Here is a 57671-nt window from a genome sequence, read left to right as displayed (position 1 = left end):
ACTCTGACACCACGGAACTTTTCATTCGACAAAATAGCAGCTCGCGCAAATGCTTTACGCATATCATCACAGTTAGCTTCGACAAATTTAGTACTATTTTGTGGCATCACGCGACGATAATCAGGGAAACGGCCATCAACTAGCTTGGAGGTAAAGACAAAGTTACCTACTGTCGCCCGCAGATTCGAGTGACCAATTTGAATATTCACCAATGATTCTGGATTATCAAATAAACGCACTAATTCAAGTACCCCTTTACGCGGTACAATAATTTGTTTAGTGGGTAAATCATGGCCAGTATTAATCGCACATACCGCCATTCGGTGACCATCAGTCGCAACAGAACGCAAATTTTGACCATCGGTTTCAAATAGCATCCCATTAAGATAGTAACGCACATCTTGGTTTGCCATTGAAAACTGGGTGCTATCGATCAGCTGACGCATACGCCCTTGTTCAAGGGTAAACTCAACTTCACTTTGCCAATCTTCGATATTAGGAAAATCAGCTGCAGGTAACGTCGTTAAAGTATAGCGGCTACGACCAGAGCGAATTAAAACCCGATCACCTTCATAGATAACCGCAATGGTGGCACTATCTGGCAAACCACGGCAAATATCTAAAAATTTACGTGACGGTACCGTTACAGCACCGGCTTCAAAATCGCCTTCCAATGCGATTTTAGCGATCAATTCCACTTCAAGATCAGTACCTGTCATCGACAAGCATCCATCTTCAACTTGCAGCAGAATATTACCTAAAATCGGTAATGACGGACGGCCACCTAATGCACCAGTGACCTGCTGTAAAGGTTTTAATAAATGTTCACGTTCAACAGTAAATTTCATATTAAGACGACAACGTTCTAATTAAGTTTGAATAATCTTCTTTAATATCGTGGCTTTCTTCACGTAGCTGCTCGATCTTACGACAAGCATGGAGCACGGTAGTATGATCGCGACCACCAAAGGCATCGCCAATCTCAGGAAGACTGTGGTTTGTCAGCTCTTTCGCTAATGCCATCGCCATTTGACGCGGACGAGCAACACTACGAGAACGACGTTTCGACAGCATATCTGCCATCTTTATTTTATAGTATTCGGCAACTGTCTTCTGAATATTATCAATCGTTACCAGCTTTTCTTGCAATGCGAGTAAGTCACGTAGAGCTTCACGAACAAAATCAATCGTGATGGCACGACCAGTAAAATTAGCATTAGCAATAACGCGATTCAATGCCCCTTCTAACTCACGGACATTAGAACGTAAACGCTTTGCAATAAAGAAAGCGACTTCATCAGCCAGTCGAATATTATGATCTTCAGCTTTCTTCATTAAAATAGCAACGCGTGTTTCCAGTTCAGGCGGCTCAATAGCAACCGTTAATCCCCAACCAAATCGCGATTTTAGTCGATCCTCAACCCCGTTAATTTCACGAGGATAACGATCGGAAGTAAGAATGATTTGCTGATTCCCCTCTAATAAAGCATTAAAGGTATGAAAAAATTCTTCTTGAGAACGTTCTTTATTGGCAAAAAATTGAATGTCATCAATTAATAGCGCATCAACACTACGGTAATAACGCTTAAATTCTTCAATCGCATTATTTTGCAGTGCTTTCACCATATCTTGCACAAAGCGCTCAGAATGCATGTAAACCACTTTTGCATTGGGTTTACGATTCGCAATGGCATTACCAACAGCATGTAATAAGTGCGTTTTACCTAGACCCGTACCACCATATAAAAATAATGGATTATAGGCAGCGCCTGGATTGTCAGATACTTGACGACAAGCTGCGAGTCCTAATTGGTTAGATTTACCTTCAACAAAATTATTGAAATTATGTTTTGGGTTGACGTTAGAACGGTAACCACCTGGCGATTCATTTTGCACCGGAGAAGGTGCAGGCTCATAGCGCATTGGCTCAGGTTCAATACGAGGTCTTGATTGCGGCAAGGTAAATACCGGTGGCGCAACAGGCTGTGGCGGTGCAGAAATAGGTTTACTACCGACTTCAAACCGTAAACTCGGCGCATCAGCACCACAAAACTCATTAAGCAGACGATTAATGTTATTAAGATATTTATCGCGCACCCAATCAAGTACAAACCGATTAGGGGCAAATAATGTCAAGGTATGATCATTTAATTCAGCCTGAAGCGGACGCAGCCACATACTGAATTCTGTCGCAGGGAGTTCTTCCTGAAGGCGTTGAAGGCACTGCAACCATAGCGAAGATGACAAGGTAGACTCCACACTGAATAAACAAAACATAAAAGGAAGATAATTTTATACGCGCTGAACAAGGATCTCCAGTAAAGAGATCGCAGATCCAGTGAATAAGATCGAACTTATGCACATAGATCGCACAATAAAATGCAAGATCAGCACAATTTAACCTGCCTTTACCCACAACTATATTAACACAGCAATCACAAAGATAAGTCTTTCATTGCCCGTTTAATGCTGTTTTTACTAAATAATGGCCATTTTATCACCACCAATTATCATCCACAGGGAAAACCTATCATTGTGGGTAACCTTTATGCTCATCACACGCTATTTCTATGCCGAAAAAAGCATGCTCTTGAAGAGTAATATGTCGCTTGCCAAACAAATGGTTATTTCAAATAACTGTTAATTATTATCTTTATCATTTAATACCAAGGTAGGATGGCCTCACCAAATAAAGTCCTATAAAGGTCAGGAAAATACCGAATGAAAAACTGGATAAAACCCATCGTGATTGCAAGTACACTGCTTGCTTGTACAACCACCAGTGTAATGGCTGCAACCACAGTTAAAGTGGGTATGTCTGGTCGTTATTTTCCGTTTACTTTTGTCAGTAAAGATAAGTTACAAGGGTTTGAAGTCGACCTGTGGCATGAAATTGGCCAACGTAACGATTACAAGGTTGAATTTGTAACAGCGAGCTTCTCTGGTTTATTTGGTCAATTAGAAACTGGTCGTATTGATACCATTTCGAACCAAATTACTATTACCCCTGCCCGCCAAGCTAAATTTTTATTCAGCCAACCTTATGTGATTGACGGCGCACAATTAGTGGTTCGTAAAGGTAATACAACCATTCACTCACCAGCCGATTTAAATGGTAAAACCGTTGGCGTTAATCTTGGTTCAAACTACGAACAGCTACTACGTAAGTTACCTAATGCCGATCAAATTAATATCAAAACCTATGACAGTGGTATTGAGCAAGACGTGGCTTTAGGACGTACAGATGCATTTGTAATGGATCGCTTATCATCCGTGGCAATCATTAACAGTAAGCCATTACCGTTACAATTAGCCGGCAAGCCGTTTGCAACCATTGAGAATGCATGGCCATTTTTAAATAATGCCAAAGGTAAGTTATTACAACAACAGGTCAATAAGGCGTTAACTGCCATGCGTGATGATGGCACTTTGACGGCTATTTCAACTAAATGGTTCCATAGCGATATCACCCAATAATTCTGTTCCACCATCGACAATGAAACCCGATGGTGGCTCTCATCCCACATTTTCATAATCAGTACAACGGATCACCATTATGGGTTTTGATTTTAATTACATGCTGTCGTTGATGCCTATTTTGTTGAAATACCTACCAACGACATTATCTATGGCCGCGCTTGGGGCTATTTTTGCTTTAGCACTTGGGTTAATTCTGGCCTTAATTCGTATTTACCAACTACCACTGCTGAATCCTCTAACTCAGCTCTACATTAGTTTCTTTCGTGGCACACCGTTATTAGTACAACTATTTTTACTCTATTACGGCTTACCGCAGGTGATGCCAGATTTAGTCGGCCTAGATGCTTTTAGCGCTGCCGTTATTGGGCTTAGCCTCCATTTTGCAGCTTACATGGCTGAAAGTATTCGTGCCGCCATTATTGGCGTTGATCGTAGTCAACGCGAAGCGAGTCTCGCAATTGGAATGACAGAATGGCAAACCATGCGTCGAATTATATTACCGCAAGCCACTCGCATCGCATTACCATCATTAATGAATTACTTTATTGATATGATTAAATCCACCTCACTCGCATTTACGCTTGGGGTACCTGAAATTATGGCAAAAGCACAAATGGAAGCCTCATCCAGCTTTAAATTCTTTGAAGCATTCCTTGCAGTTGCAATAATATATTGGGCTGTAGTAATAGTGCTTACTCGCTTACAACAGCTAGCTGAAACACGTTTAGACAGGGCCTATGTACGATGATTAACATAAAAAAACTTACTAAACGTTTTGGTGATCACACTGTTTTTAGCGATCTTGATCTCTGTATAAACAAAGGTGAGATTGTCGCGATTATTGGTCCATCAGGGACCGGAAAATCGACCTTCTTACGTTGCCTTAATTACCTTGATAGTGCCGACAGCGGCACTATCACCATTAATGATATCGACGTTAATTGCCAGCAACCTAAAAAAAGTGAAATATTGGCGCTTCGACGTCAAACTGGGTTTGTTTTTCAAAACTACGCTTTATTTAATCATCTCACAGCCCAACAAAATATCAGTGAAGGGTTACGGATTGTTAAAGGACTCGATAACCAGCAAGCTCAACAACGAGCACTGAGCATTTTGACAGATATAGGCTTAGCCGATAAAGCCCGGAGCTACCCAGCCGCTCTTTCTGGTGGCCAACAACAGCGAGTAGGCATTGGTCGTGCTATGGCATTAGATGCCGAATTATTATTACTTGATGAGCCGACCTCAGCGTTAGATCCGTTATGGGTCAATGAAGTACTGAACCTGATCAAACAATTAGCGCAACAACAACAAACAATGTTGATCGTCACCCATGAATTACAATTCGCGCGCGAAGTTGCGGATAGAGTGATCTTCATGGCCGACGGTCAATTTGTAGAGCAAGGGCCACCGCAACAGATCTTTAATCACCCTAACGATCCGCGACTAAAGGCTTTTTTAACTCAAATAGGGATCCAATAAGGATCCTTGAACTTCGCGCTATAAAACGTATAATGCAGCGCCCGTCATTAGATGTGGGTATAATTATTGACTCTTTGTTAGTCAGTGATTACAATTCCGCCTCTTTGTTCGTGGTAATTGACCAATTATGGCCAATTACATCTAACAAACTTAAAAACTGATCAGTTAATTTAAGGTAAAACCATGAAACGCACATTCCAACCTTCTGTTCTTAAGCGTAAGCGTAGTCACGGCTTCCGTGCTCGTATGGCAACTAAGAACGGTCGTGCAACAATCAATGCACGTCGCGCTAAAGGCCGTAAGCGTCTTTCTAAGTAATCATCGACGATTATTTTGAATAAGTACGCTTTTTCTCGGGAGTTACGTTTGTTAACTCCCGAACATTACAAAACTGTCTTCCAGCAAGCTCATCGTGCTGGCTCTCCTCACTTGACTATTCTTGCCCGTTCTAATGAACTCGACCACCCCCGTCTCGGTCTGGCTGTTCCAAAAAAACAGATTAAAACTGCTGTCGACAGAAACCGCTTCAAACGTGTTGTCCGCGAAAGTTTCCGTTTAAAACAACATCAGCTTCCAGCCTGTGACTTCGTAGTCATTGCCAAGAAATCAGCCAATGATTTGAGTAACGAAGAACTATTTACGTTGTTAGATAAGTTATGGCATCGCCTGTCTCGCCCGTCGCGTGGCTAGTCGTAAGACTAGTCCGCTTTTACCAACTGGCAATCAGCCCGCTTCTTGGGCCACGCTGTCGGTTCACCCCTACATGTTCTCAATATGCGATCGAAGCTGTAAAAACGCATGGAGCGCGAAAAGGTTGTTGGTTAGCGGCGAAACGTCTATTAAAATGTCACCCTTTAAATGACGGTGGTTACGACCCCGTTCCGCCAACCAAGCATAACGACAGAGAACATTAACCATGGGTTCCCAACGTAATATTCTGTTAATTGCCCTACTGTTTGTCTCATTCTTGCTATTTCAGCAATGGCATGGCGACAAAAACCAGCAACCAACGAAGCCGGATGTAGCGCAGCAAGTCAATAACAATAGTGGTATTCCATCACATTCAAGTGATAGTCAGCCGCTGACTGACCAGAAAACTTCAACTAACTTAATTACCATTAAAACGGATGTGCTGGAATTAACAGTCGACACGCTTGGTGGTGATGTTATCAATGCCAAACTACTCAAATACGACAACACCCTCGGTTCTAAAGACCCGTTTGTTTTATTAAGTGATACTGATGGCCGTGATTATATTGCGCAGTCAGGCTTAATTGGAACTAACGGTTCAGATTCACCAACACACGGCCGCGCACAATACACTGTTGCTGCGAAAAGCTTTGTGATGGCACCCGATCAAAACGAACTACGTGTACCAATGACATTTACGAAAGATGGCATTAGCTACATCAAAACATTCGTTTTCAAACGCAACGATTATGCGGTTAATGTTGATTACACAGTCGACAACAAAACTGACAAGCCAGCGACAGTACAAATGTACGCTCAGCTACGTCACCGCCTAGAAAGCAAAAGTGGCGGCGGTATTCAAGGCATGGCAATGCACACCTACAACGGTGCGGCATACTCAGCTAATGATACTAAGTACAAAAAATACAGTTTTGATGACATCAAAGAGAAAAATCTTAACCAGTCAGCGAATGACGGCTGGGTTGCGATTATGGAGAACTACTTCGTATCAGCATGGATCCCTCGTGATGGCAAAGATCAGACATCTCAAGTCTACAGCAGCGATAACAATGGTGTAGGTTACATCGGCGTACGTATGCCGCTAGAAACAGTTGCTCCTGGTCAAACTAAAGAAATCAAAGCAACACTATGGCTTGGTCCTAAGCTGCAAAAAGAAATGGCAGCAACAGCAACTAACCTAAACCTAACTGTTGATTACGGTTGGTTATGGTTCATTGCTAGCCCACTGCATAAATTGCTTTCTTTCATTCACGGTATTGTAGGTAACTGGGGTGTAGCAATCATCATCCTAACGCTAATTGTTCGTGGTGCTATGTACCCACTAACAAAAGCACAGTACACCTCAATGGCGAAAATGCGCATGCTACAGCCTAAGATTCAGGCGATGCGTGAGCGTTTAGGTGATGACCGTCAACGTCAAAGCCAAGAAATGATGGAACTGTACAAAAAAGAGAAAGTAAACCCACTGGGTGGTTGTTTACCTATCATGCTACAGATGCCAATTTTCATTGCGCTATACTGGGCACTAATGGGATCAGTTGAATTGCGTCATGCGCCATTCTTCGGTTGGATTCAGGATCTATCTGCACAAGACCCGTACTACATCCTACCAGTCCTAATGGGTGTATCAATGTTCCTTATCCAAAAGAACAGCCCATCAACGGTAACGGATCCAATGCAGCAGAAAATCATGACCTTTATGCCGGTTATGTTTACTTTCTTCTTCCTATGGTTCCCATCTGGCCTAGTACTTTACTGGCTAGTATCAAACATTGTTACTCTGATTCAACAAACCATTATTTTCCGCGCGTTGGAGAAAAAAGGTTTACACAGTAAAGCTAAATAAGCTCTCGCTGTGAATAAAAGGCGACCTTAGGGTCGCCTTTTTTATGGGCCAAATTAGGTGTAAACCCTCACTGTGGTTTACAATCATCAAGTCATTTTTAAGCAAAGCCAAGGTTATGAATCAACATATCGATACTATCGTTGCGCAAGCAACACCACCGGGCCGTGGCGGCGTCGGCATCATTCGCGTTTCAGGTCCTAAAGCGAAAGAAGTAGCACTTGCCGTTGCTGGCCGCGAGTTAAAAACCCGTTACGCTGAATACCTGCCATTTAAAAATGAAGATGGTACCGCGCTCGATCAAGGGATCGCACTATTTTTTAAAGGCCCGAATTCATTCACCGGCGAAGATGTGTTAGAGCTACAAGGTCACGGTGGCCCGGTATTGATGGATATGATGATCCGTCGCATTCTTAATATTGATGGCATTCGTCCAGCGCGCCCAGGTGAATTCTCTGAGCGTGCGTTTATGAACGACAAGCTTGATTTAGCCCAAGCAGAAGCCATTGCTGACTTAATAGATGCTAGTTCTGAAGAAGCCGCTAAAAGTGCCTTTAAATCACTGCAAGGTGTATTCTCAAATAAAGTGAATGAGTTAGTTGAAGCATTAATCCATTTACGCATTTTTGTTGAAGCAGCAATTGATTTCCCTGAAGAAGAAATAGATTTTCTTTCTGATGGTAAAGTCAGTGGTGATCTCAATGCCATCATGACTCGTCTGACAGACGTACGTAAACAAGCCAATCAAGGCGCTATCATGCGTGAAGGCATGAAAGTGGTGATAGCTGGTCGTCCTAATGCTGGTAAATCAAGCCTCTTAAATGCTTTATCAGGTAAAGATAGCGCAATTGTGACTGATATTGCTGGCACCACCCGTGATGTATTACGTGAACATATTCACATTGATGGCATGCCATTACATATTATTGATACCGCTGGTTTACGTGAAGCGACCGATGAAGTAGAACGCATTGGTATTGAACGCGCATGGGATGAGATTGAACATGCCGATCGGGTGTTGTTCATGGTGGATAGCACCACCACCGATGCCACCGATCCTAAAGAGATTTGGCCTGACTTTATTGAACGCTTACCAGCGAATATGGGCTTAACAGTTATTCGTAATAAAGCTGAACTGACCGGTGAAGCAACAGGAATCAGTGACGTTAACAATTCAACCGTAATCCGCCTCTCAGCGCGTACAGGCGACGGTATTGATGAGTTACGTGAACACCTAAAGCAATGTATGGGATTTGCTGGTACGACCGAGGGTGGCTTTATGGCGCGCCGTCGTCACCTTGATGCGCTTGAACGTGCAGCAGAACATTTAGAGATCGGTAAAGAACAGCTAGAAGGGTTTATGGCAGGTGAAATCCTGGCAGAAGAGCTACGTCTCGCTCAGCAACACTTAAGTGAGATCACGGGTGAGTTTACATCAGATGATTTACTGGGGCGTATCTTTACCTCATTCTGTATCGGTAAGTAATCACTAACCTTACTATTAACACTTAAAAAACGTCACATACTCTTGATATGTGACGTTTTTTATTATTTTTTAGCTTCGGGCTTAGGATAATTTATGCTGATATATTCAGGCTCTTCAATCCCCGTCTGCTGGTTAAGTACCCGCGTTAACGCAAACAAATAATTCACCAACAAATTACTGAATCTTGGTAATGCTGGCGGCACTTTTTTACCCGCTGCATCGACTTTAACTAATTGCCGCACAACTTTCTTCGCTAAACTACGGCATTGGTGTAATTGCACCACCGGCCCGACACCACGTGGTAATACAAAACGCTTATTGTTATCGCTAACTTGGCTGCGAAAATAATGGTAATCCGCTTTGAGCTGACTAATATCAGCCTCAAAAATACCGCATTTACCTCGAATAGAACCATTCAAATGAAAAATACGTGGCTGCAACCAGATTAATGATTGCTGCACTTCCCCATCGTCTAATTGTGAAATAGCTAACCCGATATAAGTACACAATTCATCGGTAAGAATTTCAAAATCACATAAGGGTGAATCTTCAAAAATGAATGGATAAGCGAGCTCGTCAATATCGCCAGAAAACTTTAATACCATTGCTTTATTCGTCCTTACCAAATAAGACTAATTCGAACCGCAGACTGTCATTGACAGCGCTGCCAAAATCGCTAACTATGTGCGCAAAATTTGCTTGCCAAGGATGATGCAAGTTCACCATCTGCTGCATATGGAAAATTATGTACCGACTACTTAAAAATTTATTTTTTATCGGCTGCTTATGCAGTAGTTCAATCTGCTTGAGTGCCGAAACCTCATACCCCATCACTATAATTGATGCCAGCCAGCATGCGGTAACATTAACCCAAATGCCAACGCGAGTTGATTCTAAAAGTATGTTTAGTGATCAGGTACTAATGGCATTATTACCACTAAAAAATATCACCAGTTTAAGCCGACTAAGTAAAGATGAGGCTTATTCTATTATTGCCGATCAAATCCCAGCGTCACTACCATTACGTGATCTTAATGTCGAACGTATTATCGCTGAGCACCCAGATTTAGTATTGGTTGCGAGTTGGAGTGACGGCCCTAAAATAGCCCAATTACGTGCTGCGGGCATCAAGGTGTTTGTGATTAAAACGGTTTACAGCCTGCAGAATATCGAAAAAAATATTTTATTAGTTGGCAAACTCGTTAATAAAACCACAGCTGCTACCGCAGTCGTTGCAACGATGAAACAGAAACTTAAGCAGCAAATTATTATTCCAGAGAAACAGCTAACCGCTATTGAATACACTCCGTGGGGCGCATCCAGCAATCATAACTCCACCATCAATACTATTATCAGCCACGCTCAGCTCAAAAATGTAATTGCGTATACCAGTGGCGATAAATTCGGCCAAGTGCCTATCGCTAAAGAGCAACTATTAAGCCTTAATCCCGATGTTATTATTATTCCTGGTGCCGATAGTGATGGCTTTAAACAACAATTACTGCATGATCCTGCACTGCAAACCTTAACCGCTATTCGTGATCGCCGCGTTATTAGTTTGCCGCATTCACTGCGCTCAACCGATAGCCAATATATTGCCGATGCTATCATCTACCTTAATCATAAGGTTTATCAACCTCATGCTCAGCCATCAATACATTAAACCGCTACAGGGCATCGCTGCATTAATCGGATTATTACTGTTATTAATGCTTTATCTTAGTCTTGGCTCTGTCGCCATTCCTATTAATGATATTTTTGCAATGTTTGTCAGTTACCTCCACGGTGGTGAAACGTTAGCACAACAGCAACACCCATTAGCTTCAGCGATCATATTACAGATCCGTTTACCGCGTGCTTGTGCGGCAATATTGGCTGGGAGTGCGTTAGCATTAGCCGGTGCTTGTAGCCAAGGCTTGTTCAGGAATCCCCTTGCCAGCCCCGATATACTAGGCATTAGTGCTGGTAGTAGTTTTGCTGCAGTTGTCGCTATTGTCAGTGGCTTAACCGTGATCAATCCGGCGTTATTACCCCTAGTTACAGCCGCAGGGGCTTTAACCACAGCTACTATCGTGTATTTAATTGCCCGTCAAACTCAGCAACATGGATTGTTTATTATTTTAGCCGGACTAGCAGTATCAAGCTTGTTAGGAGGGCTAACCATGGGAGTACTATTAACCGCTCAACAATATGAAGTGAGCGAGTTTGTATTCTGGACTATGGGTGGCTTAGACGCGCGTACATGGCAACAATTATTGTGGCCAACTCCAATAATTATTATCGCAGCTTGGATATTATTGCGTCATGGCCAGACCTTAAATTTACTCGCCCTCGGTGAGCAGAATGCGCATGGAATGGGGATCAACGTTCGCCGCAGCCGCAGATTATTACTACTCTTAACCACCTTACTGACTGCAATGGCAATTGCTGTCGCTGGCCCAATTGGCTTTATTGGTTTAATCGTGCCACATCTAGCGCGATTACTAGTAGGCCCTAATAATCGTATTTTACTGCCATTTTCAGCCCTATTTGGCGCAATGTTCCTTTTAAGCTGTGATCTTATTGCCCGCACAGTTATAGCGCCAAATGAATTAAAAACAGGGATTATCACCGCTATTATTGGTGGGATCTATTTCATTATCCTATTAATACGCAGCCAATATAAAGGATTACAATCATGATCCCGCCACTTGTCGTCAACCAACTAAGTTACCACCAAGGATCACAACCATTACTGCAGAATATTAACTTTGCTATTAATCCTGGTGAGTTAGTCGGTATTATTGGTCCTAACGGTGCCGGTAAAAGCACCCTCCTCAAATGTCTCAGTGGTTATATAACCCCAAGCCATGGCAGCATCTGTTTATTTGAACAACCACTTAATCGTTATAGCCATCAACAACGGGCTCAACGTTTAAGTTATTTACCCCAACATACGGAACCAGCCTTTGGTTTTTTAGTTAGAGACATTATTTATTATGGCCATCAGCAATCAACCATAGTATCAAAACAAGAAATCAATAATATTATTAATCAGTTACAGATAAATGAATTATTAAATCGACCAATCAATCAGCTTTCAGGAGGCGAGCAACAACGGGTTCATTTTGCACGCTTATTAATTCAAAATGCCGCTATAATGCTACTTGATGAGCCAACCGCAAGTCTTGATATTGGCCATGAGTCACTACTACTAAATATTCTTAGCCATCATTGCCAACAAGGTAAAAGTGCACTAATTGCCATTCATAACCTCAACACTGCGATTACGTTTTGTGATCGATTATTATTGCTCGAACACGGCCAACAAATCGCACTCGATATCCCAAGCAAAGTATTAACTCCGCAACAAATCACCGCGCTTTATCATCACCATGTTAGTGTTACTCACCATCCAGACACGCAAAAACTCCTTATTTTACCGCAACGACATCAGATCATTTAACCTTTGCGATCAGCATTGGGATCACAAATAACCATGATCATAAGCTTGTGCAAACAATAAGGGGATCATGTGGGTAAGATCATCATTAAAAATAACCATCCGTAATGTCATTCTCTTATCATGATCTTGTTAGTCATTATAATTACTTACTTTTAGGCTTAAATACCCACATTTTTTCCCGCGCTTACCCCCATTATTCGCTGGTGGATAAAAAAAATAGCCTTTCAGTGAATAAAACGGCTCAGTTATGCCATAAAAGCTATCTTTATAGGGCTTGATCTCAGTACAATCTCAGCCTGATATTTACGCTTCATACGATGATCCCATCGAAACGCCCACTCTGAGGATAATTATGTCAACTATTACTCTGATCACCGGCAGTACCCTTGGTGGTGCCGAATATGTCGCCGATCATTTAGCTGAACTATTAACAGCCCAAGGCCATCAAGCTGATATTGTCAACCAACCGGCGTTATCACAGCTAAACCAAGATACGATTTGGCTGATTATTTGTTCTACTCATGGTGCTGGTGATTATCCAGATAATTTTATCGCCTTTGCCAATGCCCTCAAGCAACAACAACCAGCGCTTAAACAGCTCAAGTTCGCTGTGATTGGCCTTGGAGATAGCAATTACGACACTTTTTGTGCGGCAGGTAAAAATATTGAGGCTTTATTACTACAATTAGGTGCAACAGCAATCGCTGAGCGACTTGATATTGATGTATCAATGACGCCAGTACCTGAAGAGCCAGCAGAAATCTGGTTTGAAGAGTGGCAAAACTACCTTAACGATTAAAAAACGGTCAATAGTTACTCAATAAAAAATCCTATTTAATGCTTTTCTCTGTGGATAACTATAGATCTAAACGGTGATCAACCCATAGTTATCCATTTAATAACTTATAGAGCCACGAGCCCCTGTGTATAAGTAGCTATTTTGATCCCAGCATACTATCAGGAAGATCCAAGCTACTCCACAGCAAATGATCTTCCTTAAATGCATGATCATAAGGATCATTTAGCGGTTATCCACACGATCAGTGGATCCTAATAGTAGATCTAACAGAAGATCTCTTTAAAAAGATCTTATATATATTTAAACAGAGTAAATCGTCGATCAAATGATCTTTATGAAAGATTCTCTCTTGCCAAGAAACAGGATAGAATGTCGTCCCTTTGCTCGAGTTAACTCACTGGCTATTTAAATACCTGAGGAAGTTTCATGTTTTACCAGGAAAAATTTGATGTCATCGTTGTGGGTGGCGGTCATGCCGGTACAGAAGCGGCACTGGCAGCTGCCCGAATGGGACAAAAAACCTTACTGTTGACCCATAATATCGATACGTTGGGCCAAATGTCGTGCAACCCAGCTATCGGCGGGATCGGGAAAGGACACCTGGTTAAAGAAGTTGATGCCCTTGGTGGCTTGATGGCACGTGCCATCGACAAAGGCGGAATTCAGTTCCGTACTCTCAACTCTTCCAAAGGCCCAGCAGTACGGGCAACACGTGCACAAGCTGACCGTGCACTTTACAAAGCAGCAGTACGTAACGTATTAGAAAATCAGCCAAATTTAATGATTTTCCAACAAGCTGTGACAGATTTAATTGTTGAAAATAATCGCGCAACAGGCGTGGTTACAGAAATGGGATTAAAATTCCATGCCAAGGCTGTGGTATTAACCGTAGGAACATTCCTTGGTGGTAAAATCCATATCGGTTTAGAAAATTACAGCGGTGGTCGTACTGGTGATCCAGCATCAAATGCATTGGCTGACCGTTTACGTGAACTACCGTTACGCGTGGATCGTTTAAAAACAGGTACTCCACCACGTATTGATGCCCGTAGTGTCGATTTTAGTGTGCTTGAAACCCAGCACGGTGATAACCCGACCCCAACGTTTTCGTTTATGGGTAAGAAATCGGATCACCCACGTCAAATTCCATGTTTTATCACTTACACCAATGAGCGTACCCATGAGGTTATTCGTAATAACCTCGATCGTAGCCCAATGTATGCAGGTGTGATTGAAGGTATTGGCCCGCGTTACTGCCCATCAATTGAAGATAAAGTAATGCGTTTTGCGGATAAAAATAGTCACCAAATTTTCATTGAGCCTGAAGGCTTAACAACCAATGAACTTTATCCGAACGGCATTTCTACCAGTCTTCCATTTGATGTTCAAATGCAAATTGTTCGTTCAATGAAAGGCTTTGAAAACGCAACGATTATGCGTCCAGGTTATGCGATTGAGTATGATTTCTTTGATCCGCGAGACCTTAAGCAAACCTTTGAAAATAAATATATTGATGGTCTGTTCTTTGCGGGACAAATTAACGGTACTACCGGTTACGAAGAAGCGGCAGCTCAAGGCCTAATGGCAGGTATGAACGCTGCACTGCAAACGCAAGACAAAGAAGGTTGGAGTCCACGTCGTGATCAAGCCTATATGGGTGTATTGATTGATGACCTATCAACCATTGGTACCAAAGAACCTTACCGTATGTTTACTTCTCGTGCAGAATACCGTTTGTTGTTACGTGAAGATAATGCCGATTTACGTTTAACCCCAATGGGACGTGAATTTGGTTTAGTGGATGATGAGCGCTGGGCGCGTTTCAATCAAAAACTAGAAAATATGGAACAAGAACGCCAACGTTTGAAAGATATTTGGGTTAATCCAAACTCGGATCATATTGAAAGTTTGAATAAGATCCTTAAGTCACCGATCGTTCGTGAAGCCAATGGTGAAGATCTTCTTCGTCGTCCAGAAGTGACTTATGAGCAATTAACCACTATTGAAACTTTTGCGCCGGCTCATGAAGATATTGAAGCGCGTGAGCAAGTTGAAACGCAAATTAAGTATCAGGGTTATATTGATCGTCAACGTGATGAAGTAGAAAAATCATTACGTCATGAGACCACTAAATTACCGTTTGATCTTGATTACAGCTTGGTTAAAGGCTTATCGAATGAAGTAGTGATTAAGCTTAATGATGTTAAACCAGAATCGATTGGTATGGCATCACGTATTTCAGGTATTACACCAGCGGCAATTTCATTGTTATTGGTATATTTGAAAAAACACGGCTTGCTTAAAAAAGGCGAATAAGGGCTAGATAATGAAACAACGTTTAATACAACTTATCGCTCAAACTGAATTACAGGTCACAGAACAACAACTTGATCAATTGATTGGTTATGTGCAACTGCTGCACAAATGGAATAAAGCGTATAATCTGACTTCAGTACGTGATCCTAATGAAATGTTAGTTAAACACATTATGGATAGTATTGTGGTGAGCCAGTATCTAGATGGTGAACGTTATATTGATGTTGGTACTGGGCCTGGATTACCAGGGATCCCATTAGCCATTATGTGCCCGAATAAATCCTTTACTCTGCTTGATAGTTTAGGCAAGCGGATTCGATTTATTCGCCAAGTGATCCATGAGCTAAAAATTACCAATGTCACCGCAGTACAAAGTCGTGTTGAAGAATTTGATCCAGGTGAAGGTTTTGATGCGGTATTAAGCCGTGCTTTTGCCTCAATGTCAGACATGGTCAATTGGTGCCACCATTTGCCAAAACAAGGCGGTCAATTTTTCGCACTTAAAGGTCAGTACCATCAGGATGAAGCTTCAGAGCTCCCTGAATGGTGTACTGTCGTTGAGGTTAAATCTTTGCACGTTCCTGACCTCGAAGGCGAACGTCATTTAGTAGTCTTGACGGCCAAAGATTAATTGTTGAGGTTTTTTTGTGGGAAGAATCATAGCTGTTGCAAATCAGAAAGGTGGTGTTGGTAAAACAACATCGTGTGTCAATCTGGCTGCTTCATTGGCTGCTACTCAGCGTAAAGTATTAGTGATCGATCTTGATCCTCAAGGCAACGCTACCATGGCCAGTGGGGTCGACAAATACCAAGTCGAAGCTACCGCTTATGATCTTTTGGTTGATGAAACTCCTTTTAATCAGGTTGTTATTAACGAAACCACGGGTGGCTATCATTTAATAGCCGCTAATGGTGATGTTACCGCTGCTGAAATTAAACTGATGGAAGTGTTTGCTCGCGAGACGCGGTTACGTAATGCGTTGGCTTCGGTGCGTGATAATTACGATTATATTTTTATTGATTGTCCACCATCATTAAACTTGTTAACTATCAATGCAATGACTGCTGCAGACTCGGTATTAGTACCAATGCAATGTGAATACTTTGCTCTGGAAGGTTTAACGGCATTGATGGATACCATCAGTAAATTAACCGCAGTGGTTAATAGTGATCTTAAAATTGAAGGTTTGTTACGGACCATGTTTGATCCGCGTAATCGACTTTCTAATGAGGTATCACAGCAACTTAAAAAGCATTTCGGTGATAAAGTATATCGTACTGTTATTCCACGTAATGTACGCCTTGCTGAAGCGCCAAGTCATGGTCGCCCAGCAATGTATTATGACAAATATTCCAGTGGTGCTAAGGCGTATTTAGCGCTAGCAGGTGAAATGATTCGCCGTGATGAATTAGCACTGCAAGCCACTCAGGTTGAAGCGTAAAGGTTTTCCATGAATTTCAATAAACGAGGCTTGGGCAAAGGCCTTGATGCCCTACTAGCCACCAGCAATGTTGCTCAAGCTAAGAAACAACAGAGTGATGAACATGCAGCACACCAAGCTGCAATCGATGGTGAACTACGCCAAATTGCAGTTACAGCACTTACTTCTGGTCAATACCAGCCCCGTAAAGCAATGGCTGCTGATGCACTGACTGAGTTAGCGGACTCAATTCGTGCTCAAGGTATTATTCAGCCGATTGTTGTACGTCGTCTTGATAATCAACGTTATGAAATTATTGCCGGTGAACGTCGTTGGCAAGCAGCCCGTCAAGCCGGGTTAGAGGTTGTGCCTTGTATCATTAAAAATGTTGATGATCGTACCACCGTTGCCATTGCACTGATTGAAAATATTCAACGCGAAGATCTTAATGCGATTGAAGAAGCACGTGCTTTAGAGCGTTTACAGCAAGAGTTTTCATTAACTCATCAGCAGGTTGCTGACGCTGTGGGTAAATCTCGTGCCGCGGTTTCTAACTTACTGCGATTAAATCAATTGTCTGATTCTGTCAAACAACTGGTTGAACAAAAACAGTTGGAAATGGGTCATGCAAGGGCTTTATTGGCCTTAGATGATCAGCAACAGTTAGCTACAGCACAAATCATCATCAATAAGTTGTTAACTGTGCGCGAGGCTGAAAAGCTAGTCAAAACACTGTTAAATCCACCAGCGCCAGCAGCGAAGTCGGTACCGCAACCACAAACTGTCGCATTGCAATTAAGTTTGAGTGAGCGTTTTGGTACCAAAGTTGCCATTAATCAAAATAAAAATGGTAAAGGTAAAATTGTTATTAATTTCGACCAACAAGATAAACTAGCGCAAATTCTTGCAATGTTAGGCCATGAACTGTGATCTGGTCGCGGTAATTTTTGATTAAAAAATTACCCGATGGTGGTTAGGTTATTTTGTTGTAAAATATAAATGTTTTTTTTGCTGCAATAAGATTGCATTCAATCTATTCAGCCGTATAATTTTCGCTGTATTTCCCTGCACTCATGTGCCGTGGAATGGACTCGAGGAACGAATACATGGTATCGGCGCTAGTGAAACCGGGACGCCAGTTGGCAAAGCGGTTGCTGTTACTACAATCTGGCGTCGTAGTAGCTACGGCATTAACGGCAGTCTTCGCTGTCAATGTTGACTGGGGAATCTCTGCACTTATCGGTGGCGGTATTTTTGTAATTGCCAATACCGTATTTGCTATGTGTGCGTTTATGTATAGTGGTGCCAGGAAGGCACGATTAGTCATGGCGTCATTCTATGGCGGAGAAGTGCTAAAAATCCTCATAACAGTCATCCTTTTTGCCGCAGCTTACCTGTATAAAGGGGTGGAACTTGTTCCCCTCCAACTAACCTATTTGCTGGTTCTTGGTATTAATATTTTTGGACCGGTTTTATTCATTAACAACAACAAATAGGATGAGTTATGGCTGCGCCAGGTGAAGCGCTAACGCCGTCAAGCTACATAACCCACCACTTAACTAACCTGTCGACAGACAAGCTCGGTTTAGTGAGTGAAGGTAGTTTCTGGACGGTAAATATCGACAGCCTTATTTTTTCTGTTCTGACCGGATTATTCTTTTTATGGGTATTTCGTAAGGTAGCAAAACAGGCGTCATCAGGAGTACCAAGTAAGTTACAATGTTTTGTTGAAATGGTAGTTGAATTCGTTGATACCAACGTTAAAGATACTTTCCATGGACGCAATCCACTTGTTGCTCCGTTAGCACTAACCATTTTCTGTTGGATTTTACTGATGAACATCATGGACCTAGTGCCAATTGATTTTCTTCCGTATGCCGCACAAAGTGTTGGGATCCCTTATTTGAAAGTGGTTCCAAGTGCTGACGTTAACATCACTATGGCAATGGCGTTAGGCGTATTCGCATTGATGATTTACTACAGCATCAAAGTGAAAGGTCTGCTCGGCTTTGCTAAAGAACTGGCTCTTCACCCGTTCAATCACCCAATTATGATTCCGTTTAACCTGCTTCTTGAAGTGGTATCGCTAATTGCGAAGCCAATTTCATTAGGTATGCGTTTATTCGGTAACATGTTTGCTGGTGAAGTGGTGTTTATTCTTATCGCGGCGTTGATGCCGTGGTGGGCTCAATGGCTAGGCTCGGTACCGTGGGCTATTTTCCACATCCTGGTCATTACAATTCAAGCATTCGTATTCATGATGTTAACTATTGTGTACCTGTCTCAGGCACATGAAGACAATCATTAACGATTATTTGTAAATTTTATATTTTTTATTGGCACTTTAGCCGACAACTATAAACTGGAGATAGTGATGGAAACTTTACTAAGCTTTTCTGCAATTGCCGTGGGCATTATTGTAGGTCTTGCTTCCCTTGGTACAGCGATCGGCTTCGCAATTCTTGGTGGTAAATTCCTTGAAGGCGCTGCACGTCAACCTGAAATGGCGCCAATGCTGCAAGTTAAGATGTTCATCATCGCAGGTCTATTGGATGCGGTACCAATGATCGGTATCGTAATCGCGTTGCTATTCACATTCGCAAACCCATTTGTTGGCCAACTAGCTGGCTAATAAACCGCTGTGATCAGCCTTTCTCAAAAAGGCTGACTCCAGAGTAAATGGACCCTAGCAACCCTTTTTAAGGAGATGCGTTGTGAATATGAATGCAACTTTGCTGGGTCAGGCTATCGCTTTCTTCTTATTTGTCGTGTTCTGCATGAAATATGTATGGCCGCCAATTATGGAAGCGATTGAAGAACGTCAGAAAAAAATTGCTGACGGTTTGGCAGCAGCAGATCGCGCTGCCAAAGACCTGGACCTTGCACAAGCTAATGCTTCTGATCAATTGAAAGAAGCGAAACGCGCCGCGAGTGAGCTGATTGAACAGGCAAATAAGCGTAAAGCTCAAATTGTCGATGACGCTAAAATTGAAGCCCAAGCTGAGCGTGAGAAAATTCTTGCTCAAGGTATGGCTGAAATTGAAGCTGAACGTAATCGTGCTCGTGATGAGTTAAGAAAACAAGTTGCAACTCTAGCTGTGATTGGCGCTGAGAAGATCATTGGTCGCTCCATCGATGTGGAAGCGCAAACTGATATTCTTAACAAACTCACTGCAGAACTGTAATTAAAGGGGCAAGCACATGTCGGATATGACTACTATCGCACGCCCCTACGCTAAAGCAGCATTTGACTTTGCGGTCGAGAAAGGCGAACTAGCACAGTGGGCAGAAATGCTAACTTTTGCTGGCGCTGTGGCAAACAATGACACTATGCAAGATATTCTTGATAGTGGCTATGCCGCTGACAAGCTTGCTGAAATTTTTGTTTCAGTATGCGGTGAGCAACTCGACGAATTCGGTCATAACCTAATTAAAGTTATGGCTGTTAATGGACGCCTCAATGCGCTACCTGATGTCTGTGGTGAATTCATGCTGATGAAACATGAGCATGAAAAAACCATCGAAGCCATGGTGATATCTGCCATCGCTCTTGATGAAAACCAGTTAGATGCGATCAGCGCCAAACTTGAGCAGCGTTTAGCACGTAAAGTGATGTTGACCTGCAGTGTAGACGAGACCCTGATTGCTGGGGTCGTAATTAGAGCTGGAGACCTTGTTATCGATAACTCTGTACGGGGAAAATTGAACCGTCTGAGCGATACTTTGCTGTCTTGATTTGGGGAATTGGAGCATGCAACTTAATTCCACGGAAATTAGCGCACTGATCAAACAACGTATTGAAAATTTCAACGTTGTAAGTGAAGCGCGTAACGAAGGTACTATCGTTTCTGTAAGCGATGGTATTATTCGAATCCATGGCCTTGCTGACGTAATGCAAGGTGAAATGATTGAACTACCAGGCGGACTGTTCGCCTTAGCACTTAACCTTGAGCGTGACTCTGTAGGTGCGGTAGTTATGGGCCCTTATGCTTCACTACAAGAAGGCATGAAGGTAATCGGTACTGGTCGTATTCTTGAAGTACCGGTTGGTCCTGCACTACTTGGGCGTGTTGTTAACACCCTAGGTCAGCCTATTGATGGTAAAGGTTCAATTGAAACAGAGACATTCTCTCCTGTTGAAGTAATTGCACCAGGTGTAATCGATCGTAAATCTGTTGATCAGCCAGTTCAAACTGGTTACAAAGCAGTTGATGCGATGATCCCTATCGGTCGTGGTCAGCGTGAGCTGATTATCGGTGACCGCCAAACGGGTAAAACCGCGATGGCTATCGATGCCATCATTAATCAGAAAAATTCTGGTATCTACTCTGTGTATGTGGCTATTGGCCAGAAAGCTTCAACGATTGCGAACGTGGTTCGTAAACTTGAAGAGCACGGCGCATTGGAAAATACTATTGTTGTGGTTGCATCAGCTTCAGAAGCTGCTGCGTTACAATACCTTGCACCCTACTCAGGTTGTGCAATGGGTGAGTATTTCCGTGACCGTGGCGAAGATGCACTGATCGTATACGATGACTTGTCTAAACAAGCTGTTGCTTATCGTCAAATCTCACTATTGCTAAAACGTCCACCAGGTCGTGAAGCATTCCCTGGTGATGTTTTCTACCTTCACTCTCGTCTTCTTGAGCGTGCATCACGTGTTAGTGAGCACTACGTTGAGAAATTTACGAACGGTGAAGTGACAGGTAAAACCGGTTCTTTAACTGCGCTACCTATCATTGAAACTCAAGCTGGTGACGTATCGGCATTCGTACCGACTAACGTTATCTCTATCACCGATGGTCAGATCTTCCTACAAACAGAATTGTTCAATGCTGGTATTCGTCCAGCGGTTGATCCAGGTATTTCTGTATCGCGTGTAGGTGGTGCTGCCCAAACTAAAGTTATCAAGAAGCTTTCAGGTGGTATCCGTACTGCCCTAGCACAGTACCGTGAACTAGCTGCGTTTGCTCAGTTCTCGTCAGACCTTGATGATGCAACTAAAAAGCAGCTTGATCACGGTCAGAAAGTGACTGAGTTGATGAAGCAAAAGCAATACTCGCCAATGTCTGTATTTGAGCAAGCGATTGTTATTTTTGCTGCCGAAAAAGGTTACTTGAGCGATGTTGAACTTGCTAAGTTAGCTGATTTCGAAGCTGCGTTGCTTTCATTTGCCAAAGGTCAATTTGCTGAGTTAGTAGCTCAAATTGATGAAACGGGTGCTTACAACGATGATATCGAAGCGCAGTTTGCGAAACTGCTGCAAGATTTCAAAGCGACCCAAACTTGGTAATTGGTTGGTGATCGCTTAGCGATCACCTTCTAACGGAGAGTGACGATGGCCAGCGCAAAAGAGATTCGTAATAAGATCGGTAGTGTTCAAAATACACAGAAGATCACCAAAGCGATGGAAATGGTGGCAGCTTCTAAAATGCGTAAAACGCAAGAAGCGATGGAGTCATCACGTCCATATGCACAAACTATGCGCAAAGTGATCGGTCACATCGCCCTTGGTAGCCTTGAGTATAAACATCCTTATCTCGAAGAGCGTGAAGCCAAGCGCGTCGGTTACATCATTGTTTCTACAGATCGTGGTCTGTGTGGTGGCTTGAACATTAACTTGTTTAAAAAAGCCATTAACGATGTGCAGACCTGGTCTGAAAAAGGTGCAGACGTTGATCTCGCGTTAATTGGCGCGAAAGCAACGGCCTTTTTTAATAACTACGGCGGCAACGTAACGGCTCAAGTATCAGGCCTTGGTGATTCACCAACGGTTGATGAGCTGATCGGTACTGTTGGCGTAATGCTGAAGAAATATGATGAAGGTCAATTAGATCGCTTGTTCCTGGTATACAACAAGTTTGTAAATACCATGGTTCAAGAACCGGTGATTGATCAATTGTTGCCTTTGCCTAAGTCAGAAGACGAAGAGATGCAGCGCAGCCATTCTTGGGATTATATTTATGAGCCCGAGCCGAAACCTTTACTTGATGCTTTATTGGTTCGTTATGTTGAATCACAAGTGTATCAAGGGGTGGTTGAGAACCTTGCCAGTGAGCAAGCGGCACGAATGGTAGCAATGAAAGCTGCAACAGATAACGCAGGTGATCTGATTGATGACTTGCAACTTGTGTATAACAAAGCCCGTCAGGCGGCGATCACACAAGAATTATCAGAAATCGTTTCTGGTGCATCTGCTGTTTAAGGCAAAGAATTAATAAGTTTAGAGGATTAACGATGGCTACAGGTAAGATCGTCCAGATCATTGGTGCAGTAGTCGACGTAGAGTTTCCACAGGACTCTGTACCCAAAGTATATGATGCCCTACATGTTGATGCGAAAGAAAAAGGTACGTTAGTACTGGAAGTTCAGCAGCAACTTGGTGGCGGTATTGTGCGTTGTATCGCAATGGGTACTTCTGATGGCTTACGTCGTGGTTTGTCTGTAGAAAATACAGGCCGCCCTATTGAAGTACCAGTGGGTACGGCAACACTAGGACGTATCATGAACGTTCTAGGTCAACCCATTGATGAGTGTGGTGAAATCGGTGAGCAAGAGCGTTACGCTATTCACCGTCCAGCACCAAGCTACGAAGAACAATCAAATGCAACCGAACTGTTAGAGACAGGCGTTAAGGTTATTGACCTTATTTGTCCGTTTGCTAAGGGTGGTAAAATCGGTCTATTTGGTGGTGCTGGTGTAGGTAAGACCGTTAACATGATGGAACTTATCAACAACATCGCTCTACAACACTCAGGCCTATCGGTATTTGCCGGTGTGGGTGAGCGTACGCGTGAAGGTAACGATTTCTACTTTGAAATGCAGGAAGCTGGGGTTGTTAACCTTGAGAAGCCTGAAGAATCAAAAGTAGCGATGGTTTACGGTCAGATGAACGAGCCTCCAGGTAACCGTCTACGTGTTGCTTTGACAGGTTTGACTATGGCTGAGCGCTTCCGTGATGAAGGCCGTGACGTACTGTTATTTATCGATAACATTTATCGTTACACCCTAGCAGGAACCGAGGTTTCAGCACTATTGGGTCGTATGCCTTCTGCGGTAGGTTACCAGCCAACATTGGCTGAAGAGATGGGTGTGCTGCAAGAGCGTATCACATCAACTAAGTCTGGTTCTATCACCTCAGTGCAGGCGGTATACGTACCTGCCGATGACTTGACTGACCCATCACCAGCAACAACCTTTGCTCACTTAGATGCAACAGTTGTACTATCGCGTCAAATCGCATCGCTAGGTCTATACCCTGCGATCGACCCATTGGACTCAACATCACGTATGCTTGATCCTTTGGTAGTAGGTCAAGAGCATTACGACATTGCGCGTGGCGTTCAAAGTTTACTACAGCGTTATAAAGAGCTGAAAGATATCATCGCAATTCTAGGTATGGATGAGCTATCTGAAGAAGATAAGCAAGCTGTATCTCGTGCGCGTAAGATTGAACGTTTCCTTACACAGCCTTACCACGTAGCAGAAGTATTTACCGGTTCGCCTGGTATTTACGTATCACTTAAAGATACGTTACGTAGCTTTAAAGGTATTTTAGGCGGTGAATACGACGATATCCCAGAGCAGGCATTTATGTACTGTGGTGCGATTGAAGACGTATTAGAAAACGCCAAAAAACTGTAAGCTAATTAGGAGGCAATATGGCAGCGATAACCTTTCATCTGGATGTAGTTAGTGCTGAGAAACGTTTGTTTTCTGGCCGCGCTGAAAGTATTCAGGTAACAGGTAGCGAAGGTGAACTGGGTATTCATGCCGGTCACACGCCGTTGTTGAGTGCGATTACTCCGGGTATGGTACGTATTATCAAGCAAGGTGGCGAAGAAGATGTTATTTACATTTCTGGCGGCATGCTTGAAGTACAGCCTGGTATCGTAACCGTACTTGCTGACACCGCTATTCGTGGTATTGATTTAGATACTGCGAAAGCTGAAGAAGCAAAGCGCCAAGCTGAAGAAAGAATTCATAATCAGCATGGCGATATCGATTTTGCCCAAGCAGCCAGTGATCTAGCAAAAGCAATTGCTCAGCTACGCGTTATTGAATTGACCAAACGTCTACGTTAATCATATTTAATGACTGCATTATAAAAAGCGACCTTAGGGTCGCTTTTTTTATATGATTAATAACAATAACATATGTTAGATAGTCTAATGGTTGCTTTTTGATCATGTATAAATAAAACTTGTTTATACGGAGTTTTTTACTTGGTTATTTTTTAGTTAAAATACACAGTTCACCTTAAACCTATGTGCATCTACAGGTACAATAGGGATATACAAACCATATATGCATTCAGAGGAATATTCATCATGAGCTTTAGTGCTGTGATTCTTGCCGCGGGAAAAGGCACCCGTATGTACTCTAACTTACCCAAGGTACTTCATACTCTTGCTGGTAAGCCAATGGTTAAACATGTAATTGATACTTGTAATGATATCGGCTCAAGTAGCATCAACCTTGTTTATGGTCATGGTGGCGATACCATGCAGCAAGTATTAGCCAAAGAAAATGTTAATTGGGTACTACAGGCGGAACAACTTGGTACTGGACATGCGGTTAACCAAGCAGTGCCGAATCTTGCCGATGATGAGAAAGCATTAATTTTGTACGGTGATGTGCCGTTAATCAGTGCGCAAACGTTAGAGAACTTACTTGATGCACAACCTGATGGCGGGATTGCATTACTGACCGTGGTACTTGATGATCCAACGGGCTACGGTCGTATTGTGCGCCGTAATGGTCCAGTCGTTGCGATTGTTGAGCAAAAAGATGCCACGGAAGAGCAAAAGCTAATTAAAGAAATCAATACCGGGGTGATGGTTGCTAACGGTGGTGATCTTAAACGTTGGTTATCTTCACTTAAAAATGAGAATGCTCAGGGTGAATATTACCTGACAGATATTATTGAAATTGCTCATAACGAAGGTCGTGCTGTTGAAGCCGTTCACCCTGCGTTAGCAATTGAAGTTGAAGGGGTAAATAACCGCGTTCAACTTGCACGTCTTGAGCGTGCGTTCCAAAGTATGCAAGCTGAGCGTTTATTAGAGCAAGGCGTAATGTTACGTGATCCTGCTCGATTTGATTTACGTGGTTCACTACAGTGTGGTACCGACGTTGAAATCGATGTGAATGTTATCATTGAAGGTAGTGTTAGTATTGGTGATAACGTTATTATCGGTGCCGGCTGTGTACTGAAAAACTGTGAGATTGATGATAATAGTATTATCAGTCCTTACAGTGTTATTGAAGGGGCTACCGTTGGTGAAGCCTGTACTGTTGGTCCATTTGCTCGTTTACGCCCTGGTGCTGAATTGATGGCACAAGCGCATGTGGGGAATTTCGTTGAAATGAAGCAAGCGCGTTTAGGTTTAGGCTCTAAAGCGGGACATCTTAGTTATTTAGGTGATGCAGACATTGGTGCTAATGTAAATATTGGCGCGGGTACTATTACTTGTAACTACGATGGTGCTAATAAGTTTAAAACTGAAATTGGCGATAATGTGTTTGTTGGCTCTGATACGCAGTTAATTGCTCCTGTTAAAGTGGCTGCTGGTGCAACGATTGGCGCAGGTTCAACCATTAACCGTAATATCGGTGAAGATGAGCTTGTGATCACTCGTACGCCAGCACGTACGATCAAAGGTTGGAAACGTCCAACTAAAAAATAGTCTTATTCTATAACTGAAAAAATGTCAGTTTAAAGACCTTAATATTGTTAAGCAGAGCGCCAGCTCTGCTTTTTTATGGCTAATTTTTAGTCATTGTCGTGAGTTTTCGCTGCGATTAGATTATCCCCATACTGGATTATTTTGTGATGAAAATTATTGTAATGGTATTGCAGAATCCTTTTTACTAACGCTATACTAGTTTCAAATCGAAACTTATTGTGTTGTTTAACATTCATGTCGAAACGTAATACTCAGCAACGTCGCCATGCTATTGCCGTTATGGTTAGTGAGCAAGGTGAGGTTAGTGTTGATGTTTTAGCGCATCACTTTTCCACTTCAGAAGTCACTATCCGTAAGGATCTTGCCGCATTAGAGATCACTGGCTCATTGCTGCGCCGCTATGGTGGTGCGATTGCAATGCCGAGTGAAATTGTTACAACTGAACAAACTGAGCAAGTTTCAGTGTGTAAGTTAGCGATTGCTCAAGCCGCTGCTCAGCAAATTCGCGATCATCATCGAATTATTATCGATAGTGGCAGTACGACTGCTGCATTAATCTCTTTATTGGGAGGTAAGCAAGGCTTGATCGTGATGACCAATGCCTTACATGTCGCCAATGCCCTTAATGCACTTGAAAATGAACCGACGTTATTAATGACTGGCGGTACTTGGGATCCGCATTCCGAATCATTTCAAGGCCAAGTCGCTGAATCAGTTTTACGGTCGTATGATTTTGATCAGCTATTTATTGGTGCTGACGGGATTGATGTCGAGCGTGGTACTACCACGTTTAATGAATTAATGGGTTTGAGTCGGGTTATGGCTGAAGTGTCACGTGAAGTGGTGGTGATGGTCGAATCAAATAAGGTAGGCCGTAAAATTCCTAACCTTGAATTAGCTTGGCAAGGGATCAGTACCTTAATTACCGATGAGGGGTTAAGTGATACCGATAAAGCCAGTATAGAACAACATGGGGTACGAGTGATTCGTGCTGTCGTAACAGTATAACCTCAAGATAACCAAAGCAATGGTAAAGGAATTATTATGTGTGGGATAGTGGGTGCCGTAGCGCAACGTGATGTAGCTGAAATTCTAATTGAAGGTTTACGCCGTTTAGAATACCGCGGTTATGACTCCGCAGGTATTGCGATAGTGGATAGCAACAATACATTACAGCGTGTACGTCGGTTGGGCAAAGTACAAGCCTTAGCTGATGCAGTTGAAAGTACGCCTTTAAGCGGCGGCACTGGTATTGCGCATACTCGTTGGGCAACCCATGGCGAGCCTTCAGAAGCGAATGCTCATCCGCATATATCAGGCCAACATATTGCATTAGTACATAATGGTATTATTGAAAATCATCAACAATTGCGGGAGTTATTGCAAGAGCGAGGCTATGTCTTTAGCTCGCAAACTGATACTGAAGTGATTGCACATTTAGTTGATTGGGAATTACGTTCTGCGGCTAGTCTGTTAGCGGCGGTACAAAAAACGGTACTGCAATTACAAGGTGCATACGGAACGGTAGTAATGGATTGTCGTGATCCTGAACGGGTTGTGGTTGCTCGCTCTGGGAGCCCGTTAGTGATCGGATTAGGGGTCGGTGAAAACTTTATTGCCTCTGATCAATTGGCTTTATTAAACGTTACCCGCCGATTTATGTTCTTAGAAGAAGGTGATGTGGCTGAAGTCACTCGACGTAACATTGCAGTATTTGATCATAATGGCCAAGCCGTTGAGCGAGTGGTGAGTGAATCGACGGTTGAGCATGATGCCGCTGATAAAGGTCAATATCGTCATTATATGCAAAAAGAGATCTTTGAGCAGCCAAGTGCATTGATCAACACCATGGAAGGCCGTATCAGTAATGATCGTGTGATCATCGAAGCAATTGGCAGTGATGCTAATAAGATCCTCGAGAAAGTTGAACATATTCAGATCATTGCTTGTGGTACCTCATATAATGCCGGCATGGTGGCAAGGTACTGGTTTGAATCAATAGCCGGTGTCAGTTGCGATGTTGAAATAGCCTCAGAGTTTCGTTATCGCAAGTTTGTCACGCGACCAAATAGTTTATTGATTACCTTGTCGCAGTCGGGTGAAACAGCCGATACATTAGCAGCTCTCCGTCTTGCTAAACAAAAAGGCTATATGGCTGCTATGACTATCTGTAATGTGGCGGGTTCATCATTAGTACGTGAATCTGATTTAGCCTTTATGACTCGTGCTGGGGCTGAAATTGGAGTTGCATCGACTAAAGCATTCACTACTCAGCTGGTGGCATTGTTGATGTTAGTTACTGCGCTAGGTAAACAACAAGCAACCATCGATCAAGCGCAAGAACAACAAATTGTGGCTGCATTGCAGCAGCTTCCGGCTCAAATTGAAAAAGCACTGGCGTTTGATAAGCCGATTGAAGCATTAGCAGAAGATTTTGCCGATAAACAGCATGCGTTATTTTTAGGACGTGGGGAGTTTTATCCGATTGCTGTTGAAGCATCATTAAAACTTAAAGAAATTTCTTACATTCACGCTGAAGCGTATGCCGCGGGTGAGCTTAAGCATGGCCCATTAGCACTCGTTGATGCTGAAATGCCGGTGATTGTCGTAGCCCCTACCAATGATTTACTTGAAAAATTAAAGTCAAACATTGAAGAAGTTCGCGCTCGTGGAGGACTGTTATATGTCTTTGCTGATAATGAAGCTGGTTTTGACGATTGTGATGGTATGAAGATCATTACGATGCCAAAAGTTGATGAAATTATTGCGCCGATTTTCTATACCATTCCGATGCAGTTATTGGCATATCACGTGGCATTGATTAAAGGGACTGATGTTGATCAGCCGCGTAATCTTGCTAAAGCAGTAACGGTTGAATAATCGTTTAGATTGTTTTTTTTAGCGTAGATTTATTTAATAAAGAAGGTGCCATTGCTGGCACCTTTTTTTGTACGATTGGGAGTGCGGGTTAAGTCTAGTTATATTGGCATTGAGAACGTTTTTTTGCGAAATAGAAATGACGATCTCAAAAATGACGAACTGCAATTCAAAATAAAAAAAAGATATTAATTAAAAGGGTAATTGTCTGATTTTAGCGCCATCGTGGGTTAAAAAACTTGGCGTGTCATCTGCAAGGGTTGTTATTAGTACTAATGCTGATAACAGGTTTTGTGGAGTAAATGATGGCAGATCGTAAACAAGAGATGGCGGTACGGATTAAAGAAGCCCGTGAATGGAAAGGCTTAACTCAAGTTTATATGGCACAGCAATTAAAAGTGGCACGTCAAACCTATTTAGATTTAGAAACAGGTAAAACTGAGCCTAAGGTACGGTTATTGGTTGAGATTTCTGAGTTAACCGAAAGACCATTAACGTGGTTCATTTATGGTGATTCAGGGGTGGACATTATTGAGAGTGAATATAAAGAAGAGATCGATAAATTAGTGCAGTGTTTTGGCTGTTTACCGCATTCAGCGCGCCAAATTATTTTACAGCAGAGCATTCAATTAGCACAATTTATGGCGGAATATACTCGAACACTTACGCAACGCAAATAATGAAAAAGCAGCACTAGGGCTGCTTGATATTTTTATTACGTTGAATGTTGTTATTGGGCGAGAAAGAACTTATAAGCACAGTTATCAGTTTCATCATGCCAATGATACCCCAGTTTACGTAAGTGACTGGTAAACGATAGCAGATCATGATCAGCTAATTCAAAACCACATAATACACGGCCATAATCAGCGCCATGGTTGCGATAGTTAAATAAACTAATATTCCATTGGCTGCCTAAGGTCGATAGAAACTTAGTTAATGCGCCAGGATATTCTGGAAATTCAAAACTATATAATCGTTCTTGTAATGGTTTTGATGGTCGGCCGCCGATCATATAACGCACATGAACTTTGGCCATCTCATCATCAGATAAATCCATCACTGGATAACCGCCTTTGCGCAGATCTGCAATAATATGCTCAAGTTCTTGCTGGCCTTGAATTAAACGTACCCCAACAAATACATTGGCTAGTTTGGCGTCATTATAACGATAGTTAAATTCAGTCACGGCACGGCCACCAATAAGATGACAAAATTCTAGAAATGACCCTGGACGCTCAGGAATAGTGACCGCTAATAATCCTTCGCGTTTTTCTCCTAATTCACACCGTTCTGAGACATAACGTAAGCCATGAAAATTAAGGTTAGCACCAGATAAAATAGCGGCTAATTGTCGCTGTTGTAATTGTTGCTGCTCGGCATATTTCTTGAGACCAGCAAGCGATAGCGCCCCTGATGGTTCGGCAATTGCACGCGTATCTTCAAAAATATCTTTGACTGCGGCACAAATTTCATCACTGCTAACCGTGATCACATCATCGAGATATTGTTCACATAACCGAAAGGTTTCGCTGCCAATGCGTTTTACTGCGACGCCATCAGCAAACATTCCTACCTGATCCAGTGTAACCGGCTGGCCAGCATCAAAGGCCGCTTTTAAACAGGCAGAATCTTCAGCCTCGACGCCGATAACTTTAATCTCCGGTAGCAGTTGTTTTAACAGCACAGAGACACCTGCCGCCAAGCCACCGCCGCCAACAGGGACAAATACATATTCAAGATGACCATTTTGTTGCACCAACTCAATACCTATGGTGCCTTGTCCTGCAATGATGGCTGGATGATCAAAGGGTGGAATAAAAGTATAGCCATGTTGCTGGGCTAACATTTCGGCATGAATTTTAGCTTCGTCAAAATTATTACCGTGTAAGACCACATTACCGCCAAAACCACGTACAGCATCAACTTTAATATCGGGTGTGGTGCGTGGCATCACGATGGTAGCATTGACCCCCAGTTTTTGGCTTGATAATGCTAATCCTTGGGCATGATTACCTGCAGAAGCTGCAATGACGCCCGCTTGGCGTTGAGGCTCAGTGAGTTGGGTCATCATGTTGTACGCACCACGCAGCTTAAACGAATGCACTGGTTGGCGATCTTCTCGCTTTAGTTGCACATGATTGCCGATGCGAGCACTGAGGCGAGTCAGGCTTTGCAGTGGGGTGACTTGCGCGACTTCATAGACAGGCGCGCGTAAAATATTGCGCAGATAGTCTGCACCGCTAAGTAAGTATTGCTCGCTGACAGGTTTCACTTCGGCCATCAGATTATCCTTCTAGCTTTGATTTATCACGCACTGCACCTTTATCGGCACTGGTGGCAAGGTTGGCATAAGCTTTCAGGGCTAATGATACTTGACGCACCCGATCGACTGGTTTCCAGCCACGTTGATCGGTATCAGTACGACGACGAGCAAGGGTGGTGTCATCGATGAGTAGGTTGATACTACGGTTGGGAATATCAATCGCAATCATATCGCCATTATTGATTAAGCCGATAGTACCGCCACTGGCCGCCTCTGGTGATACGTGACCAATTGATAATCCTGAAGTACCGCCGGAGAAACGACCATCGGTGATCAAGGCACACTCTTTACCAAGTCCCATTGATTTTAAATAAGTGGTTGGGTAGAGCATTTCTTGCATGCCAGGGCCACCTTTAGGACCTTCATAACGAATTACGACGACATCACCGGCTTTGACTTTACCACCGAGAATGCCTTCGACAGCGGTATCTTGGCTTTCAAAAACTACCGCGGGTCCGGTGAAGGTTAAGCAACTCTCATCAACCCCTGCTGTTTTAACAATACAGCCATCAATAGCCATGTTGCCAGACAATACCGCTAGTCCCCCCTCATCGCTAAAGGCAAATTCTTTGCTACGAATACAGCCATGTTGGCGATCGTCATCTAAAGTATCCCAGCGACAATTTTGTGAAAATGCTTTGGTGGTACGAATACCTGCAGGACCGGCGCGGAAGAAATCTTTTACCGCTGGTGATTGGGTTTGGATAATGTCGTAATGGCGCAGACTCTCAGCAAAGGTTTCACCTAAAATATTATGACATTGGTTATGGAATAATCCGGCGCGATCGAGTTCACCTAAGATACTGTAAACCCCACCCGCTCGGTGAACATCTTCCATATGATATTTAGGGGTTGAAGGGGCAACTTTACACAGCTGTGGTACGCGGCGTGACATTTGGTCAATGTCCGCCATGGTGAAATCAATCTCACCTTCTTGGGCGGCTGCTAATAAGTGTAATACGGTATTACTGGAACCGCCCATCGCAATATCAAGTGCCATCGCATTTTCAAAGGCTAATTTATTGGCAATATTACGCGGTAAGGCAGTGGCATCATCTTGCTCATAGTAGCGTTTAGTGAGTGCCACGATGCGTTTACCAGCATTAATGAATAACTGCTCACGATCAGCGTGTGTCGCGAGCATTGAACCATTACCGGGCTGGCTTAAACCTAAGGCTTCGGTTAAACAGTTCATTGAGTTAGCAGTAAACATCCCTGAACATGAACCACAGGTTGGGCAGGCAGAGCGTTCGATCTGCTCACTTTGCTCGTCAGAAACGCTAGGATCAGCACCTTGGATCATCGCATCAACCAAATCAAGTTTGATCACCTGCTCTGAAAGCTTGGTTTTTCCTGCTTCCATTGGTCCACCAGAAACAAAAATCACCGGAATGTTTAAACGCAATGATGCCATTAGCATTCCCGGGGTGATTTTGTCACAGTTGGAAATACACACCATTGCATCAGCACAATGGGCATTAACCATGTATTCAACGGAGTCTGCAATCAATTCACGTGATGGCAATGAATACAGCATGCCGCCGTGACCCATCGCAATGCCATCATCCACGGCGATAGTATTAAATTCTTTGGCGATACCACCAGCTTGCTCAATTTCTGCAGCGACCAATTGACCCAGATCTTTTAAATGGACGTGGCCGGGGACAAATTGAGTAAACGAGTTCACTACTGCAATAATCGGTTTACCAAAATCTTCATCTTTAACCCCTGTTGCACGCCATAATGCGCGAGCGCCTGCCATATTTCGGCCGTGGGTTGTGGTTGCAGAACGGTACTTAGGCATAACAATAAAATCCTTTTTAGGTCAGCCATCAGATGGATGACTGAAGCCATTTATAAGTGAATCAACGTAGTATTACTTCGTTGGGTAAACGTAATCTAACCAACCCCATTTATCATCGGTTTCGCCGTTAAATAGACCAAAGTAATCGGCTTGTAATTGTTGGGTGATTGGGCCACGCTTACCTGCACCGACGGTAATTTGGTCAACACTACGTACTGGGACAATTTCAGCAGCAGTACCGGTCATGAAAATTTCATCAGCAAGGTAAAGTGCTTCACGAGCAATATTTTCTTCACGGACTTCATAACCACGCTCTTTCGCTAAGGTGATGATGGTGTCACGGGTGATACCGGGCAAAATAGCACTGGTTGTCGGTGGCGTTGACAGGATACCGTTACGAACAATGAAAATATTTTCACCGGCACCTTCAGAAAGATAACCATCGACACTTAACGCGATCCCTTCTGCATAACCATGACGACGGGCTTCACTGCCAACAAGTAGTGATGATAAATAATTTCCGCCCGCTTTTGCTGCCGTTGGAATAGTGTTTGGTGCGGCGCGGTTCCAGCTTGAAATCATCGCATCAACACCATTTTCTAACGCTTCTTCACCTAAATATGATCCCCATGGGAAGGCCGCGACAATGAGATCCATAATAGTATCAACCGGTGGGCAGACACCTAAACCAACGTTACCGACATAGCCTAATGGACGAATATAAGCTGAATCGAGTTTATTGACGCGAATGGTTTCACGGCAGATTTCCATTAGCTGCTCGCAGCTGTAAGGGATTGGGAAACGATAAATTTTGGCAGAATTAAGTAACCGCTGCATATGCTCTGGGTGGCGAAAAACCGCAGGCCCTTTAGGGGTGTTATAGCAACGAATGCCTTCAAAAACCGAGGTGCCATAGTGCATTGCATGGGTAAGAACGTGCACATTAGCTTCTGCCCAAGGAACGATTTTACCGTTAAACCAAATATAGTCGGCTGTGTTTGCCATGATGATTTCCCTTCTTAAATTTAATCCAGATTGTCGATTTGTGAGGTGGTAACCGTGGTTACATCCCAGAGTTTTTCTATTTGATTAATGAGAATGCTAATCGGACGATCACTATCGACAATAATAGCTATAGTGGCGATATTGCTATGGTGATTTTGGGTTGCATCCACTTTTTTGATCACAAATCCGCGATGGCGGATCACGCGTAAAATACGTTCAAGTAATACTGGCTTATCGTGCGCTTTGATGTCGAGTAAATATCTATCCATGATTAAGTGTTCTCCAGCATATCTTGATTGGCTGCACCCGGTGGTACTAAGGGCCATACGTTTTGCTCTTCATCAATCACCACATGTAATAAATAAGCGCTATCGCTAGCAAGCATTTCAGCCAGTGCTGGCGCAACTTCATCTTTGCGGGTGATCGTTTTACCGGGAATATCAAATGCGCGTGCCAGCATCACAAAATCAGGATTATCATCCAAAATTGTCTCGCTATGGCGGCCATCAAAAAATAGAGATTGCCATTGACGCACCATGCCTAAGCGTTGGTTATTAATCAGGACCATTTTTACGGGGATTTGACGGCGTTTAAGAGTGCCAAGCTCTTGCACATTCATCATAAATGAACCATCACCAGAGATTAAGATAGATTGATCATTTGGGCGAGCAACACTAGCTCCCATTGCTGCGGGTAAACCAAACCCCATCGTGCCAAGTCCAGCGGAGGTAATGTAGTTTTGTGGCTCACGAGGTTGAATGTGTTGTGCGGCCCACATTTGATGTTGACCGACATCGGTCGATACCATGCTGTTATTGGGCATCATGTCAGACAGCTGTTTTAGCAGTAATGGCGCATAAATTAATTCACCCGGATGATCGTAGCGCCATTTACCAATTTTACGTAAATGCTCGCTGTGGGTTAACCAACGGCTAATATCCTGATGGAGTTTCAGTTGCGGTAGAATCAGCTTAATATCGCCGCGCAAAGGAGCATTGGCATGGCGGAGTTTATTAAACTCGGCGGCATCGATATCAATGTGGATCACTTTGGCATGTGGTGCAAAGGTATCTAGTTTGCCCGTTACTCGATCGTCAAACCGCGCCCCAACCACGATCAATAAATCGGACTCTTGGACAATAAGGTTCGCTGCTTTGGTGCCGTGCATACCCAGCATGCCAAGATAATGCGGATCATGGCGAGCGACAGAGCCTAAGCCTTTAAGGGTGCTGACGGAAGGCATTGGGTTGTTGGTGAGAAATTGGCGTAGTGCTGTGGTTGCCTGCGCTATTTGTACTCCACCACCGACATACAAGACGGGTCGCTGACATTGGCGTAATAATTGTTGTGCGTTAGTGATCGCGGCAGTGTCAGCAATCGGTAATGGTGGTGGCGTAATGGTAGGTAATAGTGCCGTTGGTGAGGTTGCTAATTGCACATCTTTGGCGATATCAACAATAACTGGTCCTGGACGACCACTTTGAGCAACCACAAAGGCTTCGGCTAATGTCGGTGCGAGCTCATCAATGTCCGTGACTAAATAGCTGTGTTTAGTACAGGATAATGACATTCCAATCACATCCATTTCTTGAAAAGCATCAGTGCCAATGTGTGAGCTGGCAACTTGGCCTGTGATGGCAACTAATGGCACCGAGTCCATGAGGGCATCAGCTAAGCCGGTAACTAAATTGGTCGCTCCTGGACCGGATGTTGCCATACAAACTGCAACACTTTGGGTTGCACGTGCCATTCCAATCGCAGCCATTGCTGCCCCTTGCTCATGGCGGCATAAAATATGTTCAACGCCACCATCATAAAGCGCATCGTAGATGGGCATGATTGCTCCACCTGGATAGCCAAAAATAGTTTTTATCCCCTGCTGTTGCAGCGCTTGTACGACTAACTCTGCCCCTGTCATCGCTGCTCCTTGCGTGTGTGGCTAAAATGAAAACCAATCCTGATTTTGTATTTAAATTTGTTGATTTAAAAAAGCCCCCGAACTTCTCAGTGCGGGGGCTTTGCTGTGTCTGGTAGCGCTAATTTACGCCTGCAAATCCCCTGCGCGGTGAGATAATCACCACGATGACGTTAATAATGAGTATTAGGGATGTTGCAGTTGTGCGCATGATTGTCCAACTTTTATTGTTTAGTTGTTGCTATACCTAAGTGGTAACACAGATCTGTGTCACATGACAAGAAGAAAATGTGGTTTTATTGGCAAACTCACTGCATTAATGGAGCTTTGATGTAACACCTTCGATAAATTTCATTAACCCACTGGTGTGAGTTGCCAGCTAATGTGGAGTCATCAATGACACTTGCTATTGTTCATAGTCGAGCTTGTGTGGGCGTTGAAGCCCCACCAGTAACTGTTGAGGTACATTTAAGTAATGGTATGCCGAGTTTTACTCTCGTTGGCTTACCTGAAACGACGGTAAAAGAAGCTAAAGATCGAGTCCGCAGTGCAATTATTAATGCCCAATTTGAATTCCCGTCGCGACGAATTACGGTTAATTTAGCCCCTGCCGATTTACCCAAAGAAGGGGGTCGATTTGATTTACCGATAGCACTGGGAATTTTGGCGGCGTCTGGACAAATACCCTCTGATCGATTAGCTCTGCACGAGTTTATTGGTGAACTGGCATTATCGGGCGATTTACGACCGGTTAAAGGTGCATTACCGGCGGCATTGGCCGCATTGAAAGCCAAGCGTTGTTTAATTGTGCCGGATCAAAATGGTGATCAGGTCGCTTTAGTGGCGCAACAACAGCATAAATCAGCCCCAACCTTATTAGCGGTGTGTGGTTTTCTATGTGGTCAACAACAGTTGCAATTACATCTTCAACCACGTTCAACAGTAACCACTGTTGCGATAAATGAACAGCGCGATATGCAAGATATTATTGGTCAGCAGCAAGGTAAGCGAGCGTTAGAAATCGCTGCGGCAGGCAGTCATAATTTACTCTTGTTAGGTCCTCCTGGTACCGGTAAAACGATGTTGGCATCTCGATTACGGGATTTATTACCGCCAATGACCCATCAAGAAGCTATCGAAACAGCAGCGGTAGCATCATTAACTCAGCAATCATTACACCAAGGTAATTGGCTAAATCGCCCTTTTCGTACTCCGCATCATTCTAGCTCAATGGCTGCCTTAGTTGGCGGGGGCTCGGTCCCTAAACCTGGTGAAATTTCATTAGCTCACAATGGGTTATTATTTTTAGATGAAATGCCTGAATTTGAACGAAAGGTGTTGGATTCATTGCGTGAGCCGTTAGAGTCGGGACAAATTGTGATATCGCGGGCGACAGCCAAAACTACCTTTCCAGCGCGTTTTCAATTGATTGGTGCACTTAACCCGAGCCCGACGGGTTACTACGAAGGCAATCAATCGCGGACTAACCCCCAAGCTATTTTACGTTATTTAAGTCGCCTATCTGGGCCATTGTTAGATCGATTTGATATGTCATTAGAGATTCCCGCCTTACCGCGAGGAACATTAACCACTGGCGGTGATCGTGGTGAACCGAGTACGGTCATTAAAGCGCGGGTTGATCAAGCGCGAGCGCGAATGTTGGCGCGGTGCGGTAAAGTAAATGCTTTACTCTCGACGCGAGAATTAGATAAATACTGTGAATTATCATTTAAAGATGCTGAGTTTTTAGAAAATGCGCTCCACCAACTAGGATTATCAATTCGAGCTTATCATCGTATTATTAAGGTGGCGCGTACCATTGCTGATTTAGCAGAGCAAGAGCAAATTCAACGTGCGCATTTAGCTGAAGCGTTAGGATATCGAGCGATGGATCGGTTATTGAAGCAACTAAGTTGTCAGGTGATTTAGAGCGATAAAAAAAGAGGCTGATTAAAGCCTCTTTTTGAATACCAATAATTATTTATCCGTGATGTTATTTTTTAAGTAAAAAGTTAACTAACTCAAAATATTCATCAGCAGATTTAATTTTACCCGTCTTTACCAAGTATTTATTATTAACGACTACTGCTGGAACCCCAGTTAAGCCTGCATCTTCAAAGGCTTTATCATAACGGTTGACCATTGAGTTAACCGCAAAGCTATTGAAAGCACCATCAAACTCTGCTGCTGGTACACCTTCATCAATGAAAATTTGACGCACTTCAGCTTCGTTACGTGGTGGTTGGTTAAGGGTATGAATACGGTTAAATAACACCGGTAACATTTTGTCGTTAACGTTTAAAATAACGGCAGTTGCGTATGCTTTACTCATCACTTTACCCATCGAGCCACCCATAAATGACACGTGCATTTTTTGAAGTTTGGCATTGCTTGGTAATTTTGTTTTCAACTCTCGAATCATAGGTTCAAATTGAAAACAATGTGGGCAGTAAAGTGAAAAGAACTCAGTCACAACTGGCGTTGTTGATTGTGGTTGATCTAATACCTTGTAGTAGTCGCCTTCCGTAAATTTGGCAGCATGAACAGAAAAAGACAATAAAGCAGCACTGACGAGTGCAAGTAAATTCTTCATCATTTTGGGGTTCCTGATTATCCGTGTCGTTAGCTAGATATTAGCCGAGTAGAGTAATTAATAGTGTTATTTTATATTACCTTACCATTGTGGCATTAGCTGCAATGGTTGTTCATTTAGGCTGAAAATTTGCTCTTTAAACGCCAAAACCTGACCTTCCCAATATTTTGCATCACCAAACCATGGAAATGCTCGAGGAAATGCTGGATCTTGCCAACGTTTTGCTAGCCATGCCATATAGTGCACCATTCTGAGTGCACGTAAGGGTTCAATTAATTTAAGTTGGCGGGGATCAAAATCCGCAAATTCATTGTAGGCTTCAAGAATTGTATCGAGTTGTGCCAGTTGGTCATGCCGCTCACCATTAAGCATCATCCATAAATCTTGAATGGCAGGACCATTACGGGCATCATCCAAGTCGACAAACATCGGTCCATCGCGCCATAAAATATTACCCGGATGACAATCACCATGCAGGCGCAAAGCTGGCCAATCAGTTGACCAATGAGCTTCAATTTCAGTAATTAGGCGATCAAGATCAGCAAAAAATGTTTGTTTAAGATAATCAGGAATAAAGTCGCTATCGGCGAGTACTTGCCGAGGTTGATACACGTATTCTTCTAAGCCTAATGTTGGGCGATGAATAAAAGGTTGGCGTTGACCCACTTGATGAATTCGGCCTAAAAAGCGTCCGACCCACTCTAATTGGTCAAAGTTATCAACTTCAAATTGGCGCCCGCCGACACTTGGAAATACTGCAAATCGATAGCCGTTATAATGGTGCAAAGTCGTGCCATTGATGGCAATAGGTGCTGCAACCGGAATATCTTGTTGTTCAAGCTCAAGAGTGAATTGATGTTCTTCATTAATTTGTTCATCGCTCCAACGGGCTGGACGATAAAACTTAGTTACATAGCGCTGACCATCTTCTGCTTTAAATTGATAGACGCGATTTTCATAACTATTGAGAGCCAATAAACCAGACTCGGCATGAACCTCAACACTATCTAACGCATCAAGTAGGACATCGGGGCTGAGATCTGCAAAACTAAAACTTTGTTTTTCCATGACGGGATCCTGAATCTGGCTTGGAATAGTTGCTTAGCTTAACTGTGAATTGAATTAAAACAAATGAAACATTATTGGCGGCTATGATTTGTCATTCGATTTTTAGGCAAAAAAAAGCCAGTTACTAATAACTGGCTTAAGTAATAATATAAAACTTTTATTTAATAATGCCACGTGCGCGTAAAATAGCGGTTTTAAAGTCGTCTTCGCAATCTTTAGCCAGACCTGGAATCATGGCATCCTTGTCACTATTACGCATCTTTAAATGATAAATTAGAACATCATCAGTTAATGATTCAAGCGAGCCTTGGTATTTGGCTTCTGCCGCTAATTTTAGTAAAAATTCAACTAAGTTAAGGTCGGGATCTTTTTTCCACTCAGGGTGTAGTAATTCAATTAGTTCATTAACGCGATGGGTTTTCATTGTTAACTCCGTAGCTTGGGCTGAGTCAATCGTTATACGATTGTATTATCGTTATTTTAGTACCGATAAATTATAACAAACCCAGCTGGGTTACAATGTATCTCTTGTGCCAAAATTATGTTAATAAAAAAGCAGCCGCGGCTGCTTAATATAACAATTAACGCTGTTGTTGTTGGCTGAGGTTCAGTTCAGACAAGATTTGTTGCGGCTTTATTAGCTGCGCATCTGCGTTAGTTAAATGTACTTCAGTCGTTGTTGCTTTTTTAGCGTTAACTTTAAATTGTGGTGCGTGGGAGCTAGCACGTAAACGTGATGGACTACGTGGGGTACTTGCATACCTGACTGTGGATGCTGGGCGCATATTTCACCTATTGTCAGGCTCATCCATGGCCAAAAAAATAAAAATATATCTGAAGGGAAAATTCCCTACTGGGTAGAACCCATCCATCAGAATATTGGTTGGTTGTTAACCAAATCGCGCGCAGGATAACAATCCCGTTATTAAAAGTCGAGCATAAAATAAGCAATAAAATGCTAATATTTAATTATTACGTTGTTTCTATAGTAACTATTGCAATAATTAATCCCTTGATGCACCGTGTCGTTTGGCCTTTATATATAAAGGTAGCAGCCGTTATCGAAATTTAGGCATTACCCTATTTAGCGCTAGTTAGTAGTACAACAGAGGCCTTGGGAGAGGATCTATGGATCAGGAGCAGCAACGTATTGTTGCCAATCGTAACTTATCTTACCGATTAGCAGAGGCTATTGGTCGTCGTATTTTAATCGGTAATCCTGCACCTGGCGATATTTTACCAGGTGAAGTTGAGTTAGGTGAAATGTATGGCGTGAGTCGTACAGCTGTCCGTGAGGCGATAAAAATGCTAGCGGCGAAAGGTATGGTATTGCCACGTCCACGGATTGGCACACGAGTAATGCCTAAGAAAAATTGGAATTATCTTGATCAAGATTTGTTAGCTTGGTTAGATTTTGATGCTGATTCAGAGTTGATTATCGAGTATCAAAAAGTACGTTTGATGTTAGAACCTGAAGCGGCAGCGTTGTCTGCAGTGCATGCGACAACAGAAGATCGACTTGAATTTGAATTGCTGATGCAGCAAATGCATCAAATGAAAGATAATTTTGATCAAGAGCGGTGGATTGAAATTGATACTCGCTTCCATCAATTAGTTTATTTTTCCTCAGGGAATCATTTTATTAGTCCATTTGGAAATTTGTTCAAAGCCGTATTTGAAAATTATTTCCGTGTAGTGACTCGTGAAGAAGTGATGCAGCTTGATATCCATCAGCAGATTGTTGATGGTATTTTAAATCGTGATCCAGATGCTGCCCGCCAAGCAACGTTAGAGTTATTGCAATAAGTCGTTAATGATGGAGCCTGATGGCTCCTTTTTTTATTAAAAAGAATACCGTTGTAAAGTGATCAACAAAAGGTTGCTTAATTTAAGCTTACAAGTGTAAGCTGAAAAATAACAATAATTGAATTAAGTGTCTTTTGAGGTATATAAACCATGAATAATGTAATCAAGGCTGAGTTAGGTTATTCAACGGCAGAAGAAGTAGCTAACAGTGTTAGTCATGGCCTTGGGCTGTTGTTTTCAGTGTTTGGTCTATATTTGTTGTTAGATAAAGCCTTTGCTTTACAAGCTGATACACTAACTATTGTGAGCTATATTGTTTATGGTATGAGTATGGTTTTATTGTACCTTGCTTCAACCTTATACCATGCAATTCCAACAGAGAGTATTAAAAAGCCATTAAAGATCTTTGATCATTGCGCTATTTATTTATTAATAGCGGGTACCTACACCCCATTTTTATTAGTCGCTTTGCGAACACCATTAGCGCTAGGATTGATGGCTGTACTATGGGGATTAGCTCTGATTGGTATTGTTGCCAAAATTGCTTTTATTCATCGTTTTAAAAAATTGTCATTATTAACCTATCTTGCTATGGGGTGGTCATCGGTAATTGTTATTTATCAATTAGCGATGTCGTTAGCACCTGGTGGATTAGTGTTATTAGCGTTAGGTGGAGTGATCTATTCGCTAGGGGTGGTGTTTTATGTCAATAAGCGCATTCCTTATAACCACGCTATTTGGCACTTATTTGTTTTAGGTGGCTCAATCTGTCATTTTTGTGCGATTTACTTTTATATTAAGCCGCTGTGATTGAATAAAAATAACGCCTAAAAAAAGAGAGCGCACTGCGCTCTCTTTTTGTTTCTCGATTATTGGTACCGATTAATCACGCCAGAAAGCAGGCGCAAACACCACTAACACGGTGAGTATTTCTAAGCGCCCCATCAACATCCCTAAACTTAACGTCCATTTTGATAAGTCAGGTAAGCTAGCAAAGTTTCCGGTTGGGCCAATGATTGTACCCATACCTGGACCGACGTTAGCGACCGCAGTGACTGCACCAGTAATACTGGTGATAGGATCTAAGCCTTGTAACGCCAGCACTGAAGCAATCACAATAATGGTCATGATAAAAGTAAACACCAAGGCCACTACTGAACGCACGATGTCATCGGTTACTGGACGGCCGTTATAGCGTTGAATGAACAATGCCGACGGATGAATCGATTGCATAATGTGTTTACGTAATAGTGAAAATGCAATTTGGAAACGAAAGATTTTAATCCCACCACTGGTTGAGCCTGAACAAGCACCAACCAGTAACGTAAACGCAAAGATAATTGTTGGTAACGGTCCCCAAGCGGTGAAGTCACCGAGGCCAAAGCCGGTAGTAGTGACGACAGAGATGATATTAAAAAACGACAATCGCATTGCATCGAGTACTGAGTAACCTTTATTAAAGATCAGACAGGCTGCAACAATTAAACTCGCTACCACCACAAATAAGGTGTAACCCTTTACTTGAGCATCACCAAATAATGTCCGTGGATGACGATTTCTTAGTGCTTGGACAAACAATAAGAATGGCAGTCCGCCAGCAAACATAAAGAAGGTCGCTACCCATTGGGCACTGTGTGAGAAGTGGTTCATAGAACCATCAGAGGTTGAATACCCGCCTGTTGATAGTGTTGTAAAAGCGTGGTTGATAGCATCAAAAGTATTCATTCCTGCGCACATAAACGCAATGATACATAGTACGGTGAGAATCAAATATACATTGATGATATTTTTGGCGACGCTTTTGGTACGGGGAGAACTTTTGTCTGACCAGTCTGATGATTCGGTTTGGAACAATCGCATTCCGCCGACATTAAGCATCGGTAAAATGGCCACTCCCATTACAATAAATCCGACCCCGCCCAGCCATTGCAAGGTCGAGCGCCAGAGTAAAATACTGGGTGCCATTTGATCGAGACCACTTAATACCGTCGAGCCGGTTGTAGTGATACCTGACATGGTTTCAAAATACGCATCAGTAAAACTGATGTGATTAATAAACACAAAAGGTAGCGCTGCAAACGCACTGGCAACGGTCCACACTAAGGTGGTGATCAAGAACATATCCCGCACACTGAGCTTAAACTCATCGGTTTTACCGTAAGAAAGTAACAAGAAAGCCACTGAGTGCGTGATAATCACTGCAGCTGCGAAATCCATGAAACCTTCAGTACCGGTAAAAAAGGCGACTAAGGTGGGTACATACATAAACAGGGCTATTTTAGATAGCACCAGTCCGAGTACAAATAATATTGGACGTAAATTAACCATAAGCAGTTACAAAAAGAAGGGACTCGGTTGGAAAAGACGTTCAACGTCAGGGATATATTTCTTATCAACTAAGAACATAACGACGTGGTCATTTTGCTCAATCATGGTTCGATCGTGCGCAATAAGCACTTCTTCTCCACGGACAACAGCACCAATGGTAGTGCCCGGAGGAAGTTTAATTTCACTAATGGCACGCCCAACGACTTTCGATGTGCTGGCATCGCCATGAGCAATGGCCTCAATCGCCTCAGCTGCACCACGGCGTAGTGATGATACGTTAACGATATCAGCCTTACGAACATGAGTAAGCAATGCTGAAATTGTTGCTTGCTGAGGTGAAATTGCAATATCAATGGTGCCGCCTTGAACTAAATCAACATAAGCGCCACGTTGGATCAGTACCATTACTTTTTTGGCGCCTAAGCGTTTAGCCAGCATCGCAGACATGATATTAGCTTCATCATCATTAGTTACTGCAATAAATACATCAATTTGTTCGATATGCTCTTCACTGAGTAGTTCTTGATCCGAAGCATCGCCACAAAAGACGATAGTATCTTGCAGCATTTCAGATAAATTCTCAGCGCGCTGTTGATTGTGCTCGATTAATTTAACACTGTAGTTTTGCTCTAGCCGGCGTGCTAAACCCGCACCAACATTACCACCACCGACAATCATTAGTCGTTTATAAGGTTTCTCTAGTCGTTGCAGTTCGCTCATGACCGAACGAATATGGTTACTGGCTGCAACAAAGAACACTTCATCATCCGCTTCTATAATAGTAGTGCCTTGGGGACGAATTGGCTGGCCTTGACGGAAGATTGCAGCGACACGAGTATCAATGTGAGGCATGTGTTCACGTAATGCTGATAATGCATTCCCAACAAGAGGGCCACCATAATAGGCTTTTACTGCCACTAAGCCGACTTTTTCTTCAGCAAAACTAACCACTTGTAATGCACCTGGGTATTCGATTAAGCGTTCAATGTAATCGGTAACCAGTTCTTCAGGTGCAATAAGATGATCGACAGGAACCGCATCTGATTGGAATAATTGCTCTTTTTCGCGCAAATATTCTGGTGAGCGAATTCGAGCGACACGGTTAGGGGTGTTAAATAATGAGAACGCGATTTGGCACGCGATCATGTTGGTTTCGTCAGAGTTGGTCACAGCCACTAACATATCGGCATCTTGAGCACCGGCATCACGTAGTGTTTGCGGGTGACTTGCGAAACCTTGTACCACTCGAAGGTCGTATTTATCTTGCAGTTCCCGAAGACGTTCTGGGTTCTTATCAACGATGGTTATATCGTTATTCTCGCCAACAAGGTTTTCAGCAAGAGTGCCGCCAACTTGTCCAGCGCCGAGAATGATAATTTTCATAGTCTATGCCTGATGAGTAATGCCAACTAACAGTCACTGCGTTATAAAATCGACAGCGATTGGCGTATAAAAGAGACTAAAAAGCGGAATCTTGGAGCCAAGTTCCGCTATTGTTAGTGATTTATCTTAGTTTGATTTGGTTAATACTGCATAGTAAAAACCATCCATCGCATCTTCACCTGGTAGAATCTGACGTCCTGGAGACGCGGGATCGCTATCAATTAACGTCGCGTCAGCAGTGCGACTTAAGAATGCTTTTACTTGATCACAGTTTTCTTGAGGAGTGATTGAACATGTCGCATAAACCAAAGTACCGCCTGGCTTTAATTGCAACCACATCGCATCAAAAATTTCAGCCTGTAGCAAGGCTAACGCGGCAATATCTTCGCCTCGGCGTAACCACTTAATATCAGGATGACGACGAATAACGCCGGTTGCTGAACACGGCGCATCAAGCAAAATGCGATCAAATTTTTCGCCATGCCACCATTGGTCAGGGTAACGAGCATCAGCACACAACACTTGTGCACTAAGGTGTAAACGTTCAAGGTTTTCATAGACACGTTTAAGGCGATTTTCATCACAATCAATCGCAACCACTTGCGCAGAAGGTACACGCTCCATGATATGGACGGTTTTACCACCTGGTGCGGCACAACAATCAAGAATTAACTCTCCCGCTTGAGGTTGTAGATAATCAACCGCCAATTGTGCGGCTGCATCTTGAACTGAGACCCAGCCATCACTGAACCCAGGTAATTTGGTGACATCACACGGTGAAATTAATCGTAGTGCATCTGCTGCTTGTGGGTGTAACTCGGTAGCAATGCCTTCAGCGTCTAATAATGCGCGGTAAGTGTCACGATCATGGTGATGACTATTTACTCGTAACCACATTGGCGCTTTGGTGTTATTCGCTTCGCAGATAGCAGCATATTGATCTGGGTAACTGGCTTTGAGTAATTTTAATAACCAGCTTGGGTGACCATATTTACCGGCATCATGACTTATAGCTTGCTCATCAAGGGTCTCTTTCTGACGTTGGTAGCTGCGCAAAATGGCATTAATTAACCCTCGTAACTGGGGTTTCTTGAGAGTCTTAGTCGCATCAACCGTTTCAGCAACCGCAGCGTGAGCAGGAATGCGCATATAACCGAGTTGATATAAGCCAACTAAAATCAGGTGATGAAAAACCCGTTGTTTACCGGTTAATGGCTTTTCCATTAATGCTTGAGTGATTGACTCTAATCGAGGTAGCCAGCGTAATACGCCGTAGCAGATTTCCTGCAATAAAGCGTGATCACGTTCTCTGATATTCTGCTGCGCTAACGGTAGCGCGGCAGACAATGACTGCCCTTGATCAACGACCTGATAAATTACTTTGGCCGCAGCGGCTCTTACATTCATAGCTGTTTCCTGAACGCCGTTGATGCTGGCGATACGTGGTTAATCTGAAAAAGAAAAGCCAGTGACTTAACCCTGGCCTTGGTGTTTAAAGTTGGTTGCCGACTTGGAACCATTCTCGACGCGAGTTTAATAAATCTGCGGCTGACATGGCTTTTTTACCTGGTGGTTGCAGTGATAATAGACGCAAGGCGCCATTAGCTGTTGCGACCACAATACCGTGTTTATCAGCAGCTAAAATCGTACCGGGTAATTGACCTTGGTTATCATCTTCAACACTGGTCTGCCATACTTTGATCGTTTGTTCAGCGACAGTGAAGTGGCTCATTGGCCATGGATTAAACGCACGTACGCAACGTTCAATTGCTGTTGCATCCATAGTCCAATCAATTTGGGCTTCTTCTTTGCTTAATTTCTTGGCGTAGTTTGCTTGAGTATCATCTTGCTTGGTCGCAACGGCGGTGCCGTTAGCAATATTATTTAAGCACTCAATTAATGCGTTAGGGCCGAGATCTGCTAATTTTTCATACATGGTGGCACTGGTATCGGTGGCTGTGATTGGTAATGTTGCGACTTGTAGCATGTCACCAGTATCAAGGCCGATATCCATTTGCATGATAGTCACACCTGTTTCTTTATCGCCCGCCCAAATTGAACGTTGAATAGGTGCAGCGCCACGCCAACGAGGCAAAATTGAGCCGTGAACATTGATACAACCTAGTGGTGGTGTATCAAGTACCTCTTGAGGTAATAATAAACCATAAGCCACAACAACCATGATATCTGCTTCAATAGCGGCAAGTTGTTGTTGGGCTTCAAGGTTACGCAATGAGGCTGGTTGGAACACTGAAATATCGTGTTCTACGGCGATATTTTTAACCGGGCTTGCGGTGAGTTTTTTACCGCGACCAGCAGGACGATCTGGTTGAGTGTAAACTGCCACAACCTGATGCTGTGAAGACAATAACGCCGCCAAATGACGGGCGGCGAAGTCAGGCGTACCTGCAAAAATAATGCGTAATGGTTTACTCAAGATAACCTCGAATGGTGAGTGTTGTTAGTGAGAACGTTTCAATTTTTCTAATTTGCTTTTAATGCGTTGACGCTTAAGTGGTGATAAGTAATCCACAAACAGTTTCCCAGCAAGGTGATCCAATTCGTGTTGAATGCAAATCGCCAGTAGGTCATCAGCTTCAAAAGTAATTTTGTTGCCGTCACGGTCTAATGCCGACACAGTGATTGTTGCTGCGCGCGGTACAAACCCACGTGCACTTGGTACTGAAAGACAACCTTCTTCAATACCATCGTCACCATGGGCGGCAGTAATTTGAGGGTTGATCAGTACCATTGGTTGGTCACGTTGTTCTGAAACATCAATAACCACAATCTGTTGATGAATATCGACTTGGGTTGCAGCAAGACCGATACCCTCTTCTTCGTACATGGTTTCAAGCATGTCATCAATGATCTGCTGGGTTTGTGGCGTAATCGCCTCAACTGGCTTGGCTACGGTACGTAGACGGTCATCTGGAAAGATTAAAACTGACAATAGCGACATAAGGGCTCGAATTCGTTAACGGTTACTAGAAAGATATAGCGTTGTTGGTCTAATTCTAGTCATTTTAGCACTCAAATAACAGTACCTAATGCGTGTGGTGGTAGTTAACGGGGTTGTAATCGCGAAATGGATACCGTGAAAGTTAAAAAAATTACTGTTAGCTCTGCGCAAAGTTAAAGCATCTTCGATGTAACAGTGGTTATTAAATCGTGACATAAGCCGAAAACCACTGGGTGGTGGTAGTTAAACAGTCGACTAATCAAAGAGCTAATGCCAACCTCTGCCAATGTAATTAATTGTTTTATTATTGCTAGGTCGCAATTTGTGTAATCGAAGGAACGGATCATATGAGGCAATGGAGTCTTATCATTAGTTTTATTCTTTTTATGCCGTTGGTGGTTGCCGCACCGCAACCACAACTAAAAAACAGTTATCCTGACGTTTATGTGGTTAAAAAAGGTGACACCTTATGGGATATTTCTGCGCTATTTTTGAGTAATCCGTGGTCGTGGCCGCAGCTATGGCAAAAAAATAGCGCGATAAAAAACCCTCATTTAATTTATCCCGGTGATCGGCTACAGCTTATTTGGGTTAATGGTAAGCCGCAGTTAAGCCTGAATAAGTTCATTAAATTATCGCCTCAAATGCGGGTTGTGCGGCAACCTATTACGTCGTTGCCTGGATATGTAATGGTGGCATATGTAGCTCAAGATAAATTAATCAGTGCCGAAGCTATTCCAGCCCAACCTCAGGTGTTAGGTACCAGCGAAGAGCGTGGTTATATTGCTGTTGGTGATGTGTTGTGGGCTGATCAATCTTTGGCTCTAAGTAGTCAGTGGCGAGTATATCGCTTAGAACAAGATTTTGTGCGACAAGATAACCCCTCAAAAACTGAGAACACCGCTATTACTGCCAGAATATCAACCCTAAAAGAAATTGCTGATGTTACGGTTATTGCCAGTGATGGTGTCACCAGCCAATTACAAGTTGATCGTTTTCAACAAGAGATTATGCCGAATGATATTTTATTGCCCCTGCTAGGGCGTGATATTAATGCTGATTTATCGTTCTTTCCTATAATACCACCGCTATCGTTATCAGCCACGGTATTGGGTCAAATAAGTGGTTACAGTTATATCTCCAATTATGATGTGATTGTGCTCGATCGTGGTCATCTTGACGGTATGGTTGCAGGACAAGTGTTTGAGCTGTTTAAGCCCGGAGCCCAAGTTCAAGGTAATAAAGGTCAGTATCATTATCAAGCCAGTACTCTATTAACTGATAGTACGCAATTGGGCTCTGTCGTGATGGCGCAAGCAATGATATTACGCCCTTATGAGTATTTTAGCTTAGCTGTGGTGCTTAATAATCAACACCCATTTAAACCTGGAGTGGTTGCTCAAGCACCACGCTTATAGTGGCTATGACTGAAACGGAATTAATGGCATGGTTACAATTGGCTGCTGTCCCTTCATTAGGTGGCAGTCGTATTCAGCGCTTGTTAGTCAATGTGAACCCACAGCAATTAGCCTTCATGACGGTCGAACAATTACAACAAAGTGGTTTAACGACGCAACAAATCCAGGCTTTTCTGCATCCAAATCAATCGCAACTACACGATGCGCTACAATGGCAACAGGCTCCGCAACAGCATATTTTGCCCCTCTCTTCGCCCTATTATCCGCATTTATTGAAACAAATCGCTTCACCACCGCCAATATTATTTGTGCGTGGAGATATATCATGTTTAGGTGCACCGCAAATTGCCATTATTGGTAGTCGTTCGGCATCAATTGATGGGCGTGAATCCGCGTTTCATTTTGCTAAAGCATTAGCGGCTAATAATTATGTGGTCACCAGTGGCTTGGCGTTAGGCATTGATGGTCAAGCACATCAAGGGGCGTTGCAAGCAGGTGGATTAACGATTGCAGTGTTAGGCTCTGGGCTTGATCAAATTTATCCGGCGAGACATCGCTCATTAGCTGCCAGTATTGCTGAGCAAGGTGCACTAGTGTCTGAGTTTTGGCCGCAACAGCAACCACGCCCACAAAATTTTCCGCGTCGAAATCGTATTATAAGTGGTTTATCGACAGGAGTGTTGGTGATTGAAGCGGCTCAAAAAAGTGGTTCATTAATTACAGCACGTTATGCGTTAGAACAAGGACGAGAGGTTTTCGCGCTACCAGGTTCAATTCATAATCCCGCTAGTCGTGGCTGTAATGCACTGATTAAATCAGGTGCTAAACTGGTAGAAAGTCCGACTGATATTTATGAAGAGGTAGGAAGCCTGACAGAATGTGCAATAAACAATCAAATAGGCGTGCCTTTAGCAACTAAGGAAAATGAAGAATTGCCATTTCCGACACTGTTGGCTAACGTAGGCACCGAAGCAACACCCGTAGATGTCGTTGCTGAACGCTGTAAACAACCCATCCATCAAATTTTACCGCAATTATTAGAATTAGAGCTGTCTGGTTGGGTGACGGCAGTGCCCGGTGGTTATATCAGAGCGAGGAGGGGCTAGTTATGATGGATATTCTTATGTATCTATTTGAAACCTATATTCAAAGTGAAGCCGAGTTGTTAGTCGATCAAGACGAACTCTCTGAAGAACTTTTACGTGCAGGTTTTCATCAGGATGATATTTACAAGTCATTAGAGTGGCTTGAAAAACTGGCTGCTTTACAAGAGACAGAGCATACACCTTATGTTAACCATAGTGCGATCACATCAATGCGCATCTATACCGATAAAGAAATGCTGCGTATGGATACGGCTTGTCGTGGTTTTCTGCTTTATCTTGAACAAATTGATGTGTTAAATACCGATACTCGAGAAATGGTGATTGATCGAGTCATGGAACTCGATACTCAAGAGTTTGTACTTGATGATTTGAAATGGATTATTCTGATGGTGTTATTTAACGCCCCAGGTAATGAAGCTGCTTATGATCAAGTGGAAGAATTATTATATGGTGCTGAAGATGAGGTTATACATTAATAATGACAACCGATAGTGAGCCATTATTTTCAGCGCATGAACAGGCGTTACATCAGCAATCATGCCCCCAGTGTGGTGCTGATTTGGTGATGCGGTTTGGTAAGCATGGTCCTTTTTTAGGCTGCGATCATTATCCTGAGTGCGATTATATTCAGCCACTCAAACAAAATGACGGCCATATTGTAAAACAACTTGATATGCCTTGCCCTGAATGTGCGCAACCATTGGTATTACGCCAAGGTCGCTATGGAATGTTTATTGGTTGTTCGGCATATCCACAATGCCATTATCTTGCATCGCCAGAAAAAAAGCCCCAGCAAACCCACATAGATTGCCCTGAGTGTCATCAAGGTCATCTAGTCGAGCGTAAATCACGCTATGGCAAATTGTTTTATGCTTGCGATAAATACCCGCAATGTCGTTTTGCTGTCAACAATAAACCGGTTGTTGGCGTGTGTCAGCTGTGCGGTTTTGGATTATTGCTAGAAAAGAAGTTAGTCAGTGGGACTAAATTACAATGCGCTGATCGCAAATGTAATGCCTATCAAGATCTTGAAAAATAGTTAATAGATTGAACAATATTAACAAGCCTGCATTGCTATGCAGGCTTTTTTTATAACAGTTATTTAGCGCGGTAACGTTGGGAAATATTGTTGCGGTAATATTTGCCCTAGTAACATTAATTGATATTGCAGCTGCTCAGGAGTCGCTGCGCAAACATTAATATGCCCCATTTTACGGCCTGCGCGTTGTTCTTTGCCATACCAATGCACATGGCAACTTTCCAATGCTAATGCCGCCAATGGTAGGCTATCTTGACCTAAAATATTGATCATCGCGCTAGGACGAATAAGCTCGGTACCACCTAATGGTAGATCACATACGGCACGGAGATGGTTTTCAAATTGACAGGTTTCCGCCCCTTGTTGAGTCCAATGACCAGAGTTATGTACTCGAGGTGCAATTTCATTGACCAATAACTGGCCATTAACCTCAAAAAATTCCAGTGCCAGCACGCCAATATAATTGAGTTGTTCAGCAATGGCAGCGAACATCTGTTGTGCTTGCTGTTGAAGTGTTATGTCACCAACAATGGCGGTTGAGAGGCTTAGTACCCCATCAGTATGAACATTTTCGCTAAGGGCATAGGTTTTAATGTCACCATTGGCATTACGAACACCAATTAAAGACACTTCACGATCAAAACTGATAAATTTCTCAGCGACAATCGCTTGGTTATCACTTGCCGCAATGCAGTGCGCCATTTCGGTCCATACCGATTCAATTTGGTCATTGGTTTTTAAGCGCCATTGACCTTTACCGTCATAACCACCAAGGGCACTTTTTAATACCATAGGTAAACCAATTGCAGCAATAGCGGTGTCTAAATCTGCGCGGGTATTAATAATATGATGGGGAGCATTAGCAACCTTAGCGTTATTCAATAAGGTTTTTTCGATGCGGCGATCGCCACCGGCTTTTATCGCATCAGGGTGAGGTTTAAATTTTCCACTTGCTGCACAGAGCGTTAAAATAGCATGCGGTATATGTTCAAACTCTGCTGTAATAACATCGACTGCAGCTATGGCTTCAATCAGTGATAATGATTGGCGCTGTTGGGTCTGTGGGTGTACAACATCAGCGGTTATAACATCATAGGCGATGACATTGATATTAAGCGGTGCGCCAGCTAATGCCATCATCCGTGCAAGTTGCCCAGCGCCAAGTACGAGTACCTGCTTCATTATGCATCCTCGGCCGGATTAGGATTATCGAGTACGGTGTCGGTTTGCTGTTGGCGGAATGCTTCAACGGCAGCTAAAATCTCTGGGTTATGAGTAGCTATGATTTGCGCAGCTAATAAACCCGCATTAGCAGCACCAGCTTCACCAATTGCGAGGGTGCCAACAGCAATACCTTTAGGCATTTGCACAATTGATAATAGTGAGTCCATGCCTTTTAAAGCACGTGATTGCACAGGTACACCAAGGACAGGCAAACTGGTAAAAGCCGCTGTCATTCCGGGTAAATGTGCCGCACCGCCAGCGCCGGCAATGATCACACTAATACCGCGACTACGGGCTGTTTCTGCATATTCAGCTAATAGATGAGGAGTGCGGTGGGCTGAAACCACTTTAGTTTCGTAAGCAACATTGAAGCGCTCTAGCATTTCTGCGGCATGTTGCATGGTTGGCCAATCAGATTTTGATCCCATGATAATTCCAACTTTCATTCCGATCTCCTATAGGTAATGAACGACTAAAGTGTAATTTCCTGCATTATACGGTGATTTCAGCCAAAGGAAAACGTTTGCGTGGGTAAAGTTACGCTATGATTAACCTTAAATGGTGTTGTTAAGCATGTGTCGGTATGATGATAATCATAACTAAAAAATAAAATATCAGCTGAATAAAGAGTAGAGGAATTTGTGGCAAATATTACGCAAGTCGTTACAGCACTGAAGCAAGGCCAAGTGATTGGTTATCCAACCGAAGCTGTATTTGGTGTTGGTTGTGATCCTGACAATCAACAGGCGGTTAATAAATTATTAGCATTAAAACAGCGCCCAGTAGAAAAAGGGTTAATATTAATTGCGGCGGATTATGAGCAGTTACTGCCTTATATCGATGATAGTCAATTAACACCGCAGCAGAAACAAACGGTTTTGGCATCATGGCCAGGGCCTGTAACCTGGGTAATGCCGACCAAATCTAATGTACCTGCTTTTTTAACTGGCCAATTTACCACTATTGCAGTACGGGTAACTGATCACCCATTAGTACAGCAATTGTGTCGTCAGTTTGGTAAGCCTTTGACTTCAACCAGTGCTAATTTAACTGGACTTGAACCTGGACGAACAGTGGCTGATGTAGAACAACAGCTTGGAGATAAGCTGGCGGCCATACTTGATGGTGAAACCGGAGGCCGTACTAATCCTTCTGAAATTCGAGATGCCCAAACGGGTAATATTTTCCGTCAGGGGTAACTAATGACTGATCGTGAACAAATAGAGCTAAATAAGCAGGCAGTAAAAACTTTTTTACTCCAACTTCAAGACACTATCTGCCAAGCATTAGCGCTGCAAGATGGCAGTGCTGAATTTGAACAAGATCAGTGGCAGCGTGAACAAGGTGGCGGTGGTCGTAGTCGAGTATTACGTAATGGTCAGGTGTTTGAGCAGGCGGGGGTAAATTTCTCACATGTGTATGGTGATGAGATGCCCGCTTCTGCGACAGCTCATCGTCCGGAATTAGCCGGCCGTCGGTTTGAGGCGATGGGAGTGTCATTAGTGATTCATCCCAATAACCCTTATGTGCCTACATCTCATGCCAATGTGCGGTTTTTTATCGCAGAAAAAGACGGGGAAGCACCAGTATGGTGGTTTGGTGGTGGGTTTGATTTAACCCCGTTTTACCCCTTTGATGATGATTGTCAGCATTGGCATAATACCGCTAAAGCTATCTGTGCTCCGTTTGGTGATGATGTCTATTCACAGCATAAAGCATGGTGTGATAAATATTTCTTTTTACCGCATCGCAATGAAACCCGTGGTATTGGCGGTCTGTTCTTTGATGATCTTAATCACTGGGGTTTTGAAAAGTGTTTTGCTTATACTCAAGCGGTCGGTAATGGTTTTGTTGATGCTTATATACCGATAGTGGCTCAGCGACATCAATTACCTTATGGTGAACGCGAGCGTGAATTTCAGCTTTATCGTCGTGGTCGTTATGTCGAATTTAACTTAGTTTACGATCGTGGCACGCTGTTTGGTTTGCAAAGCGGTGGTCGCACCGAGTCAATATTAATGTCTATGCCACCATTAGCACGCTGGGAATATTGCTATCAGCCAGATCCTGATTCTGCAGAAGCGAGTTTGAGTCGTGATTATCTTCATCCACGAGAGTGGTAGATTAGTATCGACAATATTTGTCAGTGATTTCATCCAGTGGTAGGGTCGATATATCGGCCCTTTTATTTGAGTAATGGACTATGGACAAATATATCGTGGTGGGGAATCCCATCAGTCACAGTAAATCCCCTTTTATTCACACCCTCTTTGCCCGTCAAACTAGTCAGAATATGGATTATCGCAGCCAGCTAGTGCAACTCGATGGCTTTGTCGCAGCAATGAATGCTTTTTTTAATGATGGCGGTAAAGGTTGCAATATTACGGTGCCATTTAAAGAACAAGCGTTCGAATATGCTAGCCAATTAACCCCGCGAGCACGATTAGCCGGAGCGGTAAATACGCTAAAACGTTTAGATGACGGCGGTATTCTCGGTGATAACACTGACGGCGAAGGTTTAGTTCAAGACTTATTGCAACAACAGGTTGAACTCAAAGGTAAGCGTATTTTGTTGATTGGCGCAGGCGGTGCGGCTCGAGGGGTTATTCTTCCTTTATTAGCCCAGCAGCCACAGACCGTTATTATTAGTAATCGTACTGTCACTAAAGCTCAGCAGTTAGCAGCCTTATTTGCTGAATATGGTGATATTAAAGCGCAATCTTTTGATGCTTTAGGTGAACAGGCTTTTGATGTCGTGATTAATTCAACCTCAGCAAGTTTGAGTGGTGAGATTCCTGTTGTTCCGACATCAATAATTGATCAGCATACAAGTTGCTATGACATGGTCTATGGTTCAACGGCTACGGCATTTAATCTGTGGGCACAACAGCAAGGAGCGCTGAAGACTATTGATGGCTTAGGGATGTTAGTTGGGCAAGCTGCAGAGAGTTTTATGTTGTGGCGTGGGTTACGTCCCGGTGCAAAACAAGTACAACGTGAATTAAGACGCCTTCTACAAGAGTAATAACATGAATCAAAATATATTATTTACTGATATCCAAACATGGCACTCAGATCAACAAGCGATGCATTTTTCAGCCCAGCAAGGTGGAGCACTGATTAATTGTTGGTTGCCATTATCGTGGTTACAGCAACAAAGTGGTCAAGTTCTATCGACAGCAGAAGAAGCTATTGCTGTCTTTATTGAATATCGGTTTGATATTGAAGATATCGCAGAAGCGATGATTGAAGATGAAGACTTTAATGATAATGGTGATATTGTCATCAACGAATAACATCACCATTATTTAATGGTGATGTTTAACCATTAGTAAGGTATTCATCTTTCAGACGCACATAATTAGCCGCTGATTGTGGTAATGATATTAGCTCTTGCGCTGTTAATGGCCGAATTTGTTTCACAGGGCTTCCCATATAAAGGAAGCCTGAGCAGAGTTGCTTCTTTGGCGGCACTAAACTACCAGCACCAATAATGACATCATGTTCAATTATTGCACCATCGAGAATAATGGTCCCCATACCAACCAGTACTCGGTCATTGATTTGGCAACCATGCAACATCGCTTTATGACCAATAGTAACATCATCGCCGATTAGTAGCGGATACCCCTCGGGGTTGATAGTGCTGATACGACTAACGTGAAGTATCGAGCCATCTTGAATATTGCTTCGCTGGCCAATACGAATGTGATTAACATCCCCTCGCGCCACCACTAATGGCCAGAGACTACTATGCTCACCGATGTTAACTTTGCCGATAACTACTGCAGTGGTATCTATATAGACATTATTGGCCAGTTGCGGCAGATGATTTTGATAATGGCGAAGAGGAAATGTCATAAAAATGCCTACTTAGTCAAAACAGTGGGTTCACCATAGCGAAACTTTCGTGTGATTAACAACCAAAACATTAATGGTTGATCGTTATTTGGACGTTCGGGCAAATATGACAAATTTATTGCACTTTAGCCCTTGCTAATGTGATCGAACTCTCTATACTACGACCTCACTGACACGGAGCAAGCCATTGGCTAGCAACGAAATCAGTATTGTTCTTTAACAATTTGACCATGCAATCTGTGTGGGCACTCACTGAATAGTTAAGTCGAAAGATTTATCAATAA

At 43.0% G+C, this 57671-nt stretch carries 60 protein-coding genes (1 of these 60 running past the window's edge); 40 read left to right on the top strand and 20 right to left on the bottom strand.

The window, feature by feature from the left end; genetic code table 11:
- Nucleotides 1-848: the 5' portion of a DNA polymerase III subunit beta gene (dnaN, locus tag PPBDW_RS00475; protein ID WP_036789126.1), read on the bottom strand. 253 nt of this gene lie to the left of the window's left edge; only the first 848 of its 1101 coding nucleotides appear in the window; its start codon is at nt 846-848; the stop codon falls past the left edge of the window.
- Nucleotide 849: 1 nt separating this feature from the next.
- Nucleotides 850-2247 carry a chromosomal replication initiator protein DnaA gene (dnaA, locus tag PPBDW_RS00470; protein ID WP_036789124.1) on the bottom strand — a complete coding sequence of 466 codons (1398 nt, stop codon included), beginning with the start codon at nt 2245-2247 and terminating at the stop codon, nt 850-852.
- A 474-nt stretch (nt 2248-2721) separates the two neighbouring features.
- On the opposite strand from dnaA, the gene PPBDW_RS00465 reads away from it, so the two are divergent.
- The 8 genes from PPBDW_RS00465 (at nt 2722) to mnmE (ending at nt 9002) form a co-directional block, all read left to right on the top strand.
- Nucleotides 2722-3477: an amino acid ABC transporter substrate-binding protein gene (locus PPBDW_RS00465; protein WP_036789122.1), complete on the top strand. Its 756-nt coding sequence runs from the start codon at nt 2722-2724 to the stop codon at nt 3475-3477.
- Between the two features lie 79 nt (nt 3478-3556).
- On the top strand, nt 3557-4228 hold the full coding sequence (locus PPBDW_RS00460) for an amino acid ABC transporter permease (RefSeq protein WP_036789120.1): 672 nt from the start codon (nt 3557-3559) through the stop codon (nt 4226-4228).
- Nucleotides 4225-4962: an amino acid ABC transporter ATP-binding protein gene (locus PPBDW_RS00455; RefSeq protein ID WP_036789118.1), complete on the top strand. Its 738-nt coding sequence runs from the start codon at nt 4225-4227 to the stop codon at nt 4960-4962. The genes PPBDW_RS00460 and PPBDW_RS00455 overlap by 4 nt, the downstream gene beginning before the upstream one ends.
- A 183-nt stretch (nt 4963-5145) precedes the next feature.
- Nucleotides 5146-5280 (top strand): 50S ribosomal protein L34, encoded by a 135-nt coding sequence (gene rpmH, locus PPBDW_RS00450; protein WP_006233350.1) that lies wholly within the window; start codon nt 5146-5148, stop codon nt 5278-5280.
- 15 nt (nt 5281-5295) lie between these two features.
- Complete coding sequence (gene rnpA, locus PPBDW_RS00445; RefSeq protein ID WP_080888925.1) at nt 5296-5652, top strand: ribonuclease P protein component; 357 nt, start codon at nt 5296-5298, stop codon at nt 5650-5652.
- Nucleotides 5619-5876 (top strand): membrane protein insertion efficiency factor YidD, encoded by a 258-nt coding sequence (gene yidD, locus PPBDW_RS00440; protein ID WP_080159046.1) that lies wholly within the window; start codon nt 5619-5621, stop codon nt 5874-5876. The genes rnpA and yidD overlap by 34 nt, the downstream gene beginning before the upstream one ends.
- A gap of 2 nt (nt 5877-5878) precedes the next feature.
- Nucleotides 5879-7519 carry a membrane protein insertase YidC gene (gene yidC / locus PPBDW_RS00435; protein ID WP_036789113.1) on the top strand — a complete coding sequence of 547 codons (1641 nt, stop codon included), beginning with the start codon at nt 5879-5881 and terminating at the stop codon, nt 7517-7519.
- A 115-nt stretch (nt 7520-7634) separates the two neighbouring features.
- Nucleotides 7635-9002: a tRNA uridine-5-carboxymethylaminomethyl(34) synthesis GTPase MnmE gene (gene mnmE, locus PPBDW_RS00430; protein ID WP_036789111.1), complete on the top strand. Its 1368-nt coding sequence runs from the start codon at nt 7635-7637 to the stop codon at nt 9000-9002.
- Nucleotides 9003-9064: 62 nt separating this feature from the next.
- Here the strand turns inward: mnmE and PPBDW_RS00425 are convergent, their stop codons facing one another.
- Complete coding sequence (locus tag PPBDW_RS00425) at nt 9065-9607, bottom strand: ATP:cob(I)alamin adenosyltransferase (RefSeq protein WP_036789110.1); 543 nt, start codon at nt 9605-9607, stop codon at nt 9065-9067.
- A gap of 140 nt (nt 9608-9747) precedes the next feature.
- Here PPBDW_RS00425 and PPBDW_RS00420 point away from each other — a divergent pair, with 140 nt between their 5' ends.
- The 21 genes from PPBDW_RS00420 to PPBDW_RS00320 all read left to right on the top strand — a co-directional run bounded on the left by PPBDW_RS00420 (nt 9748) and on the right by PPBDW_RS00320 (nt 30229).
- Nucleotides 9748-10665, top strand: a complete 918-nt coding sequence (locus PPBDW_RS00420; RefSeq protein WP_036789108.1) for an ABC transporter substrate-binding protein — start codon at nt 9748-9750, stop codon at nt 10663-10665.
- Nucleotides 10643-11683, top strand: a complete 1041-nt coding sequence (locus PPBDW_RS00415; protein ID WP_036789106.1) for a FecCD family ABC transporter permease — start codon at nt 10643-10645, stop codon at nt 11681-11683. Before PPBDW_RS00420 ends, PPBDW_RS00415 begins: the two co-directional genes overlap by 23 nt.
- Nucleotides 11680-12447 (top strand): ABC transporter ATP-binding protein, encoded by a 768-nt coding sequence (locus PPBDW_RS00410; RefSeq protein ID WP_036789104.1) that lies wholly within the window; start codon nt 11680-11682, stop codon nt 12445-12447. Before PPBDW_RS00415 ends, PPBDW_RS00410 begins: the two co-directional genes overlap by 4 nt.
- Nucleotides 12448-12799: 352 nt before the next feature.
- Complete coding sequence (gene mioC, locus PPBDW_RS00405; RefSeq protein WP_036789103.1) at nt 12800-13246, top strand: FMN-binding protein MioC; 447 nt, start codon at nt 12800-12802, stop codon at nt 13244-13246.
- Between the two features lie 426 nt (nt 13247-13672).
- A complete protein-coding gene (gene mnmG / locus PPBDW_RS00400) occupies nt 13673-15562 on the top strand; it encodes a tRNA uridine-5-carboxymethylaminomethyl(34) synthesis enzyme MnmG (RefSeq protein WP_036789101.1) in 1890 nt (629 codons plus the stop codon).
- A 10-nt stretch (nt 15563-15572) separates the two neighbouring features.
- The gene (gene rsmG / locus PPBDW_RS00395; RefSeq protein WP_036789100.1) at nt 15573-16193 is read left to right on the top strand and encodes a 16S rRNA (guanine(527)-N(7))-methyltransferase RsmG; all 621 of its coding nucleotides are present in this window, start codon (nt 15573-15575) and stop codon (nt 16191-16193) included.
- A gap of 16 nt (nt 16194-16209) precedes the next feature.
- Nucleotides 16210-17004, top strand: coding sequence for a ParA family protein (locus tag PPBDW_RS00390; RefSeq protein ID WP_036789099.1), 795 nt, complete (start codon nt 16210-16212; stop codon nt 17002-17004).
- 9 nt (nt 17005-17013) lie between these two features.
- The gene (locus tag PPBDW_RS00385; protein WP_036789098.1) at nt 17014-17913 is read left to right on the top strand and encodes a ParB/RepB/Spo0J family partition protein; all 900 of its coding nucleotides are present in this window, start codon (nt 17014-17016) and stop codon (nt 17911-17913) included.
- A gap of 176 nt (nt 17914-18089) precedes the next feature.
- The gene (locus PPBDW_RS00380) at nt 18090-18479 is read left to right on the top strand and encodes a F0F1 ATP synthase subunit I (protein ID WP_036789097.1); all 390 of its coding nucleotides are present in this window, start codon (nt 18090-18092) and stop codon (nt 18477-18479) included.
- A gap of 8 nt (nt 18480-18487) precedes the next feature.
- Nucleotides 18488-19291, top strand: coding sequence for a F0F1 ATP synthase subunit A (gene atpB / locus PPBDW_RS00375; protein WP_036789095.1), 804 nt, complete (start codon nt 18488-18490; stop codon nt 19289-19291).
- A gap of 66 nt (nt 19292-19357) precedes the next feature.
- Nucleotides 19358-19615, top strand: coding sequence for a F0F1 ATP synthase subunit C (atpE, locus tag PPBDW_RS00370; protein ID WP_012551447.1), 258 nt, complete (start codon nt 19358-19360; stop codon nt 19613-19615).
- Nucleotides 19616-19697: 82 nt separating this feature from the next.
- Nucleotides 19698-20168, top strand: coding sequence for a F0F1 ATP synthase subunit B (atpF, locus tag PPBDW_RS00365; protein ID WP_036789091.1), 471 nt, complete (start codon nt 19698-19700; stop codon nt 20166-20168).
- A 16-nt stretch (nt 20169-20184) separates the two neighbouring features.
- Complete coding sequence (atpH, locus tag PPBDW_RS00360) at nt 20185-20718, top strand: F0F1 ATP synthase subunit delta (RefSeq protein ID WP_036789089.1); 534 nt, start codon at nt 20185-20187, stop codon at nt 20716-20718.
- A gap of 16 nt (nt 20719-20734) precedes the next feature.
- Nucleotides 20735-22276: a F0F1 ATP synthase subunit alpha gene (atpA, locus tag PPBDW_RS00355; RefSeq protein WP_036789087.1), complete on the top strand. Its 1542-nt coding sequence runs from the start codon at nt 20735-20737 to the stop codon at nt 22274-22276.
- 45 nt (nt 22277-22321) lie between these two features.
- Entirely contained in the window at nt 22322-23188 is an 867-nt protein-coding gene (gene atpG / locus PPBDW_RS00350; RefSeq protein WP_036789085.1) for a F0F1 ATP synthase subunit gamma, read from the top strand.
- A gap of 32 nt (nt 23189-23220) precedes the next feature.
- Nucleotides 23221-24627 (top strand): F0F1 ATP synthase subunit beta, encoded by a 1407-nt coding sequence (gene atpD, locus PPBDW_RS00345; protein WP_036789083.1) that lies wholly within the window; start codon nt 23221-23223, stop codon nt 24625-24627.
- A 17-nt stretch (nt 24628-24644) separates the two neighbouring features.
- Nucleotides 24645-25067, top strand: a complete 423-nt coding sequence (locus PPBDW_RS00340) for a F0F1 ATP synthase subunit epsilon (RefSeq protein WP_036789081.1) — start codon at nt 24645-24647, stop codon at nt 25065-25067.
- Nucleotides 25068-25313: 246 nt separating this feature from the next.
- Complete coding sequence (gene glmU, locus PPBDW_RS00335) at nt 25314-26672, top strand: bifunctional UDP-N-acetylglucosamine diphosphorylase/glucosamine-1-phosphate N-acetyltransferase GlmU (RefSeq protein WP_036789079.1); 1359 nt, start codon at nt 25314-25316, stop codon at nt 26670-26672.
- Between the two features lie 234 nt (nt 26673-26906).
- The gene (locus PPBDW_RS00330; protein ID WP_036789077.1) at nt 26907-27680 is read left to right on the top strand and encodes a DeoR family transcriptional regulator; all 774 of its coding nucleotides are present in this window, start codon (nt 26907-26909) and stop codon (nt 27678-27680) included.
- Between the two features lie 36 nt (nt 27681-27716).
- Nucleotides 27717-29552, top strand: a complete 1836-nt coding sequence (gene glmS / locus PPBDW_RS00325; protein WP_036789075.1) for a glutamine--fructose-6-phosphate transaminase (isomerizing) — start codon at nt 27717-27719, stop codon at nt 29550-29552.
- 302 nt (nt 29553-29854) lie between these two features.
- Nucleotides 29855-30229, top strand: a complete 375-nt coding sequence (locus PPBDW_RS00320; RefSeq protein WP_036789073.1) for a helix-turn-helix transcriptional regulator — start codon at nt 29855-29857, stop codon at nt 30227-30229.
- 50 nt (nt 30230-30279) lie between these two features.
- On the opposite strand, the gene ilvA is transcribed toward PPBDW_RS00320, so the two are convergent.
- From ilvA to ilvG, 5 genes are all read right to left on the bottom strand, one after another.
- Entirely contained in the window at nt 30280-31833 is a 1554-nt protein-coding gene (gene ilvA, locus PPBDW_RS00315) for a threonine ammonia-lyase, biosynthetic (protein ID WP_036789071.1), read from the bottom strand.
- 4 nt (nt 31834-31837) lie between these two features.
- Complete coding sequence (ilvD, locus tag PPBDW_RS00310) at nt 31838-33679, bottom strand: dihydroxy-acid dehydratase (protein ID WP_036789069.1); 1842 nt, start codon at nt 33677-33679, stop codon at nt 31838-31840.
- Between the two features lie 72 nt (nt 33680-33751).
- Complete coding sequence (gene ilvE, locus PPBDW_RS00305) at nt 33752-34687, bottom strand: branched-chain-amino-acid transaminase (protein ID WP_173425454.1); 936 nt, start codon at nt 34685-34687, stop codon at nt 33752-33754.
- A gap of 17 nt (nt 34688-34704) precedes the next feature.
- On the bottom strand, nt 34705-34953 hold the full coding sequence (ilvM, locus tag PPBDW_RS00300) for an acetolactate synthase 2 small subunit (RefSeq protein WP_036789065.1): 249 nt from the start codon (nt 34951-34953) through the stop codon (nt 34705-34707).
- A gap of 2 nt (nt 34954-34955) precedes the next feature.
- Nucleotides 34956-36602: an acetolactate synthase 2 catalytic subunit gene (gene ilvG / locus PPBDW_RS00295; RefSeq protein WP_036789063.1), complete on the bottom strand. Its 1647-nt coding sequence runs from the start codon at nt 36600-36602 to the stop codon at nt 34956-34958.
- Nucleotides 36603-36995: 393 nt separating this feature from the next.
- On the opposite strand from ilvG, the gene PPBDW_RS00290 reads away from it, so the two are divergent.
- Entirely contained in the window at nt 36996-38528 is a 1533-nt protein-coding gene (locus PPBDW_RS00290; RefSeq protein ID WP_036789061.1) for a YifB family Mg chelatase-like AAA ATPase, read from the top strand.
- A gap of 64 nt (nt 38529-38592) precedes the next feature.
- On the opposite strand, the gene PPBDW_RS00285 is transcribed toward PPBDW_RS00290, so the two are convergent.
- From PPBDW_RS00285 to PPBDW_RS00270, 4 genes are all read right to left on the bottom strand, one after another.
- Nucleotides 38593-39192 carry a thiol:disulfide interchange protein DsbA/DsbL gene (locus PPBDW_RS00285; protein WP_173425439.1) on the bottom strand — a complete coding sequence of 200 codons (600 nt, stop codon included), beginning with the start codon at nt 39190-39192 and terminating at the stop codon, nt 38593-38595.
- An 81-nt stretch (nt 39193-39273) separates the two neighbouring features.
- The gene (locus PPBDW_RS00280; protein ID WP_036789057.1) at nt 39274-40260 is read right to left on the bottom strand and encodes a serine/threonine protein kinase; all 987 of its coding nucleotides are present in this window, start codon (nt 40258-40260) and stop codon (nt 39274-39276) included.
- Nucleotides 40261-40417: 157 nt separating this feature from the next.
- The gene (locus PPBDW_RS00275) at nt 40418-40684 is read right to left on the bottom strand and encodes a YihD family protein (RefSeq protein ID WP_036789055.1); all 267 of its coding nucleotides are present in this window, start codon (nt 40682-40684) and stop codon (nt 40418-40420) included.
- Nucleotides 40685-40841: 157 nt separating this feature from the next.
- Nucleotides 40842-41045, bottom strand: a complete 204-nt coding sequence (locus tag PPBDW_RS00270) for a hypothetical protein (protein WP_036789053.1) — start codon at nt 41043-41045, stop codon at nt 40842-40844.
- A 343-nt stretch (nt 41046-41388) separates the two neighbouring features.
- Here PPBDW_RS00270 and PPBDW_RS00265 point away from each other — a divergent pair, with 343 nt between their 5' ends.
- Both PPBDW_RS00265 and trhA read left to right on the top strand, forming a co-directional pair.
- Complete coding sequence (locus tag PPBDW_RS00265) at nt 41389-42066, top strand: FadR/GntR family transcriptional regulator (protein WP_036789051.1); 678 nt, start codon at nt 41389-41391, stop codon at nt 42064-42066.
- A 150-nt stretch (nt 42067-42216) separates the two neighbouring features.
- A complete protein-coding gene (gene trhA / locus PPBDW_RS00260; RefSeq protein WP_036789050.1) occupies nt 42217-42876 on the top strand; it encodes a PAQR family membrane homeostasis protein TrhA in 660 nt (219 codons plus the stop codon).
- A 72-nt stretch (nt 42877-42948) separates the two neighbouring features.
- Here trhA and PPBDW_RS00255 read toward each other — a convergent pair whose 3' ends face one another.
- The 5 genes from PPBDW_RS00255 to def form a co-directional block, all read right to left on the bottom strand.
- Nucleotides 42949-44394 (bottom strand): TrkH family potassium uptake protein, encoded by a 1446-nt coding sequence (locus tag PPBDW_RS00255; RefSeq protein ID WP_036789048.1) that lies wholly within the window; start codon nt 44392-44394, stop codon nt 42949-42951.
- A gap of 6 nt (nt 44395-44400) precedes the next feature.
- Nucleotides 44401-45777: a Trk system potassium transporter TrkA gene (trkA, locus tag PPBDW_RS00250; protein WP_036789046.1), complete on the bottom strand. Its 1377-nt coding sequence runs from the start codon at nt 45775-45777 to the stop codon at nt 44401-44403.
- A gap of 126 nt (nt 45778-45903) precedes the next feature.
- Nucleotides 45904-47184, bottom strand: a complete 1281-nt coding sequence (rsmB, locus tag PPBDW_RS00245; protein ID WP_036789044.1) for a 16S rRNA (cytosine(967)-C(5))-methyltransferase RsmB — start codon at nt 47182-47184, stop codon at nt 45904-45906.
- 85 nt (nt 47185-47269) lie between these two features.
- Nucleotides 47270-48214 (bottom strand): methionyl-tRNA formyltransferase, encoded by a 945-nt coding sequence (fmt, locus tag PPBDW_RS00240; protein WP_036789042.1) that lies wholly within the window; start codon nt 48212-48214, stop codon nt 47270-47272.
- 24 nt (nt 48215-48238) lie between these two features.
- Entirely contained in the window at nt 48239-48739 is a 501-nt protein-coding gene (def, locus tag PPBDW_RS00235) for a peptide deformylase (protein WP_036789040.1), read from the bottom strand.
- Between the two features lie 347 nt (nt 48740-49086).
- Here def and PPBDW_RS00230 point away from each other — a divergent pair, with 347 nt between their 5' ends.
- From PPBDW_RS00230 to PPBDW_RS00215, 4 genes are read left to right on the top strand one after another with little or no spacing between them, the layout of a single operon-like run.
- Nucleotides 49087-50157, top strand: a complete 1071-nt coding sequence (locus tag PPBDW_RS00230) for a LysM peptidoglycan-binding domain-containing protein (RefSeq protein ID WP_036789038.1) — start codon at nt 49087-49089, stop codon at nt 50155-50157.
- A gap of 5 nt (nt 50158-50162) precedes the next feature.
- Nucleotides 50163-51263 carry a DNA-processing protein DprA gene (dprA, locus tag PPBDW_RS00225; RefSeq protein ID WP_036789647.1) on the top strand — a complete coding sequence of 367 codons (1101 nt, stop codon included), beginning with the start codon at nt 50163-50165 and terminating at the stop codon, nt 51261-51263.
- Between the two features lie 2 nt (nt 51264-51265).
- Entirely contained in the window at nt 51266-51739 is a 474-nt protein-coding gene (locus PPBDW_RS00220; protein WP_036789036.1) for a DUF494 family protein, read from the top strand.
- Nucleotides 51740-51741: 2 nt separating this feature from the next.
- Nucleotides 51742-52302, top strand: a complete 561-nt coding sequence (locus tag PPBDW_RS00215; protein WP_036789034.1) for a DNA topoisomerase family protein — start codon at nt 51742-51744, stop codon at nt 52300-52302.
- Between the two features lie 63 nt (nt 52303-52365).
- Here the strand turns inward: PPBDW_RS00215 and PPBDW_RS00210 are convergent, their stop codons facing one another.
- Both PPBDW_RS00210 and purE read right to left on the bottom strand, forming a co-directional pair.
- A complete protein-coding gene (locus PPBDW_RS00210) occupies nt 52366-53484 on the bottom strand; it encodes a 5-(carboxyamino)imidazole ribonucleotide synthase (RefSeq protein ID WP_036789032.1) in 1119 nt (372 codons plus the stop codon).
- Nucleotides 53484-53972 carry a 5-(carboxyamino)imidazole ribonucleotide mutase gene (purE, locus tag PPBDW_RS00205; protein WP_036789030.1) on the bottom strand — a complete coding sequence of 163 codons (489 nt, stop codon included), beginning with the start codon at nt 53970-53972 and terminating at the stop codon, nt 53484-53486. The genes PPBDW_RS00210 and purE overlap by 1 nt, the downstream gene beginning before the upstream one ends.
- 195 nt (nt 53973-54167) lie before the next feature.
- On the opposite strand from purE, the gene tsaC reads away from it, so the two are divergent.
- From tsaC to PPBDW_RS00185, 4 genes are all read left to right on the top strand, one after another.
- Nucleotides 54168-54725 (top strand): L-threonylcarbamoyladenylate synthase type 1 TsaC, encoded by a 558-nt coding sequence (gene tsaC / locus PPBDW_RS00200; RefSeq protein WP_036789028.1) that lies wholly within the window; start codon nt 54168-54170, stop codon nt 54723-54725.
- Nucleotides 54726-54728: 3 nt separating this feature from the next.
- A complete protein-coding gene (hemF, locus tag PPBDW_RS00195) occupies nt 54729-55649 on the top strand; it encodes an oxygen-dependent coproporphyrinogen oxidase (RefSeq protein WP_036789026.1) in 921 nt (306 codons plus the stop codon).
- Nucleotides 55650-55729: 80 nt separating this feature from the next.
- The gene (gene aroE, locus PPBDW_RS00190; RefSeq protein WP_036789024.1) at nt 55730-56551 is read left to right on the top strand and encodes a shikimate dehydrogenase; all 822 of its coding nucleotides are present in this window, start codon (nt 55730-55732) and stop codon (nt 56549-56551) included.
- A 4-nt stretch (nt 56552-56555) separates the two neighbouring features.
- A complete protein-coding gene (locus PPBDW_RS00185) occupies nt 56556-56822 on the top strand; it encodes a DUF1488 family protein (RefSeq protein WP_036789022.1) in 267 nt (88 codons plus the stop codon).
- Between the two features lie 25 nt (nt 56823-56847).
- Here the strand turns inward: PPBDW_RS00185 and PPBDW_RS00180 are convergent, their stop codons facing one another.
- Nucleotides 56848-57387, bottom strand: coding sequence for a gamma carbonic anhydrase family protein (locus PPBDW_RS00180; protein ID WP_036789019.1), 540 nt, complete (start codon nt 57385-57387; stop codon nt 56848-56850).
- Nucleotides 57388-57671 lie beyond the last annotated feature (284 nt).

Source organism: Photobacterium kishitanii (assembly GCF_000613045.3).
GTDB classification, from domain to species: domain Bacteria; phylum Pseudomonadota; class Gammaproteobacteria; order Enterobacterales; family Vibrionaceae; genus Photobacterium; species Photobacterium kishitanii.
This window is presented reverse-complemented; position numbering and strand designations above follow the sequence as displayed.

Coding starts and splice junctions, on each gene's coding strand:
- ilvD (WP_036789069.1), bottom strand. CDS start 33,679: ATGCCTAAGTACCGTTCTGCAACCACAACCCACGGCCGAAATATGGCA.
- atpB (WP_036789095.1), top strand. CDS start 18,488: ATGGCTGCGCCAGGTGAAGCGCTAACGCCGTCAAGCTACATAACCCAC.
- trkA (WP_036789046.1), bottom strand. CDS start 45,777: ATGAAAATTATCATTCTCGGCGCTGGACAAGTTGGCGGCACTCTTGCT.
- purE (WP_036789030.1), bottom strand. CDS start 53,972: ATGAAAGTTGGAATTATCATGGGATCAAAATCTGATTGGCCAACCATG.
- PPBDW_RS00185 (WP_036789022.1), top strand. CDS start 56,556: ATGAATCAAAATATATTATTTACTGATATCCAAACATGGCACTCAGAT.
- ilvA (WP_036789071.1), bottom strand. CDS start 31,833: ATGGCCGAAGTGAAACCTGTCAGCGAGCAATACTTACTTAGCGGTGCA.
- PPBDW_RS00385 (WP_036789098.1), top strand. CDS start 17,014: ATGAATTTCAATAAACGAGGCTTGGGCAAAGGCCTTGATGCCCTACTA.
- PPBDW_RS00380 (WP_036789097.1), top strand. CDS start 18,090: ATGGTATCGGCGCTAGTGAAACCGGGACGCCAGTTGGCAAAGCGGTTG.
- ilvM (WP_036789065.1), bottom strand. CDS start 34,953: ATGGATAGATATTTACTCGACATCAAAGCGCACGATAAGCCAGTATTA.
- atpG (WP_036789085.1), top strand. CDS start 22,322: ATGGCCAGCGCAAAAGAGATTCGTAATAAGATCGGTAGTGTTCAAAAT.
- mnmG (WP_036789101.1), top strand. CDS start 13,673: ATGTTTTACCAGGAAAAATTTGATGTCATCGTTGTGGGTGGCGGTCAT.
- hemF (WP_036789026.1), top strand. CDS start 54,729: ATGACTGATCGTGAACAAATAGAGCTAAATAAGCAGGCAGTAAAAACT.
- aroE (WP_036789024.1), top strand. CDS start 55,730: ATGGACAAATATATCGTGGTGGGGAATCCCATCAGTCACAGTAAATCC.
- PPBDW_RS00420 (WP_036789108.1), top strand. CDS start 9,748: ATGTACCGACTACTTAAAAATTTATTTTTTATCGGCTGCTTATGCAGT.
- PPBDW_RS00320 (WP_036789073.1), top strand. CDS start 29,855: ATGGCAGATCGTAAACAAGAGATGGCGGTACGGATTAAAGAAGCCCGT.
- PPBDW_RS00280 (WP_036789057.1), bottom strand. CDS start 40,260: ATGGAAAAACAAAGTTTTAGTTTTGCAGATCTCAGCCCCGATGTCCTA.
- atpH (WP_036789089.1), top strand. CDS start 20,185: ATGTCGGATATGACTACTATCGCACGCCCCTACGCTAAAGCAGCATTT.
- PPBDW_RS00265 (WP_036789051.1), top strand. CDS start 41,389: ATGGATCAGGAGCAGCAACGTATTGTTGCCAATCGTAACTTATCTTAC.
- rsmG (WP_036789100.1), top strand. CDS start 15,573: ATGAAACAACGTTTAATACAACTTATCGCTCAAACTGAATTACAGGTC.
- PPBDW_RS00285 (WP_173425439.1), bottom strand. CDS start 39,192: ATGAAGAATTTACTTGCACTCGTCAGTGCTGCTTTATTGTCTTTTTCT.
- PPBDW_RS00275 (WP_036789055.1), bottom strand. CDS start 40,684: ATGAAAACCCATCGCGTTAATGAACTAATTGAATTACTACACCCTGAG.
- PPBDW_RS00230 (WP_036789038.1), top strand. CDS start 49,087: ATGAGGCAATGGAGTCTTATCATTAGTTTTATTCTTTTTATGCCGTTG.
- PPBDW_RS00425 (WP_036789110.1), bottom strand. CDS start 9,607: ATGGTATTAAAGTTTTCTGGCGATATTGACGAGCTCGCTTATCCATTC.
- rpmH (WP_006233350.1), top strand. CDS start 5,146: ATGAAACGCACATTCCAACCTTCTGTTCTTAAGCGTAAGCGTAGTCAC.
- PPBDW_RS00340 (WP_036789081.1), top strand. CDS start 24,645: ATGGCAGCGATAACCTTTCATCTGGATGTAGTTAGTGCTGAGAAACGT.
- PPBDW_RS00215 (WP_036789034.1), top strand. CDS start 51,742: ATGACAACCGATAGTGAGCCATTATTTTCAGCGCATGAACAGGCGTTA.
- PPBDW_RS00180 (WP_036789019.1), bottom strand. CDS start 57,387: ATGACATTTCCTCTTCGCCATTATCAAAATCATCTGCCGCAACTGGCC.
- yidC (WP_036789113.1), top strand. CDS start 5,879: ATGGGTTCCCAACGTAATATTCTGTTAATTGCCCTACTGTTTGTCTCA.
- PPBDW_RS00330 (WP_036789077.1), top strand. CDS start 26,907: ATGTCGAAACGTAATACTCAGCAACGTCGCCATGCTATTGCCGTTATG.
- yidD (WP_080159046.1), top strand. CDS start 5,619: ATGGCATCGCCTGTCTCGCCCGTCGCGTGGCTAGTCGTAAGACTAGTC.
- PPBDW_RS00290 (WP_036789061.1), top strand. CDS start 36,996: ATGACACTTGCTATTGTTCATAGTCGAGCTTGTGTGGGCGTTGAAGCC.
- atpD (WP_036789083.1), top strand. CDS start 23,221: ATGGCTACAGGTAAGATCGTCCAGATCATTGGTGCAGTAGTCGACGTA.
- def (WP_036789040.1), bottom strand. CDS start 48,739: ATGTCGCTATTGTCAGTTTTAATCTTTCCAGATGACCGTCTACGTACC.
- PPBDW_RS00210 (WP_036789032.1), bottom strand. CDS start 53,484: ATGAAGCAGGTACTCGTACTTGGCGCTGGGCAACTTGCACGGATGATG.
- PPBDW_RS00255 (WP_036789048.1), bottom strand. CDS start 44,394: ATGGTTAATTTACGTCCAATATTATTTGTACTCGGACTGGTGCTATCT.
- atpA (WP_036789087.1), top strand. CDS start 20,735: ATGCAACTTAATTCCACGGAAATTAGCGCACTGATCAAACAACGTATT.
- dprA (WP_036789647.1), top strand. CDS start 50,163: ATGACTGAAACGGAATTAATGGCATGGTTACAATTGGCTGCTGTCCCT.
- PPBDW_RS00460 (WP_036789120.1), top strand. CDS start 3,557: ATGGGTTTTGATTTTAATTACATGCTGTCGTTGATGCCTATTTTGTTG.
- glmS (WP_036789075.1), top strand. CDS start 27,717: ATGTGTGGGATAGTGGGTGCCGTAGCGCAACGTGATGTAGCTGAAATT.
- PPBDW_RS00410 (WP_036789104.1), top strand. CDS start 11,680: ATGATCCCGCCACTTGTCGTCAACCAACTAAGTTACCACCAAGGATCA.
- PPBDW_RS00465 (WP_036789122.1), top strand. CDS start 2,722: ATGAAAAACTGGATAAAACCCATCGTGATTGCAAGTACACTGCTTGCT.
- atpE (WP_012551447.1), top strand. CDS start 19,358: ATGGAAACTTTACTAAGCTTTTCTGCAATTGCCGTGGGCATTATTGTA.
- PPBDW_RS00415 (WP_036789106.1), top strand. CDS start 10,643: ATGCTCAGCCATCAATACATTAAACCGCTACAGGGCATCGCTGCATTA.
- mioC (WP_036789103.1), top strand. CDS start 12,800: ATGTCAACTATTACTCTGATCACCGGCAGTACCCTTGGTGGTGCCGAA.
- PPBDW_RS00270 (WP_036789053.1), bottom strand. CDS start 41,045: ATGCGCCCAGCATCCACAGTCAGGTATGCAAGTACCCCACGTAGTCCA.
- rsmB (WP_036789044.1), bottom strand. CDS start 47,184: ATGAATGTAAGAGCCGCTGCGGCCAAAGTAATTTATCAGGTCGTTGAT.
- PPBDW_RS00220 (WP_036789036.1), top strand. CDS start 51,266: ATGATGGATATTCTTATGTATCTATTTGAAACCTATATTCAAAGTGAA.
- glmU (WP_036789079.1), top strand. CDS start 25,314: ATGAGCTTTAGTGCTGTGATTCTTGCCGCGGGAAAAGGCACCCGTATG.
- PPBDW_RS00455 (WP_036789118.1), top strand. CDS start 4,225: ATGATTAACATAAAAAAACTTACTAAACGTTTTGGTGATCACACTGTT.
- ilvG (WP_036789063.1), bottom strand. CDS start 36,602: ATGACAGGGGCAGAGTTAGTCGTACAAGCGCTGCAACAGCAGGGGATA.
- mnmE (WP_036789111.1), top strand. CDS start 7,635: ATGAATCAACATATCGATACTATCGTTGCGCAAGCAACACCACCGGGC.
- trhA (WP_036789050.1), top strand. CDS start 42,217: ATGAATAATGTAATCAAGGCTGAGTTAGGTTATTCAACGGCAGAAGAA.